The sequence below is a fragment of the Sciscionella sediminilitoris genome, assembly GCF_000737195.2.
Lineage (GTDB): Bacteria > Actinomycetota > Actinomycetes > Mycobacteriales > Pseudonocardiaceae > Sciscionella > Sciscionella sediminilitoris.
This window is the reverse complement of sequence record NZ_JALM01000002.1, coordinates 1-57671: the sequence shown is the minus strand read 5'-3', so window position 1 is coordinate 57671 and position 57671 is coordinate 1. Positions and strand designations below refer to the sequence as shown.

The following is a 57671-nucleotide window of genomic DNA, read 5'->3' as shown; positions in this document are numbered from 1 at the left end:
GATAGTCGAGCAGTGCCTCGGGATCGCGGCGCATCCGCTCCTGGATCAGGTGCAGCTCGTGGCCTTCGAGCAGCCACAGCACCGGATCCCAGGCCGCGTCGAAGGCGACCCCGGAAAGGTGCGCCACCCGCGCGCGCCGCGCGGGGAACAGCCGCTGCCGGTGATTCTGCAGCAGGTTCTCCAGCGAACCGTGCTCGACGAGGATGCCCTTCGGTTTCCCGGTCGAGCCCGAGGTGTAGAGCAGATAGGCCGGGTCCTGCGCGCTCGGACCGGCGGGCAGCTCGACCTCCGGGGCCCGCTGATCGGTGTGCAGTACCGAAACCTCCGCGCCGAACCGGGCGGCGGTCTCCCGGGTGCACAACACGACGGCGGGCCGGGCATCCGCGAGCAGATAGGCGATCCGCTCGTCCGGGTACTCGATGTCCACCGACAGGTACACCGCGCCGATCCGGGTGACCGCAAGCAGCGCGGCGACCGTGTCCGCGGAGCGGGGCAGCGCGACCGCGACCGTCCGGCCGGGCAGCACCCCGTTCCCGGCGAGCAACCGGGCCAGTTCTCCGGCGCGGGCATCCAGTTCGGCGAAGGTGAGCTCATCCGCCCCGCAGACCAGGGCGCGTTCCCCGGGGCGGGCATGCAACTGCGCGGCGAACAGATCTCCGACCGTGGCACCGGTCAGCGCGGAATCCGGGCCGTGCAGCCGGGATCCGGTCCGGGAACCGAGCAGGTCCGCGGACCGGACCGGGCGGTGCGGCGCCCTGGTGAGTTCCCCGGTGAGCGCGGTGAACGTGGCTGCGAACCCGTCCGCGCTGGCCGGGTCGAACAGATCCCTCGCGTACTCCAGGGTTCCGGTGATCCCGGCCGGTTCCCCGGCCTCGGTGAACGTCTCGCGCAGGCTGAACGACAGGTCGAACTTCGCCGCGCCCGGCTCGCCCTGGGCCGGGGTCACGGTGAGCCCGGGGAGTTCGAGCTGGGCGGCCGCGTTGTTCTGCAGCGTGAACATCACGTCGAACAGCGGGTTGCGGCCCGGGATCCGCTGCGGTGCGAGCGCCTCGACGACCTGATCGAAGGGGAGATCCTGGTTTTCGAAGGCCGCCAGATCGGTCTCGGTGATCCGGCGCAGCAGCTCGGTGAAGCTCGGCGCCCCGGACAGGTCGGCGCGCAGCACGAGCGTGTTCACGAACAACCCGACCAGTTCGGCGAGCGCGGGCTCGGTGCGCCCGGCGATCGCGGTGCCGATCGGGAAGTCGGTGCCCGCCCCGATCCGGTGGCACCACGCGGCGAGCGCGGCGTGCAGCACCATGAAGGTGCTCGCCCCGTGCGCGGCGGCGAGCTCGGCGATGCGCACGTGGGTTTGCGGGGAGAGCTCGAGCGGCACCGAGCCGGCCGCGGGCCGCCGGGTGCCCTGGCGCGGGTGATCCAGCGGAAGCTCCGGTTCGGCAAGCCCGGCGAGTGCGGAAGTCCAGAAGGCGAGCTGGCGGGCGGCCGGGCTCTCCGGGTCCGCACGATCCCCGAGCAGTTCGGCCTGCCAGAGCGCGTAATCCGCGTACTGCACCTCGAGCGGTTCGAATTCCGGCTGCTCACCGTTGGTCCGCGCGGCGTAGGCGGTGCCGAGGTCCCTGGCGAGCGGGGTGAACGACCAGCCATCGCCCGCGATGTGGTGGATCACCAGCACCAGCAGGTGTTCGTGCTCCCCGGTGCCGAGCAGCAGCGCGCGCAGCGGAAGTTCGGTGCTCAGGTCGAACGGGCGGTCCAGTTCGGCGCGCACCCGGGCGGCGCAGTCCCGCGGATGCTCGTAGGGCAGGGCGATTTCCGGTGCTTCGAGCACTCGCTGGTATGGCTCGCCGTCCTGTTCGGCGAACACCGTGCGCAGCGCCTCGTGCCGGGCGAGCAGGTCGCCGAGTGCGGCCCGCAGCGCACCGAGGTCCAGCGTTCCGGTGCACCGCAGCAGCGCGGGCATGTGGTACTCGGTGCCCGCCGCGTCCATCCGGTGCAGGAACCACAGGCGCCGCTGGGCGCCGGAAAGCGGCAGGCGCGGTCCCCGCGGCCTGCGGTACAGCGCGGGGCGCCGGCGGTCCTGCTCGGTGACCGTACGGCCGAGCTCGATGCGGGCGGCCAGCTCCGCGGGGGTCGGCGATTCGAACAGCGCCCGGATCGGCAGCCGGACACCCAGTGCCTCGCGCAGGCTGCCCAGCAGCCGGGTGGCGAGCAGGGAATGCCCGCCGAGTGCGAAGAAATCCTCCTGCGGGCCCACCGCGCCGAGCCCGAGGATCTCGGCGAACAGCTCCCGGCAGACCTGTTCGGCGTGGCTGGCCGATGCGGTTGCCGGTGCGGATTCCGGTTCGGGGAGCCGGTCGCGGTCCAGCTTCCCGTTCGCGGTGAGCGGGAGCTCGGCGATGGCCAGGATCCGCGCCGGGAGCAGATGCGCGGGCAGCTGCCCGGCCAGCCGCTCCGCGAGCGCCGATGTGTCCACAGTGGACGGCGTAACATAGGCGAGCAGCCTGCGTGACTCCTCGGTTCCGCGCACCGCGACGGCCGCGCGGTCCACCGGTTCGAGCGCGGCGAGCTGCGCCTCGACCTCACCGGGTTCCACGCGGTGGCCCCGGATCTTGACCTGCCGGTCCGCCCGCCCGGCGAACTCGATGCTGCCGTCCGCGCAGCGCACCGCGAGATCCCCGGTGCGGTACATGCGTGATCCGTTGCCCGCGAACGGATCCGCCAGGAACGCCGAGGCGGTCATGCCGGGGCGGCGGTGGTAACCGCGGGCGAGACCGGGCCCGCTCAGGTAGAGCTCGCCGAGCACCCCGTCCGGTGCCGGGCGCAGGCTGGAATCGAGGACATAGGCGCGCATCCCGCGCACCGGCTGCCCGATCGCCGGGGTTTCGCGTTCCGCGAGCCGCGCGGTGACCGCGTCCACGCAGGTCTCGGTCGGGCCGTAGAGGTTGACCGCGAGCAGCCCGGGAACCGAACCGAGCCGGTTCCACAGCTCCGGATCGATCTCCTCCCCGCCGATGAACAGCACCGAAGGGTGCCCCGCACCGTCGAGCAGGCCGTTCGCGAGCAGCTGGCGCAGATAGGAGGGAGTGGTGCCGAGTGCGTCGATCCCGGCTTGTCTGAGCCGGTCGAGGCAGGCCTGCGGATCGGTGCGCACCTCGTCCTCGAGCAGCACCAGCTCGTGCCCGTCGGCGAGCCACAGCACGGCATCCCAGTAGGCATCGAACGCGGTTCCGGCCAGGTGCGCCACCCGCGCCCGGGAACCCGTCGCCGTGCGCGCCGGATCGAACATCGCCGAGCGCTGGTGCGCGAACAGGTTCGCGAGGCTGCCGTGCTCGACGACGACACCCTTCGGCCTTCCGGTCGAACCGGATGTGTACACCAGATAGGCGGCGTCCTCCGGGGCGGGCGCCGGGCAGCTCAGTGGCGTGGCCGGGAAAGCGGCGCACTGCGCGAAGCTCAGCCCGCCGGGGCCGGGCTCGCTCGCGCCGAGCACCAGCGCCGGTTCCGCGTCCTCGAGCAGGAAAGCGATGCGCTCGGCCGGATAGGCGGGATCGACGGGCAGGTACCGCGCACCCGATTTGAACACCCCGAGCAGCGCGGCGATCGTCGCGCAGGAGCGGTCGGCGAGCACCGCGACCGTGTCGCCTTTCCCGATCCCGCGGGCCAGCAGGGCATTGCCGAACCGGTTGGACCATTCGTCGAGCTCGCGGAAGCTGATCGCGGCGGTCTTTTCCCGCAGTGCCGTCGCTTCCGGGGTCTCGGCGACCCGGGTGGCGAACAGGTCCGGGATCGTCGGCTCCGCGGTGGCGTATTCGGCGGCCAGCGGAAATTCCTCGTGCAGCACCACGTCCGCGGCCCGTGCCCCGGTATCGGCAGCGGCGGCGCGCAGCACGGCGGCGAACCGCTCGGCGTGCCCGGCCAGTTCCTCCGCGGTGTACCGGCCGGGATTGGCGTCCAGGTTCAGCAGCAGCCCGTCCGCGCGTTGCTCCACGACGACGGCGAGGTCCTCGACCGGGCCGACGGCGAGGTTGTGCGTGCTGGCCTCGTGCGGACCGAAGGGCAGTTTCGCTTGCTGGGGAAGGATGTTGATGGTCGGGCCGTCGAGCACCGCGGAGCCGAGCTCGGCGCGCAGCCGTTCGCTGCGGTAGCGCTGATGCCGGAGCGCGGCGCGGATCTCGGCCGATGCGGAGCGCACCAGTTCGGCGATGCTCGTTTCCGGGTGCACGCGCAGCCGCAGCGCCAGGATGTTCGACAGCATGCCCGGGGTGACCCGTGCGGTCTTGGTGCGCCGCGCGGGAACGGGGAGGCCGAAGACCACATCGCGGTCCCCGGTCACCCGGTGCAGATAGAGCGCGAAGCAGGCCACGATCAGCGGGGCGATCCCGGTACCGAGCGCCCGCGCGGTCCCGGCGAGCTCGATCCGCGCGGCTTCGCTGATCTCGGTGCTGTGCCGCAGGAAGGAGTGCCCCATCGGCTCGTCGCGGCGCGCCGGGCTGCTCGCGGCCGGCCGGTCGGCGAACCGGTCCAGCCAGTACCGCCGGTCGGCGGCGTACTCCGCGCCCGCCAGGTAGGCGTCCTCCTCGGCGAGCAGATCGGCGAGGGTGCCGAAGGAGCACTCCGGTGGCCGGGAACCCGTGCTGAGCGCCTGGTAGATCTCCGCGGTGCGGGCGAGCACCAGGGCGGCGCCGTAGCCGTCCATGATCAGGTGGTGCACCCGCTGGTACACCAGCACCCGGTCCTCGGCAACGTGCAAGGCCACGGCCCGATACAGCCCGCCGCGCACCGGATTCAGCGGCTGGGCGTGCTCCGCGCGCATCCAGTCGAGCGCGGCGGCGACCGGATCCGGCTCGCTGCGCAGATCCAGCACGTCGAGGACACCGGTTCCCGGGGCGTCGAGCACCTGCACCGGCTGCTCGTCGTGCGCGAGCACCCGCGCGCGCAGCGCCTCGGTCTCGCCGAGCACCGCATCGAAGGCATCGCCGAGCCGGGCGAGCTCCACCGCGCCGCGTACATCCAGGTAGAGCGCGATGTTGAACATCGGGTTCCGCCTGTCGATCCGCTGTCCGTACCACACCGCGGACTGCGCGGCGGAGAGTCGGAGTTCGCGTGGCGATTCGTGTTCGGCACTGATCTGGATGGGACGAGGTTCGGTCACGAGCGCACCGCTTTCCGGAGTTTCCTCGAGCAACTTCTTGAGAGGTTCGAGCGATATTCGACGCGCTCACCATGGTGGGGGAGCAATACGCCGACTGTTTGGCAAACGTATTTCTGATCGTTATCCGCGCCCTTTTCCAATTATGTCGGTAGGCGCGTTTTTTGTGAGGTGGCGGCCCTCCGGACGGAGAGCGGGAATGTGGAGGGCCGCCACCCGCTACTGGATTACTTGCACTGCATCCAGATGATGTTCTTCTGGCACCCGGGCGGAACCGGGGTCCACGGCCACACGATGCCCTGCCATTTCTCCTGGAAGTGGACCCCGCCGTGGGTTTCGGCGGCCATGCTCGGCGCGGTGACGCCGAGGGCGAGCGCGAGCCCGATGCCCGCGGTGGCGCCCACCTTCTTCAGCGTGTTCATTGGTGACCTCGATTCGTATTCGATGGACAACATAAATCAGCGGCTCTCATTAGGAACAGAAAATAAAATGAGGCAGCGGATCCGCGAAAATCGCACCGTTGCCTCGCGGAGAAACCTGCTGACGGGGCAACGCTAGCAATGGAAAGCCACGCCCGGCCAAGACTCCGATGCGGTGACGCTCGTCATACACGGTAAAAAAGGGACGAATGGTCCACCACGAATATGTCGGGTGGTTCATTTCTCCGTGAATACCGCGAGCTCACCGTGGTTTGTACGAATGTCTCAGATGTTGCGCGCACGTTTCCGGTGGCATGGGTGATCTCCGGTGCTCATCACCCATGGTGGGGACCCGGGTGCTGAGGGTCGTCACGCCATCGCTGAAGTGCGGTTTTCGTTACATGCCAGGGGTGCGCCGAGTGCGTCAGTCGCTGCCGCCGAACGGAGGAACGGCCATGCACGCGGGCGGATCACCGCGTGCATGGCCGTGCTGCTGCGCTGGTCGAGGGGGTGGCTCGCCGGGTCGGTTCGGTCCGTTGTGGACAGTGTGATGTCCGTGGCCGCGCGGGCTACGCGGCCGTGGTTCCCGCCCATTCCGGCGACCTGCCGAGGTGGGCCATGATGGCCTCGAGTGCGGATTCCCCGCTATAGCTGATTTCCGGGCCGAACGAGGAGCCGGCCGCCGCGCGCTGCTCTCCGGTCGGCACGATCCGGGCGATGTCGAGCGCGACCGTCAGCAGTCCGGGGTCGAATTCGAGTCCGAGATCCAGGGTTTTCGCCACATCCCAGGCGTGCACGACATAGTCGAGGAAGTGGAAACTGACCGCGAGCCACGCCGGAAACGGTTCCGGGCTGGCGAACTCGGGCAGTTCGAAGGTCCGCTCGAAAAGGTCCCCGGCGGCGAACGAGTTCAGCAAGTGTTCCGCCGATTCACGATAGGTGTTCACCGGATCGGTGCCGAGTGCGCGCGGTCGCCAGTCCTCGGGATCCGTGCTGCCCCGGGCCGCGGCGGCGAAGCCGTGGTGCTGCCGGGTCATGTGCACGAGCAGATCGGCGAAGGCCCAGCCGGCGCAGGGGGTCGGCCGGGTCAGGTCCGCGGCCCGGGCGTGCGAAACCAGTTCGATGTTCGTGCGTACCGCGGTCGCGTTGAGTTCGCGCAGCCGCGAGGTCTGTTCGGCAAGATAATTGATATGCATGTGCTTATCGTAAGCACGTGCATATCATTGGTCAACGTGTATCTTCCCGGCATGACCGGAACGGAGGGAGAACGCCCGGACCTCGCCGCCATGCTCGGGCAACTGGTGCGTGGCCTGATCGCGGCCGAACGCCCGGTGCTCGCCGCGCACGGGGTGAGCATGTGGGGCTATGTGGTGCTGAACGCGCTGGATCGGTGCCCGGCGAGCACCCAGGCCGCGCTGGCCAAGGAGATCGGTGCGGACAAGACGCGGATCATCGGAACCCTGGACGAGCTGCAGGAGGCCGGTCTGATCGCGCGCGAGCCCGATCCCGCCGACCGGCGGGCGCGGCTGCTGCACATCACCGAGTCCGGAAGCGCGCTGCGGGCCGCCGTGCGGGATCGGATACAGGCCAACGAGGACCGGCTGCTCGCCCTGCTCCCCGCTGGGCAGCGACAGGCCTTCCTGCGCGCGCTCGGCACCCTGTCCGAGCTGTCCGAGGACGAGATCACCGGCGGCTGAGGGCGAGCCGTCACACCGGCAGTTCCGCCCGCAGTTCCTCGATACCGATCGCGCCCGGCCGGAGGCCCTGCCGCGCGGCCCGCCTGGCGAGCGCGGTCAGCCGGGCGTTGATCGGCGCCGAGCGGCCGATCCGGCGGGCGATCAGCGCGATCTCCCCGTTGAGGAAGTCGGTCTCGATCGAGCCGGTGCCCCGGACCAGCGACTGCCAGCTGGAACCGCCGATCTGGGCCGGTTCCCCTGGCACCGGGCGCACGGAAAGCTCCTCGGTCTGCCACGCGGCCCGGGCCTCTTCCGCGCCGGTGACCGGAATCCCCGCGGCCTCCAGGATCGCCGCCGCCTCCGCCTCGATCGCCTGGCGCAGGTTCTCGGCGCCCGAGGCGTCCCCGAGCAGGGCCTGCAGCACATTGCCGAGATTGGTCAGCAGTTTGCGGTATTTCCAGGCCAGTGCCGAGTCCGGCTGCCGCACAAGACAGCCCGCCGCTGCCCAGTCCCTGCCCAGTTCCTCGAGCAGCGGGCTATCGGCGGGATCGGAGCAGGCACCGTAACGACTCACATGAAACAACCCACGCGACGGTGCGGTCCGGACCAGCACCTCGCCCGGCTCGATCATGATCGTCGGGAACCAGACGCAGACCGCGAACACCCGGGAGAAATAGCGCAGCGCGATCTCCTCGCCGGAGACACCGTTCAGTGCGATGCAGATCGGCAACAGATCCGCGGCCCGGCCCAGCACGGTGCCCGCACGGTCGTGCACCGGGACATCGGCCCACTCGTCGACCGCCGCGGCCGCCTGCTGGGTCTTCGTCGTCAGCACCAGCACGTCCTCGCTGGTCAGGCGCGCCTGATCCGGCGCGGTCGATACCGGCACGGGAACGGTGAATTCGGTGTCCGGGCAGCGCAGGCTCAGGCCGTGCCCGGACATCCGCCGCGCGTGTTCGCCGCGGGCGACCAGCAGGACCTCGCTGCCCTGCCGGGTGAGGAGACCGCCGAGCGCGCTGCCGACCGCTCCGGCGCCGAGGAACACGTACCGAGTCATGGCGGGATCCTAACGGTGATGCGCGCCGCGACCGGGACAGATAGGGATTTCACGGTGCGGCTGAGAGGGTCCGGGGATGAGTGGATTGTCCCGGCGCCGCCTGCTCCAGGTGCCCATGCTCGCGGGGCTCGGCGCATTCGGCGTCACGGCCTGTAACTCGCTGCCCGGCAAGCCGGGCAGCGCTGACCCCGTCCGGCGGGTGCACGCGCCCGCGCCGGACGGGGTACTCGGCGCGAACTTCAACGGCGCCCCGAGCGAGAACCTTTTCGGTGAGCTCGGGGCCGCGGAGGCGACGTGGGTGCGCGGGTTCTTCGCGATGCCCGATGCGGACAAGGCGAATCCCGCGCGGTCGCGTGCGATCGGTACCCTGCTGCGCGCCGGTGCGCACGGCTACGGAACCGTGCTCTCGCTGAAGTTCCCGTATTTCCCGAACCGTGGGAAGCCGTTGCCACGTAAGGGTTCCGAGGCGATGAAGGCGGAGTTCGCCCGCCTGGACAAGGTGCTGGATGCGGTGCTCGGCAAGGTGAACATTCTGGTGCTCGGCAATGAGCCGTTCATCGAATGTCCGCGCCCGGACCGGAACAACGGTGCGCTCAACGAGTTCTACGAGGCCGTCGCCGGTCATGTCATCGCAACCCGGGCCGCGCATCAAGGCGGGGACAAGACGGCGCTGTATCTGGGCGCGCTCACCAAACTCGACGAGCCGGGGGAGATCGGCAAGGGCACCGAACGCTGGATGTCCTACGTCCGGGACACCCCGGAGATCGCGGGCACCGACATCCACCCGCACGTCGGGGACCCGGCCGGTGTCGATACCTACCTCGACTACGTCCGCGCGCGGCTCGGCCCGGACAAGAAATTCCTCGCCACCGAGTTCTCCCTGGTGCACCTCTGGCAGAAACATCTCACCGACCGGGTGAGCGCCGAGTACGCCGCCAAGTACCACGTCCGGCCGGACACCAAGGTGTGGCAGGTCATCAAGAACGCGCTCGACAAGCCGTTCGCCCAGCAGCGGTGGTACGACCTGCTGCGCACCAGCCCGTGGTTCGAGAACAACAGGAACTTCCTGCGCGATCAGACGGAGAAGTTCCGCGCCACCGGCAGGCTCGCCGTGGCCACCTACGGGGTGAGCCCGGACGCCGCCATGTCGGAGAACTTCGGCCCGGACAAGCAACCCTGGCTGCTGAACAGCCTGTTCGCCTCGCGCACGGTGCGCCCGCTCGCGGACGGTTCCCCCGCGCCCAACTACGCGTGGCTCGACGAATTCAAGGCACTGCAACGGCGTTGACGCGCCGTGTCGGCGGCGCCGCACAGCGTTCTCGGTGATCAGCAGCACCTTGTTCTTTAGGTAAGCCTTTCCTTAGTCTGCTGGAGTGTCCGCTTCCCCGCATCCCGGCATCGACGGCCTGAGCACCCGCGCGGTCGATATCGCCTATGGCCGCGACGTCGTGGTGCGCGCGGCCTCGATCTCGCTCACCGCGGGCACGGTCACGGCGCTGATCGGCCCCAACGGCAGCGGCAAGTCGACGCTGCTGCGTGCGCTCGCCCGGTTGCACCGGCCGGTTTCCGGGGAGATCGGGTTCGCCGACGGTACGGATCTGCGTGCGCTGTCCACAACGGACCTGGCACGCCGGATCACCCTGCTTTCCCAGCACCGCACCACTCCCGATGGGCTCTCGGTCCAGGAACTGGTGGAGTTCGGCAGGCATCCGCACCGTTCGCGGCTGCGCGGGCAGGATCCGGGCGGAGCGGCCGCGGTGCGGCGCGCGATGGCGGCGACCGGGCTCACCGCGCTCGCCGAGTGGCCGGTGCGCGCGCTTTCCGGTGGCCAGGCTCAGCGCGCCTGGCTGGCGAGCTGTCTCGCCCAGGACACCGCGCTGTTGCTGCTGGACGAACCGACGACCTTCCTGGATCTGCGCTATCAGGTCGAGATCCTGGACCTGGTCCGCGATCTCGCCGATGAACACGGCGTCGGGGTGGGCGTTGTCCTGCACGATCTCGACCAGGCCGGGGCGGTGGCCGACCGGGTGCTGCTGCTGGAGCAGGGCCGGGTCACCGCGGAGGGAACACCGGACGAGGTACTGACCGCGGACAATCTCAGCCGCGCCTACGACATTCACGTGGATGTGCGGACCGATCCGGTGGACGGGCGTATCCGCACCCGCGCGCTCGGCCGGTTCAACGCGCGCACCCCAGCCTGATCGCCCCCGGAAACAGGAGAAAAATGCGTAGTACCAAGGCAATTCTCGGCGCGCTGCTGCTCGCCGCCGTCACACTCGCCGGTTGCGGCACCACCGAGAAGCCCAGCGGGGGCTCGCCGGAGAACACCGGTGCGCCGGTCACGGTCACCGATTCCCGCGGCAAGACGGTGCGGCTGCCGCACACCGCGAAACGGGTCGTGGCAACGGAATGGAACGCGGTCGAGGATCTGGTCTCGCTCGGGGTGATGCCGGTCGGGGTCGCCGATCCGAAGGGGTACGGGCAGTGGGTCAGCGCGGCACCGCTGAAGGGCGCGGTCACCGATATCGGAACCCGCGGTGAACCGAGTCTGGACACGCTGATGTCCCTGGCGCCGGATCTGGTCGTGGTCACCGAAGGTCTCCCGGAAAGCGCGCTGGCACAGATCGAGGCGAAGCTCCCGGTGGTCGTCATCAAGGGCGGGGACCTCAAGGATTCGATCGGCACGATGTTCCATGGGCTGAACACGATCGCCACGGCAACCGGAACCGGAAAGCGTGCCACGCAACTGAAATCCGAGTTCGACGCGAAACTGGCCGAGGATCGCAAAGCCGTGGAGGGGCTCGGCGCGAACGGGGAGAAGGTGGCGTTCGCGGATGCCTATGTCGCCTCCGGAACGGTCACGATCCGCCCGTACACCAAGGGTTCGCAGGTTTCCGAGGTGTTCGCGCGGCTCGGCCTGGACAACCCGTGGCCGATGACCGGTGATCCCGCCTACGGCCTCGGCAAGGCCGATGTCGAGGGACTGACCCGGCTGCCCGATGCGCGGTTCTGGTACTCGGCCAATGATTCCGAGGGCGACCCGTTCACCGAGGAACTGGCGAACAACGCGATCTGGAAGGGTCTGCCGTTCGTCAAGAACGGGAAGGTGCAACGACTTCCGGACTCGCTGTGGATGTTCGGCGGGCCGAAGTCCATGCAGCAGTACGCCGACGCCGCGGTCGCCGCGCTCAAGAAGTAGCCGCGCGGTGGATCTCGACGGTGCCGCGCCCGCCAAGTGGTCGCGGCTGCTGTTCCTGGGCGTCGGGCTGGGTGTGCTGCTGGTACTCGGCGCGATCGTGCACCTCACCCAGGGAACGGCCGCGGTGCACGCCTTCGATGTGCTGCGGCTGGTGTTCGGCGGTGGTTCGGGCACCGATACCGCGGTCGTGCTGGAATCGCGGCTGCCCCGGCTGCTCGTCGCGTTGCTCGTCGGTGCCGCGCTCGGCACCGCGGGCGCGGCGCTGCAATCGGTGACCCGCAACATCATGGCAGCCCCGGACACGCTCGCGGTCAACGCGGGCGCCTATCTCGCGGTCACCGCGGTCGCGGTGACCGGCGTTTCCTTCCCGCTGTTCGGCACGGTGGGGGTGGCCTTCGCCGGTGGGCTGGCCACCGCCGTGCTGGTGCTCGCGCTCGCCGGGACCGGTGGCACCGCGATGGTGCGGCTCGTGCTCGCGGGCACGGCGATCGCACTCGCGATGAGCTCGGTGACCTCGATGCTGCTGGTGCTGTTCTCCCAGCGGACCCAGGGCCTGTTCGCCTGGGGAGCGGGATCGCTTTCGCAGAACGGGCTCGGCGGGATCCGGATGCTCGCCCCGGTCGTCGTGCTGGCCTTCGCCGCGCTGCTGTTGTTGTCCCGCAGGCTCGATCTGGTGCGGCTCGGGGACGACCAGGCACGCAGCCTCGGTGTCCGGGTGGGGCTGGTGCGCGGGACGGCGATCCTGCTCGCGGTGCTGCTCGCCGCGTGTGCGGTGACGCTGACCGGGCCGATCGGGTTCGTCGGTCTCGCCGCGCCCGCACTGGTGCGGCTGCTCTCCCGTTCGGTGCGCGGCCTGCACCGGCACATCGCCGCGATCCCGTTCTCCGCCGCGGTCGGTGCCGCGCTGCTGCTCGGCTCGGATGTGCTGCTGCGGGCGATCATCGGCGCGCAGGGTGCGCTCGAGGTCCCCGCCGGGGTGGTCACGACCCTGCTCGGGGTGTTCTTCCTGGTGACCCTGGCGCGTTCGGCGCGTGGTTCGGGTGCGGTGGAACCACCGGCGGCCGGGGTCGCGGGCAGGGTGTCCCGGTTCCGGTTCACCTGCACGCTCGTCGTGCTGCTCGCCGCGGTCGTCGGGGTGGTGCTGGCCGCCGCGCTGCTCGGGGACGCGAAACTGCTGCTCGGCGATATCGGCAACTGGCTCGGCGGTCAGGCGGGGCCGATCGTGCGCAGCGTGCTGGACAACCGCCTTCCCCGGGTGTTCGCGGCGCTGCTCGCGGGTGCCTGCCTGGCCATCGGTGGCACGCTCATCCAGACGCTCACCCGCAATCCCCTTGCCGAGCCCGGAATCCTGGGTGTCGCGGGCGGGGCCAGCCTCGGCGCGGTCGCCGCGATCACGATCGTGCCCAGCATCGGTTTCTGGGCGCAGACCGGGTTCGCCGGGATCGGTGCCGCACTGGTGACCGCACTGGTCGTGGCGCTGTCCACCAAGCGCGGTTTCGCCGGGGAACAGCTCGTGCTGATCGGGTTCGGCGCGCAGGCCGCGAGCCAGGCACTGGTCACCGTGCTGATCACGCTGACCGATCCGTGGAACCAGACCAAGGCGCTCACCTGGCTCGGCGGATCCACCTATGGCCGGACCTTCGAGCAGCTGATGCCGATGGCGGCCGCGGTGCTGCTCGTGGCACCGGTCCTGGTGCGGCTGCGCAGCGAGCTCGACCTGCTTTCGCTGGACGAGGAAACGCCCCGGGTGCTCGGTGTTCCGGTGCCGCGGACCCGGCTCATCGCCCTGGTGTGCGCGGTGCTGCTGACCGGAACCGCGGTCGCCGGTGCCGGGGTGATCTCGTTCGTCGGCCTGATGGCCCCGCACGCCGCACGGGCACTGATCGGGCGCAGGCATGCGCGCAGTCTCCCGGTCGCGGCCCTGCTCGGCGGCATCCTGGTGTGCCTCGCGGACCTGCTCGGCCGGACCGTGATCGCCCCGGCCCAGCTCCCGGCAGGTCTGGTCACCGCCTGTATCGGCGCCCCCTATTTCGTCTGGCTGCTGCACCGCACCCGCGGTTTCCGGGTGCCGCGCCCGCGCGCTTCCCGGGAGCGGTCCCGGACCGGGGCCCTAGCCTCGCGGTGACCGAACGGCAGACAGGGGAAGCACATGATCAGGAGAACACTGGGCGTTCTGGTGCTCACCGGGGCCGCGCTCATCGGGCCCGCGGTCGCGATCGCCGCGCCGCACGGGGACCGGTTGCGGATCACCGAGGGCGGTTCGCCGGACGAGCCGAAGGTCTACGACGGTCACGGGCACCGGGCCGGCGGCATCGATGTGGCCGCGGACAACGTGATCGTGCGGAACTACGTACTCGACCGGCCGTCCGCCCCGGGGATCGAGGTGCACGGCAACGGGGTGACGGTGCAGGGCAACACGATCACCGCGCCGCACGGCGGGGACGGCGACGGGCTGCGGTTCTTCGGCGACGGCATCCGGATCCTGCACAACACGATCAGCAGGACCGACAACAGCACCGGGGCGCACGCCGACTGCATGCAGACCTTCGCGACCGATGACCAGGACGTGGCCAGCCGGAACGTCACCATCGACGGCAACCGTTGCGAACGGATCGACAACATGTGCCTGATGGCCGAGGGCCCGAACTCCGCGGCCGGTGACGGCAGCGAGGAGGGGACCTCGCAGGATTGGCGGTTCACCGGCAATTTCTGCGAGACAAGGAAAGCCTCGCAGACCGTGATGATCGACGATGTGCAACGGCTGACGATCACCGGGAACACCTGGGCCGCAGGGCCGGATCACGCGATCGGCCTGCAGAACGGGTCCACCGGGGCGCACGTGCGGGACAACAGACTCGACCCGTCCATCGGCTGCGAGGTCGGTATCGACGACTCCTCGCGGGAGAGCTATCAGGGCCCCGAACCGGGTTGCGATCCGTAACCGCGCGCGACTGCCCACGGCCCGTGCTCATGCAGTAACGTGATCCGCTGAACCTAGCCCGTACGGCGTAACACGCGCCGTAGGAGGGAGGCGCGGCGGTGCGGAGCCAGCTGATCGCCGGCCGCTACCGGCTCGAGGACGAGGTCGGGGCGGGCGGTATGGGGATGGTGTGGCGGGCCACCGATCTGGAACTGGACCGCACGGTCGCGCTCAAGCGCGCACACACCGGCGGCACCGGGGCGCTGCGCGAGGCGAAGGCGGCCGCCACGCTGCAGCATCCGCACCTGGTCACCCTCTTCGACGTGCTCCGCGAGGACGGCGATCTGTGGCTGGTCATGGAGTACCTTCCGGCGAAGAGCCTGCGCGACCGGGTACTGGAGACCGGGCCGCTCTCCGGAACCGAGGTCCGCACCATCGGCGCCCAGCTGGCGGACGCGCTCGCCGCACTGCACCGTGCGGGCACCGTGCACGCCGATGTGAAACCGGGCAATGTGCTGCTCACCGAGGACGGGACGGCGAAGCTCATCGATTTCGGCATCGCGCGCGCCGACTGGGCGGATGCCACGCTGACCGGTGCGGAGATCATCGGAACCCCCGCCTATCTCGCTCCCGAACTCGTCAAGGGCGGCGGGCCGAGCCCGGCATCCGATCTGTTCTCGCTCGGTGCCACGCTGTTCTACGCGGCCGAGGGAACCTCCCCGTACGGCGAGGCCGAGGCCGCGGCGCAGCTGCTCGGCCGTGCGGCGCGCGCCAGGATGCTCGCCCCGCGCCGGGCGGACGGCGAACTCGGCAGGCTGCTCACCGAGTTGCTGCGCAAGGATCCCGGGCGGCGACCGGAGGCCACCGCCGTCGCCGAGCGCCTCGGACAGCCCACGGGCACCGCGCCGCACCGGCGTTTCGTGCCGCGCCGCCGTGGGTTCGCCGCCGGTGCCGCGGTCGCGCTGGTGGTGATCGTGGCCTTCGGCGTCGTGGAACTGGTGCGCGGCAGCGGCGGAACCGAACACCCGGCGGCCGCGAACCCGCCGGGACTCGGGGACCGGCACAGCGCGGATCCCTGCTCGCTCACCGATGTGCGCGCCCTCGGCCGGTTCGGGACGGCCGAACAGGACCCGCTGTACGGCAACTTCGATCGCTGCGATGTGCTGGTCACCAAGGGATCCGCGCGCGTGGACGTGGAGGTGCAGCTCACCGAGGGGGACAAGGCTCGTCAGCGTTCCGGTGCCGTGCGCGAGGTCGGCGCGCTGCGGGTGGTGGACCAGCCGGGGCAGAGCGAGCAGTGTGAGCGCACGATCCTGCTTCCCGGCCGGACCGGGGTGGATGTCACGGCGAAACTCGACGAGGCCACCGACGACCGGCTCTGCGCCATGGCGGACACCGCGACCGGAACCGCGCTGCGGGTGCTGAACGAGAACCGGCTGGGGCAGCGGCGATTCCCCGCCGAGTCACTGGCCACAGTGGACGCGTGCACCCTGCTGGACGCGAAGGCGCTCGGTACCGTTCCCGGGATCGACGCGAACGATCCGGACCGCGGCTACGTCGGCTGGGACTGTTCCTGGGACAGCACCACCGAACACCTGAGCCTGCGGCTGTCCTACGACCACGATCAACCGTTCAGCGCGGCGGACGGCACCCCGATGCGGCTCGCCGGGCACCCGGCCGTGTTGCGGACCGAATTCGACGGGGAGGGGACCTGCGCCGTGCAACTGGTCAACCGCACCGTGCACGACGCGAACGCCGATCCGGTGAACGAACTGCTCGACGTCGAACTGCGCGGCGAACTCCCGCAACGGAGACTGTGCGGGTATGCCGGAACACTCGCCGGTGCCGCCGCGCCGAACCTCCCGGGAAAGCAGTCATGACACGGGAATTTCCACTGTCCGGAGTGGACAGGACGCTCGCGGCCGGGGTACCGGAATCCGCGCCGGGTACCCTGTTCGCGCTCAGCCTGTGCGGCGGGCTGACCATGGCACCGAAGGACGGACGACGGCTCTACTTCGGCCGCAACCGCCCGGATGTGCACATCTGCGTCGGCGAGGACGACCGCAGGGTGAGCAGGCGGCACGGGCAGCTCGACTACGCGGGTACGCGGTGGTGGCTGCACAACACCGGACGACTGCCGATCCGGTTGCCCGGTTCGGTCTGGCTGCATCCCGGCGGGGAGCCGGTACCGCTCGGGGACGGCTACGCCCCGCTGTTCCTGCGCGGTTCCTCGGGGCGCGAACATCTGCTCGAGTTGTTCGTGGTCGGCAACCTCGACCAGCGGCCCCGCTCCAAACACGCCGACCTCACCCAGCCGCCGAGCATCTGGCGCCTTTCGGAGAAGGAAAAGCTCGCCGTCGTCGTGCTCGGTCAGCGTTACCTCTACCACGAGGCCAATCCGCAGCCGCTCGCCTGGCGGCAGGCCGCGGCCGCGCTCGCCGATCTGCAACCCGGACAGGGCTGGACGGCGAAACGGGTCGAGCATCTCGTCGCCGGTATCCGCGGCAGGCTCGCCCGCACCGGTGTCACCGGGCTGACCCGGGAGGAAGTGGGGGAGCCGGTCGGGAATTCGCTCAACCACAACCTGTTGACCGAGTTGGTGCTGTCCACCACGATCGTGCCCGGTGACCTGGAAGCGCTCGGCGCGCTCATCGATTAGCGGGTTGCCCCCTGACTCGCGGCAGGATCAGCGTTCGCGTTCGCGGCGCCAGGGCCAGCGGCGGCGCCGAGGCCGAAGTGTCGCCGCGCGGCGGGAACACCGGCGCGCCTGCTCCAGATCGAGCGCCGAGGAACTGTGGTGGTGGCGCTCCTCGTAGGCGCGGGCCAGTTCCTCCAGCCGCCACGGCAGTACGGCGTCCTCGTCCGGGGTCGCCGCGACGGCCCGCTCACCGGCCTCGATGGCGGCGTCCAGATCGGCCATCCGGTGCCCGGCAAGGAACCGGAGGTAGCAGGCGCGCGCCAGGTCCTGCAGGTGCCCGGGGTCTGTCGCGGTTTCCTCGGCGAGCCCTGCACTGAGCAGCTCGATCGCCTGCGTGAGGCCGCCGTCCGACGGGGTGCGCAGATAGCGTTCGAGGTACGCGCTGCCCGTCTTGGCGGACAGGATCGCGTGCAGTGCGTGTCCAGCGGGCAGCGCCGACCGGGACCGTTCCAGCAGCTCGATCGCCCGGTGCAGATCCGCGGCGGCCCCGCCGTTGCGGTACCGCTCCCGGTGGAAATCGCCGAGCATGAGGCGGAATTCGGCCAGGTTCGGGTGCCCCCGGCCCGCGTGGTCGGTGGCCTGGGTGACGGATCCGATGGCGCGGTCGAGATCGGCGGGATCGGCGCAGCGGCGGTATCGCTGAAAGTAGGCGTTGCCCAGATTCGACAATCTCGCCGGGCGCCGGGCATGGCGCTCCGGGGTCGCCAGGACGGCGCCCTCGAGCAGGATGATGGCGGCGTCGACGAGCCGTGGATCCGCGGTGTCCGTATTGTGCCGCAACAGGTCCGCGCCGAGGTCGCCCTGATGGTCGGCATCGGCGGCCGGGCCGAGCAGCGGGCCGAGCCCGGTGGGGACCGCCTCGATCTCCCTGGCCACCGGGGCCAGACAGACGATCGCGTGCGCGAGCTCGGGATACCAGTCCTCCTGCGGCAGCGCCGTCGCCCGGTACATGTGCAGCTGCGCGAGGGCACGCCGGGCCGAACGGGTCTGCTCGGTGTCCTCGGACCGCATGGCCCGCCACAGCTCGTCCGCCTCCGCGAGCGCCCTTCTGTCCAGCACCGATCGCGTTCCGGGTGCCCGTCGATAGCCGTCCAGCCGCCGCTGGACCCGGTCGAGCAGTTCCGCGAATTCCGCAGTCATGGTCTCCTCACACCAACGGAGGGGCGAACGGTGGCACGGAACAGGAGTACCGGAACCGTTCGGGACCGGTCCCGGCGAACGACCCGCCAGGTGGTGCGGTGTTGCTACAGTGTCGCCGTGTTCACCGAGTCGGATAGGCGTCAGGCCGATGCCGTGTACGCCGCGCTCCCGGAGTACATGCGCCGGGCCCGCCGGATCGGCACGCATCCCGGCAGCGTGGACGGGGAAACCGCGCTCACCGGTTACGAATACCGGCTCTTCTCGCAGAACGGCGAGGACGGCGTGCTCGCCGAAATCCTGCGCCGGATCGGTGTCACCGGCCGCTGGTTCGTCGAGTTCGGTGTCGAATCCGGCCGGGAGGGGAACTGCGTCGCGCTCGCCGATGTCCTCGGCTGGCACGGATTGTTCATGGAGGCCGACCCGGCGCACCATCACCTGCTCCATCAGAAATACCGTTGGAACCAGGCGGTGAGCACTTTGCACGCCACCGTCACTCCCGATCGGGTCGAGGAGCTTTTCGGTATCGGAAAGGTGCCCGCGGAACCGGATGTCGTCTCGATCGATATCGACGGCGGTGACTACTGGATTTGGGAAGCGTTGCACGATTATCGTCCCCGCGCACTCGTCATCGAATACAATTCCGCCCTTTCGCCCGAGGAAAAACTGGTCCAGCCGCCCGGTACCGAACCCTGGTCGGGCACCGCGTTCTTCGGCGCCTCGCTCGGTGCCCTGACCGGGCTTGCCGCCGACAAGGGCTATCGGCTGGTGCACTGCGAAATGGCCGGGGCCAACGCGTTCTTCGTCCGTGCCGATCTGACCGGTGTTTTCCCGCCACCGGAGAGCGTTCAGCGCCGTGGCCCCAACTACTTCCTCACCTCGCACGGTCACCCCGAGGACGACACCGGCCGCACCTACCACCGGCTCTGAGCGCGCGGTGCGCGAGCCGATTCCCGAGCCGATTCCTCGGTCACAGTACGAATTACCCGGGTGACCCGGTGTACCGGACCGGCAAGAGGGCACTTTGCGTGATCACATCATCACAACCGGAAGATCTTCGCGGGAAACAGGAAAAATCCGCGTTGGTCATTTGTCAATAATGTGGTGAACGGCAATCTTTCCGGTGTGCCGTTGACATTCGCCGGGGGCATGCACAAACATGGTGGGCTGGTGCCGCCACGTTCCGTTCCTGCCATCGACCTCCCCGACGTCGCCGGAGTCGACGCGCGCTCGGAAGGTGCCGCGCCATGGTCCGGTGACGCGTCTGGGAAGGCCGGTTTGTCGACACACGTCAAGCACCAGGGTCAGGACATTCGTTCGGAACACGCAGAAGTGGCGCCGTTATCGCCTGTGCAGCAGCGGCTGTGGTTGCTCGCCCAGCTGGACAACGCGAAAAGCGCGTACAATGAGCTGCTCGCGTTCGAACTGCGCGGGCCACTGGATCGCACGGCGCTCCTCGAGGCGCTGGACATGCTGGCCGCCAGGCACGCCCCGCTGCGTACCCGGATCGCGGAGACCGAGGACGGCCCCCGTCAGCTGATCGGGCCGCCGGACTCCGGATTTCCCTGCACCGTCGAGGAATCGGTCTCCTCCGTGGCCGAACTGCTCACGGAGGAGACCGAAACCCCGTTCGATTTCTCCGGTGCCTCGCTGGCCCGGGCCCGGATCGCGACCCTCGAACCACAGCGGTCCGTGCTGATCATCACCCTGCATCACATCGTCTTCGACGGCTGGTCGCGCGATATTCTGCTGCGCGAGCTCGGGAAGTGCTACGCGGCGGCACAGCGCGGGGAGGCGCCCGCGCTGGCTCCGCTGCACCACAGCTATGCCGAGCACGCGCGCCGACAGCAGGACTGGCTGGCCGGTCCGGAACCGGAAACACAGCTCGCCTACTGGACGAAGCAGCTCGATGGGGCACCGGCGCTGCTGGAACTGCCGAGCGATCGGCCGCGCCCCGCGGAGCAGGACTACCGGGGCGGGCGCGTGCTCATCCACATCGACGAGGAGCTGACCTCCGAGCTGCGCGCGCTCGCCGAACGCACGGGCGTGAGCCTCTACTCGACCATCCTCACCGCATGGGGACTCCTGCTCTCCCGGCTCGCCGACCAGCCCGAAGCGGTCATCGGGGCTCCGATCGCGAACCGGCGCGACGCGGATATCGCCGATCTGATGGGGTTTTTCGTCAACACGGTCGCGCTACGGGTGGACCGCGCCGGAGCACCGAGCGGGAGCGAACTGCTGCGCCGCACCCACCGGGTGCTCAAGGAGGCGCTCAGCCATGGCGCGCTGCCGTTCGACCGGGTCGTCGAGGCGGTGAACCCACCGCGCAGCGCGGCACACGCCCCGCTGTTCCAGGCCATGTTCGCCTGGGTGCCGAGCATGCACGGGCTGCTCGAGATGCCGGGGATCAGCGCGGAACCGCTCGATATCCCGGTCGCCCCGGCAAAGTTCGATCTCGCGCTGAGCATCGCCGACGAGGGGCCCGTGCTCTCCGGGAGCCTCGACTACGCCAGTGCGCTGTTCGACCATGAGACCGCGGCCGGTCACGAGCGGCTGCTGCGGCGGCTGCTCACCGAACTGGTGCGGGATCCGGAACGCCGTGCGGACGAACTGCCGCTGCTGGACGCGGCGGAAACCCGCGCGCTGCTCGACGGGCAGTGCCGCACCGCGCCCGCTCCCGCGCTGCCCGGCGGGATCCTCGAACGGTTCGCCGAACAGGTGCGCGCGCACGGGGACCGCATCGCCGTGGAAGCCGATGGGGAACGGATCGACTATGCGAGCCTCGACCGGCGGTCCGGCAGGCTGGCGGGCGCGCTCGGCGAACTCGGCATCGGCCGGGGCGATGTGGTCGGCCTGCACACCGGCCGCTGCCCGGAACTCGTGGTCGGCATCCTCGGCGTGCTCAAGGCAGGTGCCGCGTTCCTGCCGCTCGATCCGGGGCAGCCACCGAAACGGCTGGCCACCATGGTCGAGGACGCCGGGGCGGCCGCCGTGCTGCAGCACGGCACCGAGCCGCGGCCCGGCTGGCTCGCCCTGACCGAACTCGAAGACCGCGGCGCGGCGACCAGCCCGCCCGCGCCCGCCACCGGAGACCTGGATCTGGCGTACGTCATCTACACCTCGGGCTCGACCGGGAAACCCAAGGGTGTCGCGGTCACCCAGGCCAGCGTGCGCAACCTGTTCGACCAGTGGGTGGACCGGTTCGGCGCCCCGGAGGGCAGGAACTGCTCGGCGTGGTCCGGGATCGGTTTCGACGCGAGCGTGCACGAGATCCTGCTGCCCCTGACCACCGGCGCGAGCCTGCACCTCGTTCCCGAGCGGCTGCGCGGTGATCCGGCCGAGCTGCTCGACTGGATGCGGGCCCGGCAGATCAGCGACACCTTTCTGCCTCCGGCCTATGTCACCTGGCTCGGCGAGGATCCGCGGCGGCTGCACGGGCTCGCCATGCGCACCCTGCTGACCGGGGTGGAATCCATCCAGGAGACCGCGCTCGCCGCCATCGCGGAAGCGCAGCCGGGGATCCGGATCTGCTTCGGATACGGCCCGACCGAGGCCACGCTGTACAGCACCGCCCACACCGAACCACGCCCGCTGCACCGGGCCACCCCGATCGGGCGCCCGGTGCCCGGCACCCGCCTGTACCTGCTCGACGAGCGGCTGCGTCCGGTGCCGCCCGGGATGGCCGGTGAGGTCTATCTCGCCGGGGCCTGCCTCGCCCGCGGCTATCACGGCGACCCGGGGGCGACCGCGAGCCGTTTCCTCGCCGATCCGTTCGTCCCCGGGGAACGCATGTACCGCACCGGGGACCTCGCCCGCTGGCTGCCCGATGGCGCGGCCACCTACCTCGGCAGGGCGGACGCGCAGGTCAAACTGCGCGGGTTCCGCATCGAACCCGGCGAGATCGAGGCTGCGCTGCGCGAACTGCCCGGGGTCACCGATGCCGTGGTGCTCGCCGACCGGTCCGCATCCGGGGAGGGAAGGCTCATCGCCGCGCTCGCGGGTACCGGGGAACAGCCGGAGCAGCAGTGGCGCGCGGCACTGGCCGAGCGGCTGCCGGAATACATGATCCCCGCGGTTTTCCTGACCATGGAACGGATTCCGCTCAACCGCAGCGGCAAGGCCGACCGGGTCGCGTTGCTGGAGCGCGCCGGGTCCGCCCCGGAACAGGTCAACACCGAAAGCCCGCGTGACCACGTGGAGCTCGCGCTCTACCGGATCTGGCGGGATCTCCTGTTGCACCAGAACATCGGCATCACGGACGACTTCTTCGCCCTCGGCGGCAGCTCGGTCTCCGCGATCAAGGTGGCCGGCGCGGTGCGCGAACAGTTCGGCCGCGAGCTGCCCGTCCGGGAGATCCTGCTGCACCCCACTATCGAGGGCCTCGCCGCGCTGCTGCGCCGGGACGCGCAACCGGGCGAGGACGCCAACCTGATCGAGTTCCGCTCCGGAACCGGAAGGGAACGCGTGGTCTGCGTGCATCCTGCGGGCGGTACCGCGTTCTGCTATCTGCCGCTGAGCAGCGCCCTCCCGGAACACGTTGCGGTGCACGGTATCCAGTCGCCGGGGCTCAACGCGGGCGAGCAGCCCCTTGCCAGTGTCGAGGAGATGGCCGAGGAATACCTGCGCCTGATCGCACCGGGTCGCGATGAGCTGATCGTCCTGTGCGGGCTGTCCTATGGCGGTCTCGTGGCCCACGAGATGGGCGCGCGGCTGGCCCGTCGCGGGCATTCGGTCAGCGTGGTGCTGCTGGACACGAATCTGGCCGGGGATCCGGCGGCGCGCGCGGCCGTGCAACCGGTCGAGCTCGCCGAGTTCCGGGAGAAACTGGTGCGGTTCAACGGGATGTATCCGGGCATCGAGGACAGCCAGATCGCGCGGTATCACCAGGTGTACAACCACAACCGGATGACGGCCAAGGCCTACGACCCCGGATCGAGCGCGGCCCGGCTGGTGTTCCTGCAAGCCGTGGACGAGGCCGAGACCGATCTCGAAGCGATGCGGGAGAGCTGGCGCCGCCGCGCCGAGGGGGAGTTCCTGACCGAGGCGCTGCACTGCGGACACTGGGATGTACTGGAGAGCGCCGAGCTGCCGAACGTGGCCAAGCGGATCGCCGCGGAACTCGAACTGCTCGGGCAGCGCTGATGGCGGTCACCAGTGTGGCGGGCGGGGTGCACGCACAGGCCGCCCGCACCCCGGAAGCGCTCGCCGTCGCCGATCCCGAGCGGAACCTGAACTATGCCGAGCTGGACGCCACCGCGGCACTGCTCGCCGAACGCCTTGCCGGGCAGGGAATCCGGGCCGGTGATCCGGTCGCGGTGGCGCTGCCGCGCGGCTGGCGGCTGGTGTGCGCGATGCTCGGTGTGCTCCGGCTCGGCGCCGAGCTCGTCCCGCTGGACACGGCGAGCCCGGCGGCCCGGCGGCGGCACATGCTCACCGATTCCGGCTCGGTCGCGGTCATCCACGGCGACCAGCCGCCGGAGGAGCTGCCGCAGCCGGTGCGCGGAATCCCGGTTGCCGAACTGCTCGGCGGTCCGGTTCCGGAGCCCGGGCCGGTGCCGGCGCCCGCGGATTCCTCGTTCCTGTTCTACACATCCGGGACGACGGGCAATCCGAAAGGGGTCCGGGTACCCGATGCGGGCGTGCTGCGGCTCGCCGAGCCCGGCTACATCCGGCTCGCGGCGGGGATGCGGTTCGCGTGGTGCGCCAATCCGGCCTTCGACGCGCTCAGTTTCGAGGTGTGGGTACCGCTGCTGACCGGGGGCACCTGCGTGGTCTTCCCCGACGAGCTCGTGCAGACCCCGCGCGATCTCGCCGAGGCGCTGGTGCGCGAGCGCATCGACACGCTGTGGATGACCTCGGCGCTGTTCAACGCGGTCGTGGATGCCGAACCGGCGTGTTTCGCGCACACCGGGCAACTGCTGATCGGCGGCGAACAGCTCAGCGCCGAGACGATCCGGCGGTGGTATGCGAACAATCCGGAAAGCCGCACCCAGCTCTACAACGGGTACGGGCCTACGGAGACCAGCACCTTCGCGCTGAGCTACCCGATCCCGAGGGACTTCGCGGATGCCGTGGTGCCGATCGGGCGCCCGCTTCCGGGCACTGGGACGCTGCTCGTGCACCCGGACGGTGAACGGCTCGCAGCGCCCGGCGAGGAGGCCGAGCTCTATCTGTCCGGTGCCGCGCTCGCGCACGGATACCGCAATCTGGAGGCGGAGACCGCGCGGAAGTTCGTGCGGCTGCCCTGGCATGACGGCGGGCGCACCCGCTACTACCGGACCGGGGACCTCGTCACCAGGGACACCGAGGGCCTGCTGACCTACCGCGGCCGCACCGATCGTCAGGTCAAGGTGCGCGGGTTCCGCATCGAACCCGGCGAGGTGGAGCGCCAGCTGCTCACCGAACCACGGATCCGCCAGGCTCATGTCCTCGCGCACCGCCCGGCTCCGGATCGCCCGCTCGAACTGCGCGCGTATCTGGTCGCCGATCCGGAACTGTCCTCTGTGGACTACCAACGGCACCTTTCCGAACAGCTGCCCGCCTTCCTGCGCCCGCACCGCAGCTATCTGCTCGATTCGGTGCCACGCAACGCGAACGGCAAGGTGGACGAGGCCGCGCTGGAGCAGGCCGCGGTGACCGAATTACGCGCGCCCGTGCGCGCGGGCGGTACCGGGGACGGTCCGGTCGCCGAGGTGCTGGCACTGGCCGCGGATCTGCTCGGCCGCGCGGAACTGCGCGCCGAGGACGGCTGGATCGCCAGCGGCGGGGATTCGCTGAGCGCGCTGCGCCTGCGGTTCGCCCTGCGCGAGCGGTTCGGCCGCGAGCCGAGCCAGGCTGCCGTGCTGCGGGGAAGTTTCCGGGATATCGCCGAGGCGCTCGCCGAGAACCCGGCGAGCGGGTACCCGCGGGCGACCGTTTCCGGTGCGGAATCCGGGCCCGCCACGAGCGAGCAGCACCGGCTCTGGCTGTTCCAGCAACGGAATCCGGGCTCGGCCGCGTACAACATCGGCTTCCGGTTCCGGATTCGCGGCACCGTGGACCCTTCCGCGCTGCGGCACGCCCTCGGCGGGCTCGTGCGCCGGTTTCCGGCACTGCGCACCGGGTTCCGGGCCGGACCGGGCGGTCTGCGCCAAGTGCACGGCGAACCCTACGATCCGCTGATCGCGGAACCGGAAGCGGATTTCCTCGAGCGGCCGTTCGATCTGGGCACACCGAGGATGTTCGAAGCGGCCCTGATCCCGGAAAAAGACGGCGCCATCCTGCTGCTGCGGATGCACCACATCGCGGTGGACGGCTGGTCGCTCAACGTCCTGTTCACCGAACTGTCCCGGGCCTATGCGGGCGCCGAACCGGATGACACGAGGGCACCCACACCCGTGGACCACGCGCACTGGCAGTCCGCCTGGTTCGGCTCCGCGGCCTATCGCGGCGAGCGCACCGCACTGCTGGAGCACTATGCGAACCGGGAACCGGCCGGGGAACCGTTGGCTGGCGGTACCTCCCGGGCGCGGCTGCGCTGCACGGAACTCGACGGGGCGGCCGTGGAACTGATCGACGCGCGCTGCGCCGAGTCCGGCCTGACCCGGTTCGAACTGCTGCTCGCCGCCTTCGCGGTGAGCCTGTACGCGGTGACCGGAATGAGCCGTCCGCGGATCGCGGCCCCGGCGGCGAACCGGCCGATCGCCGAATTCGAGCACAGCGTCGGCATGTTCGCCAACACCGTGCTGCTGCCCGCGCACGTGGATCCGGATCTGCCGCTGCGCGAACTGCTCGCCCGCATCGGGGCGGACACCCGCGCGGTGCTCGATCGCCAGGATGTCGCGTTCGCCGATGTACTCGAAGCGGGCATCGCGGGTGAGTCCCCGTTCGATTTCCTGTTCGTCCTGGAGAACACCGACTTCGGCGCACTGCGGTTTTCCGGCTGCGTAACCGAACCGGAATGGCCCGCACCGGCCGAGGCCAAATGCCCCATGACGGTCTCGGTGATCGAACGCGAACACGGCCTGGACTGCCTGTGGGAGTACGCCGAGGGAGCCTTCGCCGAGGCCGAGGTTTCCGCGCTCGGCGCGCAGTTCGAGGCCGTGCTCGAGGCCATGGGCGGGCGCACGAGCGCGGCCGAGTTCGCCGCGCCGTACCGCGCGAGGCTGCCCGAACCGGGGCGTTCTCCCCATCCGGGCAGGCACGGGGAGACCATCGCGGACCGGTTCGCCGCGCAGCTGGCCCGCACCCCGGACGCGGTGGCGCTGAACGCGGGCGGGCGCGAGGTCAGCTATGCCGAACTCGACGCCTACGCTTGCGGGCTCGCCGGGGAAATCCTGGCACGGCACTCCATCCCGGACGGGCCGTGCCATGTCGCGCTGCACTGCGCCCCTTCGGTCGAGCACGTGGTCGCCCTGCTCGCACTCGCCCGGCTCAACCTCACCGCGGTGCCACTCGACCCGGCCTATCCGCCCGCGCTGCTGCGCGACATCCTCGACCAGACCCGGCCGCTGTGCGTGCTGCTCGGTCCAGGGACCGAGCGCGGAATCGAACTCGGCGCGGTGCCCGGTCACCCGGTGCGGCTGGTGGACACCGGGACCAAGGTCGGCCCGCGGTACGCGGACCGGCCGCTGTACACGCTGTTCACCTCGGGCTCGACCGGAAAGCCCAAAGGTGTGCGGGTTCCCGATCGCACCCTGGTGAATCTGCTGCGCTGGCAGGAGGAACACGGCGGCCTCGGCGCACCGGCGCACACCCAGCAGTTCTCCATGCTCTCCTTCGACGTCTCGTTTCAGGAGATCTACGCCACCCTGTGCACCGGGGGAACCCTGCATCTGGTGCGCGAGGAACTGCGCACCGATCTGCCCGCGCTGCTCGAACATCTGGACACGGCGGGAATCGAGCGCATCCATCTGCCCGCGGTGGCGCTGCGGCTGCTGGCCGAACACGGGGCGTACCTCGGTCGCTATCCCGCCCGGCTCCGGGATGTGATCACCGCGGGGGAGCAGTTGGTGTGCACCGAGGCGGTGCGCGACTGGTTCGCCGGAATGCCCGGGGCGCGCCTGCACAATCACTACGGCCCGACCGAAACCCACGTGGTGAGCGCGCTGCGCCTGGATGGGGATCCCGCGGACTGGCCGGAACGCCCCGCCATCGGTTCCCCGGTCGCGGGCACGGTGCTGCACGTGGTGGACGAGGGCGGTCAGCCGCTTCCCGCTGGGCGGGCCGGGGAACTGCTGATCGGCGGGCTGCCCGCATGGCACTGCTATCTCGGGCAGGAGCACCGGGAACGGTTCACCGAGCTGCCCGGAACCGGCCTGTGCTACCGCAGCGGGGATCTCGCGCGGTTCGATGAACACGGCCTGCTGCATTACCTGGGCAGGATGGACAAACAGGTCAAGCTCAGCGGTTACCGCGTGGAACTGGAGCAGATCGACGCGGCGCTGCTGCGACACCCGGACATCACCGGGGCGGTGGCCGTCGCCGACGGGGACCGGCTGGTGGCCTGCCTGCGGTGCGCCGAACGCGTGCCGGACGTCGCCTCGATCACCGAACACCTTTCCGGGCTGTTGCCGGATTATCTGCGGGTGGACCGGTTCCGGGTGCTCGAGGAGCTGCCGCGCACCCCGAGCGGGAAACTGGACCGGGAGGCGGCACTGCGGGCACCGGGCGTGGAACTGCGCCGCGCGGCGGTCGCCGAACCCGTCTCCGCACGCGAGGCCGAGCTCGCGGCGGTTTTCGAAGCGGTGACCGGACGCCCGATCGGACCGGAGCAGACCTTCTTCGAGGCGGGCGCGTCCAGCCTCGCCCTGATGCGGTTCCAGCTGCTCTGTGCCACCGAGCTCGGCACCCGGTTCACCATCGCCGAACTGTTCGAACACGTCACGATCCGGGCACTGGCCCGGTCCATGGACACCGAACCCACCGAAACCCCGGCCATGGAACCGGAATCGTTCAGTGCGGGGGAACCGATCGCGGTGATCGGCATGGCCGTCCGGCTGCCCGGTGCGCGCGATCTCGGCGAGTTCTGGGAGCTCACCACGAGCGGGCGCGAGGGCATCGAACACTTCCCGGCCGCCGATGGGCTCGTGGGCGCGCGCAGTCAGCTGGACGGCCCGCTGGAGTTCGACCCGGCCCGGTTCGGCATCAGCCCGCGGGACGCCGAGCTGATGGACCCGCAGCAGCGGCAGCTGTTGCTGCGCTGTGTGGAAGCGCTCGCGCACGCCGGAATCGCCGATCCGGGGCAGCGGAGTATCGGCCTGATCGCCGGATGCGGGGAGAACACCTACTTCCAGCGGCTGCTGCGGGAGGTGGACGATCTGCCGGACGAGTTCGCCATGGCCCAGCACCACGACAAGGATTTCCTCGCCACCAAGGCCGCCTATCACCTCGGCCTGACCGGGCCCGCGTTCACCGCGCAGTCCGCCTGCTCGAGTTCGCTGCTCGCGGTGCACCTGGCCGCCGGGCTGCTGCGCGGTGGGGAGGCCGAGGTCATGCTGGCCGGGGGAGTGCTGGTCGATCCCGGGCTGCGCGAGGGGTATCGCTACCGGGCCCAGCACATCTTCTCCCCGGACGGGCACTGCCGCCCGTTCAGCGCGGACGCCGACGGAACCGTCGGGGGCAGTGGGGTCGGGGTCGTGGTGCTGAAGCCGCTGCGGCTCGCCCGCCGGGACGGGGACACGGTGTATTCGGTGCTCACCGGTTCCGCGGTGAACAACGACGGCGCGGCCAAACAGAGCTACAGCGCGCCATCCGCGGCGGGGCAGCGCGAGGTCATCAAGACCGCGCTGCGCAGGAGCGGGCGCAGCGGCGCGGAGATCGGCTATGTGGAGGCGCACGGAACCGGCACCCGGCTCGGTGATCCGGTCGAGGTCGGTGCGCTGCGCTCGGCGCTCGGCATCACCGAAGGGCACGGCTGCGCGCTGTCCTCGGTGAAAAGTCAGCTCGGTCATCTCGGCGCCGCCGCCGGTGTCGTGGGCCTGATCCGCGCCACGCTCGCCGTGCACCACGGTTGTCTTCCGCCGACGCCGAACTTCACCGGTCCCGGTCCGGAACTCGCCGCGGATCTCGCCGCGTTCACCGTGCCCGTGGAATGCCTGCCCTGGCCGGAGAACCGACCGCGAATCGCCGCGGTGAGCAGCTTCGGCATCGGTGGCACCAACACCCACGTGGTGCTCGAATCCGGTGATCCGGTGACACCGGCACAGGCCACCCCGATGCTGCCGGTCTCGGCGAACAGTGCGGCGGCCGCGCGCGCCGAAGCGGCCGCGATCGCCGACTACCTGGATGTCGAACCGGACTCGTTTCCCGCGGTGGCCCGGCATCTGCAGGCGGGACGTCCCGCGCTGCGCTGGCGGATCGCCGGGCACAGCGCCGAATCACTGCGCACGGCCGAACCCGTCGAGGTACACCCGGTCGCGGAAACCGTGCCCGGCGCGGCATCCGCGGCCGGGCTCGCCGAGGCATGGCTTGCCGGGAAGGGGATCGCGGCGAACGGTCCGGCACCCGCGCCCTGGAATTTCCCGCCGCCGCGGTTCGACCTCGCCGAATACGACGGTGTGCGGCCGAAGTCCACTGTGGACGATTGGCCGGAGCGGTTGCCGGAATCCGCATGGCTGCACCAGCCGGTGTGGACGCGGTTCCGGCGCACCGGAACACCGCGGCCGCGGGACCGCACACTGGTGCTGTTGAGCGGGCAATCCATCGCGGAGGAGGTCCGCGGCGCGTTCGCGGAAGGCTATCGCAGGGTGGTGTTCGCCAGAGTGGCCGAGTCCTTCGCCCGGCTCGGGGCGGATGACTATCGGGTCGCCGCCGATCCGGAATCGCTGCGCGCGCTGTGCACCGCGCTCGGCGATCCCGAGGGTGAGGGCATCGACCTGATCAACGCCCTGCCCCTGGAACTGCGCGGGCCGGTGGACGCGGCCGGCCTCGCGCAGGCGCGGATCGCCTGCCTGGACAGCACCGCTGCGCTGTACCAGGCGGCACCGCGGCTGCGGATGGTGTGGCTTTCCGCGCGGGCTCAGGCGGTGGACGGGCCGGTGCGGCGCCCCGAAGCGGGACTGCTGGCCGGGGCCGGTGTGGTCCCCGCCCAGGAAGGCCACGGTGCGGGGCTCTGGCTCGACCTGCCGGGTGCCGAACTCACTCCGGCCGCGGCCACCGCGATCGCCGCGCTGCCGGGCGAATCCGGGCGGCTGGCGCTGCGCGGCAGGCACTGGTGGAAACCGGAAACCGCGCCCGTGCGGGTGGGCACGGAACGGCCGGGACTGTCCATTCCGGACGGTGACCATCTGGTGCTCGGCGGAACCGGCGGCATCGGCAGCGCCATCGCCGCCTGGCTGCTCGAGCAGGGCGAAGGACGGGTGCTGCTGCTGTCCAGAAATCCGCGGCTGCCCGAATCCCTGCGCCCCTTCACCGGGCGCGTCACGCTGATCCATGGCGACCTCGCCGGAGCGGATACCGGGGAACTCGCCGCGCGGATCGGCGGGCACACCGACCGGCTGGCCACCGTGGTGCACGCGGCCGGGGTCGCGGCGGGCGGCCTGATCCGGGAACGCGACCCGGATACCGCGCGTGCGGCCACGGCGGCGAACCACGGCGCTGCGCTGCTCACCGAGGAACTGATCGCGGAACACCGGCCCGCGCTCGCGCTCTATTGCTCCTCGATGTCCGCCGAATTCGGTGGCGCGGGCCAGTTCGACTACGCGGCCGCCGCCGGACTGCTGGACGGGCTCGCCCAGCAGCAGAGCGGGGACACCGAACGCATCGGCATCGACTGGGATGTATGGGCGGAGAGCGGAATGGCGGTGCGGGCCAGGCAGGGCGACGCGCGGCACCGGGCGCATCTTGCCGTCGGGCTCACCGATGCCGAAGGGAAACGGGCCCTGGCAAACGCTTGCGCGCTCGGTTTCCCCCGGTTGCTGGTGTGCACGACCGACCTGGACGAGGCGCCGGTCTTCTACGCCGCGCAGGAGCGCAGCGAACCGGCGGCGGCCGAATCCGCGGCCGAACCGGTGGAGCTGCTGCGTGACCAGCTGTGTGCCGCCCTCGGTATCGAGGAACTCGACCCGGAAGCGCAGCTTTACGAGCTCGGTGCCGATTCGCTCACCATGCTCGAACTGATCGACGAGGTGAAACGGCATCTCGGGGTGGACATCGAACTGTCCAAGCTCAGCCACCAGGTCACGCTCACCGAACTGCTCGCGACCGTCACCGAAGCACTCGGCGGCGGTCAGGGCACCGAGGACATCGCGATCGAGGTGTGGCAGCAGGGCAGCGGGGACGCGGCGTTGTGCCTGGTGCACCCGGTCGGCGGGGACATTCAGGCCTACCGGGAACTGGTACGCGCCCTGGATCCGGCGCTGACCGTGTGCCTCATCGCGGATCCCGCACTGCGCGGGGTGGACGGTCCGGAGTGGACGATCGGGGAGCGTGCCGGGCGCTACCATGCCGCGCTGCGCGCCCGATTCCCCGGCACGGAATGGAATTGGCGGTTCGGCGGCTGGTCCTTCGGCGCGCTCGTGGCCACCGAGATGGCAGCGAAGGCCGAGGCCGATGGGAACCCGGCCCGCTCGCTGCACCTGTTCGATCCGCCGTCACCGGAAGGCGGGCCGGAGTACGCCGCCTACGACGAGCCTCAGCTGCGGACCCTGTTCGCCAGGGAACTCGGCGAGGAGACCACGAGCGGCTACGCCGACCGGCTCGCCGCCTGCTGCATGGCGAACCTGCGGGCGATGAGCACGTACCGGATGCCCGTGCTCGGCGCGACACCGGTCCGGATGTGGTTCGCCGAACGCCCCGTCGACGGGTTGCCCGCCAAACCGGAACCGTGGCGGCAGTGGCAGCGCTGGCGGGTGCACCTGCCCGAGGACAGCGAATGGGGCGGACTGGACACCGACCACTACGGCATCATGCGCGCCCCGCATGTGGAAACGCTCGCCGGACACATCGAAAGCCGACCGTAGAAGGGAAACCCATGCAGCAGTATGAACTGGACGCCATCAAGGCGATCACCACCCGGGAACGCCCCGAGTACACGAGCATCGGGGTCGATTCGATCACCCCGATCCTCGGCGCCGAGGTCACCGGCGTCGACCTGGCCACGGAACTGTCCGCGACCCAGATCGCCGAGCTGCGCGCGGCCTTCCTGGACAACCACGTGCTCGTGTTCCGCGATCAGCACATCACCGAGGAACAGCAGAAGCGGTTCGCCGAACACTTCGGTCAGCCCCGGCCGGTCAACCCGCCGCCCGAGCACGGCGACCCGCACGTCCTCGAGCTCAACACCGACCCGAAATCGGAGAACGTCGCGGGCAACGGCTGGCACGCGGACGGCACCTGCGACGAGGAACCCTCGCTCGGTTCGATGCTCTACATCACCGAGGTACCGGAAGGGGGCAGCGGCGGGGACACCCTGTTCGCCAATATGCACCTCGCCTACGAGATGCTGTCCCCGGCGCTGCGGGCCATGCTCGACGAGCTGACCGCGCTGCACGACGGCGGGCTGCCGTACCGCGAGCTCGGCCTGACCCCGCCGGAGGGGCACATCGTGCACGTCAACGATCATCCCGTCGTGGTGCGGCATCCGGACACCGATCGGCGGCTGCTCTACGTCAACCCGGCCTACACCGTGCGCCTCAACGAGCTCGCCGCCGACGAGAGCAGGGCGGTGCTCGACCTGCTCTACGCCGTGGTCGCCCGCAGGCCGGTCCTGCAGTGCCGGGTCCGCTGGGCCCCGAACACCCTGGTGTTCTGGGACAACCGCAGCGTCCAGCACCACGCCACCTACGATTACTACCCGTTCGCCCGCTACGGCAAGCGGGTGGCCATCAACGGAGGTCCGCTCAAGGGGTGATCACCTTGTCCGGCCGCCATGGTGCGCCGCGTCCCGCGCGGATGCGGTAGTTGGGTGGGGTGAATTCGGCTCTGCCGTGGCGGATGCGGACTTCCCATTCGGTGTGGTGGATGAGGGCATGGTGCTGGCGGCAGAGCAGCACCATGTTTTCTTCGGTGGTGAGTCCGCCGTTGGCGTGGTGGTGAATGTGGTGTGCCTGCGTTAAGGCGGGTGGTTTGTCGCAGTCGGAGTGGGCGCAGCCGTTGTCTCTGGCGGTGAGTCTGCGTCGGAGTTTGGGTGGTGCGGTGCGGTCGCGGCATCCCATTTCGAGCACTTCGCCGTCTGATCCGAGTACTGTTGTGATGCTGTGTTGGTAGATACCAATCCGGCCTCCGGTAAGCCGGGTGTCGTCGGTCGGATGGGTCGTGTTCTTTGAGTCGGCTTACCTCCGGCCTCCTTGGTATGTCCGGCGTCGCAGGCGATGCGTCTGAGTTGCTGGGCGGGGATGGGGGTGCCGTCCATGGTGGTGGCGGTCCCGATCCCTTCGCGTAGGCTCTGTTCGGTCATGGTGACCATGATGGTGAAGGGTTCACCCCATTTTCGGGAAGGTTCTCCGGATTCGCCGCCACCTGAACGATATCGGCGAAGGCATCGGCGTCGCGTTCTGTTGGGGTGCGGGTGTCGGGGGTTCCGCCGTTGGCTTCGCTGCTGCGGGGTTTGCCGAGTGCGTCGAGGAGGCTGCGGAGTTTGAGTCCGGTTTCGTAGTCCAGGTGTCCGTGGATGTCCCATTGGTTGGCGTGTTGCCGGAGCCAGATTTCCCGATCCGGGCGCACAGGATCACGATCAGTCGGTGGGCGGCCGTCTGGGTCGAGGCGGGCCTGTAGTTCCCTGATTGGCCGGACGAGCCCACGCGGACCCACCTCACCAGCGATCTGGGCGAGGGCGTTTTCCGCGATCGGCCACGGGTCTTTGGCCAACACAGTTCCGATCAGCACCTCGGCGGGGAGTTCGGCAGCGAACTGACGAATCCGATCCACGTGTTCACTACCGACCGCACCCCGCGAATACGCTTCCGCGGTACTCGGCAGATCCGGGGACAATGGTTCCCCGCTGATTCCGAGCGCACCGAACAGGACTCGCGCCCGTTCGGCCATCCGGCGTGCTTCGGCACGACTGATCCGCAGTACATCCTGGGCCAGAGTCGCCGCCGAACCGCAGTATCCGAACTCGACCGGAGCACCCTCCTTGTCCAACTCGGCAAGCTGATGCAGCATTTCCGCTTCGGCACGCCGCACCACGGCAGCCTGTTCGATGAACCGGTCCAACCGCTCCCGGCTCGACAGCAGTGTTTCTATTTCCCCAGTGCTCATAATATCTATACTACCGAATGGCCACGCGGTTTTCCACGCCTTTTCGAGAATCGCCGAGGGCGTTTTCGGTCAGTGGTTGTCCTGCGGTGGGCTGAGCACCACGATCCATCTCGCCGTCGACGGGCGTGGCCTACCGATATGGTTCCTGCTCGCTCCGGTCTGAGCGGGAGACAAACCCACGACTGGTTCCGCCGTTGGACAGCATCAACGTGGTACGGCTCGGCCCGGGCGTCCCAAGCCATGACCGGAGACCGTGATCGTGGACAAGGCATGTTCGCATCCCTGGACACGACAGGCGGTACGGGACCGGCAGATCACGTTCGTCAGCTCGGAACGCGAGGGTCAGATCGTCCACCGCGCGGCCGAGGCGGGGCGGCCGGGCATCAAGTGGACCTGTCGAGAATCCACCGCTTCACTCGCGACAGATGTCAAACTGCGCCAGATCGCTCCGCCGGGGTGCCAGTGGACCGCTGGGGTCAGACTGCTGCGCCGCTACGGGGCTCCAGCCTGGCCGGTGAGGGCCTGCGGACTGGTGAGGGCGCGCAGCTGTTGCGAGCTGAGCAAACCCCGCTCCCGCACCAGTTCCAGCGCAGGCCGACCGGTGTGCTGGGCCTCCAGTGCGACCGAGGAGGCGATCTCGTAGCCGAGCGCGGGGCTCAGCGCGGTCACCAGTCCGGTCGAGGCGGAAACGGTGCCCGCGAGGTGATCCCGGTTGGCGGTGATGCCGTCGACGCAGTGCCGGGTGAGGATCGTGATCCCATTGGTGAGGTGATCGATCCCCGCGGTGAGCGCGCGGGCGATGATCGGCTCGAAGGCGTTGAGCTGGAGTTGCCCGCCCTCGGCGGCGAGGGTGACGGTGACGTCGTTGCCGATGACCTCGAAGGCGATCTGGTTGACGGCCTCGGGAATCACCGGATTGACCTTGCCGGGCATGATCGAGGATCCGGCCTGCATGGCGGGCAGCGCGATCTCGCCGAGTCCGGCCTGCGGGCCGGAGGACAGCAGCCGCAGATCGTTGCAGATCTTCGAGAGCTTGACCGCGACCCGTTTGAGCACCCCGGAAAGCTGCACGAACACGCCCACATCCTGGGTGGCCTCGATGAGATCGGGCGCACTGCTCAGGGTGTCGATCCCGGTGAGCGCGCGTAGCTGCGCGATGGCCCGCTCCCGATAACCGGGGCGGGCGTTGAGACCGGTGCCGATCGCGGTGCCGCCGAGGTTCAGCTCGTGCAACAGCGGACGGGCCTCGGCGAGGCGCTGTTCGTCCTCGGCGAGAGTGGCCGCGTAGGCGCCGAATTCCTGGCCGAGTGTCATCGGCACCGCGTCCTGCAGCTGGGTGCGGCCGATCTTGACCACCTCGGCGAATTCGGCCGCTTTCGCGGTGAACGCCGCGCGGAGACCGGCCAGTGCGCCGAGGAGTTCGCCGAGGTATCCGTCGAGCGCGAGTTTCACCGCGGTCGGGTAGACGTCGTTGGTGCTCTGGCCGAGGTTGACGTGATCGAGCGGATGCAGGTGTCCGTAGTCCCCGCGGGCGTGCCCGAGCAGTTCGAGTGCCCGGTTGGCGATGACCTCGTTGGCGTTCATGTTCGTGGATGTGCCCGCGCCGCCCTGGATCAGGTCCACGACGAACTCCTCGCGCAGCGCGCCCGCGCGGATCTCGGTGCAGGCGCGGGTGATCGCCTCGGCACTGGCCGCGTCGAGCGCGCCGATCTCGGAATTGGCCGCGGCGGCCGCCTGTTTGACCGCGGCCAGCGCGGTGACCAGATGCGGACGGTCGGCGAGTTTTTCGCCGGTGATGGGGAAATTGGCGAGGGCGCGGGCGCTGTGGGCGCCGTAATAGGCCTCGAACGGAACCTCGATCTCGCCGAGCATGTCGTGCTCGATCCGGGTGCTCATGCCGCGCGCTCCCGCATTGCCCGGTCCACACCCGTCCAGGCCAGCGCGATGGCGCCGTCGAGCATCGCGCGCTCGGCGGTCGCACCGACACAGAACGCGGCGAACTCGCGCTGATGATTGGTCGCCGGCAGGGAATCGATGCCGATATAGGGGTGAATGGCGGGCACGACCTGCGACACATTTCCCATATCGGTGGAAGCGCGGTTCATCCGCCCCGCGATACCGGGCGGCGCGAACTCACGGCCGAGTTCCACGGCGTTCGCCCGATACTCCGCCAGGGTGGCCTCATCGGTACGGAATTCCGCGTACGGCTTGCTTTCCGGTTCCACGGTCAGCTCGCAGCCGGTGGCGAGCGCACCCGCCTCGAAGGTCCGCATCACCCGCGGCTCGAGCTCGGCCAGTTCCTCGAGGGTTTCCGCGCGCACGTACCAGCGCCCGCTGGTGTGTTCGGGAATCGCGTTCGGGGCATCACCGGCATGCGTGACGCAGCCGTGCACGCGGGTGGTGGACGGCAACTGCTGGCGCAGCAGCCCGATCGCCACCTGGGCGACGGTGAACGCGTCCGCCGCGTTGACGCCCGCCTCCGGATAGGCCGCGGCATGCGCGGATTTCCCGGTATAGCTGATCTTCGAGTGGCTGACCGCGAACGGCCGTGCCTCGGCGACATCCACAGGGGCGGGGTGGATCATCATGGCGAGGTCCGCCCCGGCGAAGGCGCCGCGGTCGAGTAGTTCGATCTTGCCTCCGCCGCCCTCCTCGGCCGGGGTGCCGTACACCTCGACGGTGATCCCGGCATCCTCGGCCACGGCGGCGAGACCGAGCGCCGCACCGACGGAACTCGCCGCGATGAGGTTGTGCCCGCAGGCATGTCCCAGGCCCGGCAGTGCGTCGTATTCGGCGCACAGCGCGATCCTGGTCGGCCCGTTGCCGAACCGCGCGAGGAACGCGGTCTCCAGGCCGAGGTAGGCCGGGGTCACCTCGAATCCGGCGCGGTCGAGCAGTTCCGGGACCATGGCCGCGGAGCGGTGCTCTTCCCAGGCGGTTTCCGGATCGGCGTGCAACCGTTCGGAAAGCCGGACCAGTTCCGCGGAATGCCGGTCCACCTGTTCGCGGGCCGCGTCCTTCAGCGAGGGCATCACAGGTCTCCCGGCACGCCGTAGGAGGGAGCCGCCGCCGGATCGAGGCCGCGGCGCACGTAGTCGTCCCGTTGCGGCAGCCAGATCTCGAGCAGTTCGGCGAGCCCCTCGATGGGATCCTCGGCCCAGTCCACCCGCAGATCCGTGTCCCGCCAGTCCACATCGGACACCACGGCCATCCCGGCCGAGTGCACCGGTCCTTCCTCACCGCCCGCCGCGATCGCGGCCCGCGCGGCGGCCAGCAGCCGCTGCTCCAGTTCGCCCGTCGCCGAGGAATAGGCCTCGATCATCGCCTGTGGGATGTGTTCGCCGGCGAGCATGTTCCCCGCGGCGACCGCGCCATCGGCTACCGCGGTGGCATGGGTGCCGAGGGTTTTCTCGCCGCTGTAGGCGAACCCGGGTCCGGTGCGGCCGAGCACGGTCAGCTGCCGGTAGCCGATGTGTTCGGCCGAGCCCGTCACTTCGGACATCGCCCGCTCCGCGTCGCCGTGTGCGGCGAGGCGGTCCAGCAGCGCCGGGCCCAGCCGCGGATCGGTGATGTTCTGCGAGGATGCGGCGCCGACCCCGGGGCGCAGGTGCGCGACCCTGGCCACCACCGCGGGACTGGACGAGCTGGCCACGATGCCGAACCGGGGACCCGCCCCGGAATCCTCGCGTGCCGCGAGCGAGAAGGTCACTGTTCCTCCTTCGGGATCACCGCGATCGCGTCGATCTCGCAGAGCCATTCCGGGCGGGCGAGCGCGGAGACCACGAGCCCGGTGGAAATCGGGTGCACACCACGGGTCCAACGGCCCACGGCGCGGTACACCGCCTCGCGATATCGCGGATCGATCAGGTAGATGGTGAGCTTGACCAGATGCTCCATCCGGCTGCCCGCCTCTTCGAGGAGCATCTTGATGTTGGCCATCGCCTGCTCGGCCTGCGCGCCCGCGTCCCCGATGCCCACGGATTCGCTCGTGTCGAGGTCCTGGCCGATCTGCCCGCGGACATAGACGGTGTCGTTGGCGACGACGGCCTGGCACAGGTCGTTGTCGAGGTTCTGCTCCGGATAGGTGTCCCGGGTGTTGAACGGACGGATCCGCTTGTGGACGGTCATCGCTTGTCTCCTGATTCTGCACCGATCCCGGACAGCGTCCCGCGCCCAGGCGCCTTCTGTCCAATAGATCTTTCAGCATCAGAAGATCAGCTCAGCAGATGAAGCCCGGTCCGGGCTGCATCAGGAAATCAGAACTTTAAGGCCAACAAGATCTGTTGGACAGGGGCTTGGTTCACCGCGAGGATTCGATGAGGCGCTCGGCGGCGCCGAAGCGGCCCCGAAGCGGTTGGCCCGTTGTTCCGAAGTGGAGGTCTGGGATGCCGAACCAAGAGGTTGAGGTCCTCGTCGTAGGTGGGGGACAGTCCGGTCTGGCGATGAGTGAGCACCTGAGCGACTGTGGTTTGCCGCATCTCGTTCTGGAACGGGACCGGATCGCGGAGCGCTGGCGTTCGGAGCGCTGGGACTCCCTCGTGGCCAACGGACCCGCCTGGCACGACCGCTTTCCCGGACTGGAGTTCGGCGACATCGGCCCGGACGACTTCGCCTCGAAGGACCAGATCGCGGAGTATTTCGAGGCATACGCGGAAAAGATCGCCGCCCCGATCCGCACCGGGGTGGAAGTGACCTCCGTGCGGCGCAAATCCGGACAGCACGGATTCCGCGTGGAAACCAGCGAGGGCACCATCGACGCCCGGTTCGTCGTCGCCGCGACCGGACCCTTCCAGCGGCCGGTGATCCCCCCGATCATTCCCGCGGACGCCGGACCCGAACAGCTCCACTCCAGCAGCTACCGGAATCCGGAACAGCTGCCCGAGGGGGCCGTGCTCGTCGTCGGGGCCGGATCCTCCGGGGTGCAGATCGCCGAGGAACTGCGCCGTTCGGGGCGTTCGGTCTATCTCTCCGTCGGCCCGCACGACCGGCCGCCGCGCCGGTACCGCGGCCGGGACTTCGTGTGGTGGCTCGGGGTGCTCGGCAAGTGGGACGCCGAAACCCCGCCGCGCGGCGCGGAACACGTCACCATCGCGGTCAGCGGCGCACGCGGCGGGCACACCGTGGATTTCCGCGCGCTCGCCGATCTCGGTATCAACCTCGTCGGGCTCACCAGTTCCTTCGACAACGGCACCATCCGGTTCGCGCCGGACCTCGGCACCAATATCGCCAACGGCGACGCCAATTACCTCTCGCTGCTGCAGGAGGCCGACGCCTACGTCGAGCGCTACGGACTCGACCTGCCCGAGGAACCGGAAGCCCACGAACTGGGGCCCGATCCGGAGTGCGTCACCGATCCGATGCTCGAGCTCGATCTCGCCGCGGCCGGGGTCACCTCGATCGTCTGGGCGACCGGGTACGCGGTCGACTACGGCTGGCTGCAGGTGGACGCGCTCGACGAACAGGGCAGGCCCGCGCACCGGCGCGGTATCTCCACCGAGCCCGGCGTCTACTTCCTCGGGCTGCCCTGGCTGGCGCGGCGCGGATCGAGCTTCATCTGGGGCGTGTGGCACGACGCCAAGTTCGTGGCCGACCACATCGCCATCCAGAGCACCTACCAGCGGCACTGAGTTTTCGGCCGTCAGCCCTCGGCCGGCCGGTCCTCGCCGCGCAGCAGTTCGCGGCAGAATTCGGCGAAGGCCTGCGCCCTGCGGGTCAGCCGGGTGTTGCGCAGATAGGCGAGGACCACGGGCAGCGGCGGCACCGGGTCGAGCAAGGGGAGGGTGACGACCTGGCCACCGTCGTAGGTCGTGTCCCGGACCGGTCGCTGGTTGAGGATGGAATAGCCCTGGCCGTTGGCCACGAGTGAGCGCACGGTCTCGTAGTTCGAGCTGCGGTACCGCGGCTGCACGGACACTCCGGTGCTCTCGGTCAGGGACAGGAAGTACTCCCGGCTGTGCGGCAGGTCGTAGAGCACGAACGGATCCTCGGCGAGTTCGGCGATCCGCACCCCTTTCCGCTTGGCGAACCGGTGCCGTGGCGGCACGATCACATACGGTGGCGCCACGGTGACCTGTTCGGTGGTCAGTGGTTCGGCGAGGTCCATCTCGTACATCAGCGCCAGCTCACACCGGCCGTTCAGCAGGGCCTCCTGCAGTTCCTCGGTTTCCCCCTCGATTGCCTGCACCCGCAGATCGGGGTGCTGTTCGGCCAGTCCCGCGAACAGTCGCGGCAGCAGAAACGGGGACAGCGAAAGGAAACAGCCGATCATCAGCTCCCCGCTGAGCCGGGTGCCCAGTCCGCGCGCGGTCTCGGCCAGGTCATCGGCGTGCGCGAGGAAGTTCTTCAGCTCCTGCAGGAACCGGCTGCCCGCCGCGGTCAGCGAAAGCCCCTTGGCGTGGTGCCGGATCAGCAGCTGCACCTGAAGTGAGTGCTCCAGCTGGGAAACCGCGGTGGAAACGGCCGACTGGGAAACCCTGAGCTGCTGGGCGGCCGCGGTCATGCTGCACGCTTCGGCGGCGGTCGCGAAGTACCGTAACTGGACGAGAGTGAAGTTGACGTCGCCTGCCATGAAGACCTCATCATCGGGGTTGCCGGACGGCTCACATCATCAAATATTTTGATGCCTAGGTCCAATATTATGCGATTGACTGTTGATTCCCATTGAATCAGGATGATTTCTAATCCCTCTGTGGTCCAGGACACGGCAACCGATGATCCGGTGTGACCACGGAAATGACTACCCGTTCAGCGCTGTGTGGCGTGGCAGCAGGAAGGCTGACTCAATGGAGAGCGCTTCAGCGACACCGACCGTGGAAGTGCGGACGATCGATCAGGTCCCGGAGAACGAGCGGCACGGCCGGGCACGCGATCTGTTCACGATCTGGTTCGGCTCCAACATCATGGTGCTCACCATAGCGACCGGTGTTCTCTCGACTACGGTCTATCACCTTTCCCTCGGCTGGGCACTGGCCGGCATCCTGATCGGCAATCTCGTCGGCGGCATTTTCATGGCGCTGCATTCCGCGCAGGGACCGCAACTGGGTGTGCCGCAGATGGTGCAGACCCGCGGCCAGTTCGGGGTGTACGGCGCCCTGATGGTCGTGGTGCTGGTGATCATCATGTACGCCGGTTACTTCGCGTCGAACCTCGTGCTCGGCGGGCAATCCCTGCATGTGGTGGCACCGGTTCTCTCGGTGCCAGCGGGAATCGTGATCGTCGGCGTGGTCAGCGTCGCGGCCACGATATTAGGCTACAAACTGATCCACACCTACAGCAAGATCATGACGATCGCGGCGGGATTGGCGCTACTGCTGGCGTTCTGCTGGGTACTGTTCGTCCACGGGGTGCCCGCCGATCTGTTCGGCCGCGGCAGCGTCAGCCCCACCGGGCTGCTCGGCACGATCTCGGCGGCGGCACTGTGGCAGATCGCCTACGCGCCCTATGTCTCGGACTACTCGCGCTACATGCCGAAGGGAACCGGTGCCAAGCCCGCGTTCTGGGCCACCTACGGCGGATGCGTGCTCGGTTCGGTGCTGCCGATGGTGCTCGGCGCGCTGGTCGGGGTGATCGTCGGCGGGGACGATCCGGTCGCCGGGCTCGCCCAGCTGACCCCGGGTATCAGCACGGTGGTGCTGATCGTGTTCTCCATCGGGGTGGCCAACACCAACGCGATGAACCTGTACTGCGGGGTGCTCTGCGTGATCACCGTCGGGCAGACCCTGCGCCGCAACTGGGTTCCACGGGCCGGTGGCCGTGCGGTGGTCGCGGTGATCGTGTTCGCCGCCGCGCTGCTGCTCGCGCTGGCCGGTAAGGACAACTTCCTCGTCGTGTACGAGAACTTCATCGCGCTGCTGCTGTACGTGCTGACCCCGTGGACCGCGATCAACCTCGTCGACTACTACCTGGTGCGGCACGGTGAGTACGACGTGCAGTCGTTCTTCCGCGCGGACGGCGGTATCTACGGGCGGTTCAACGGCGCCGCGATCGCCGCGTACCTGCTCGGCATCGTCATCCAGGTGCCGTTCTTCTCCAGCAGCCTCTACACCGGCCCCATAGCCGGGCTGCTCAACGGGGTGGACATCTCCTGGATCGTCGGGCTCGTGATCACCTGCCCGTTCTACTACCTGGTCGCGCGGTACACGCGGCGGCGGGCGAATCCGCTCGGTGAAGCCGTGCTCGCCGGTGACTCCAGTTCGGCTTCGTGAAGGAGGCAATGGCATGACCGAGGAGAACACCCACGAGCAGTGGGCGAAACTGGCCGCGGAGTTCCGTCCCGAGGGCGAGGCGTTCATCGACGGTGCCCGTACCGGTGCGGAATCGGGGCGGACTTTCGCCTCGATCAACCCGGCGACCGAGGCGACCATCGCCGAGGTGGCCCGGTGCACGGACGCGGACGTCGACCGTGCGGTGCGCGCGGCACGGGCCGCGTTCGAGCGCGGTGACTGGTCCCGCGCCGATCCGGCGACCCGCAAGGCCGCGCTGCTGCGGCTGGCCGAACTCATCCGGGCCGATACGGAAGAGCTGGCGCTGACCGAATCGCTGGACATGGGCAAGCTCGTCGCCGAGGCCGCGGCCTTCGACATTCCCGGGACCGCGGACGTATTCGCCTGGTACGCCGAGGCGATCGACAAGCTCTACGACGAGATCGCCCCCGCCGCACAGGGAAACCTCGCCATGATCCGCCGGGAACCCATCGGCGTGGTCGGCGCGATCGTACCGTGGAACTTCCCGCTGGAAATGGCCTCATGGAAGGTGGCGCCCGCGCTGGCCGCGGGCAACAGCGTGGTGCTCAAACCCGCCGAACAGTCGCCGCTTTCCGCGCTGCGGCTGGGTGAACTCGCCCTCGAAGCGGGAATTCCGGCCGGGGTGCTCAACGTCGTCCCCGGCTACGGCGAGGAAGCGGGCCAGGCCATCGGGCGGCACCCGGACATCGACTGCGTGGCGTTCACCGGTTCCGGGGAGGTGGGCAAGCTGCTGCTGGAATACGCCGGACAGTCCAATATGAAACAGGTCTGGCTGGAATGCGGCGGCAAGAGCCCGAACATCGTGTTCTCCGACGCCGGGGATCTCGACGAGGTCGCCGAACTGGCCTGCTTCGGGATCTTCGCCAATCAGGGCGAGGTCTGCTCGGCCAATTCCCGGCTCCTGGTGCACGAATCGATCGCCGATGACCTGTTGCGGCGCATCACCGAACGGGCCGCGAAGATCCGGCCCGGTGATCCGCTCGACCCGGAGTCGAGCATGGGCGCGCTCGTGGACGCCGGGCACGCCGACCGCGTGCAGGGCTATATCGACCAGGCGCGCTCCTCTGCCGAACTGCTGCTCGGCGGCAACCGGGTCGGCATCGACGGCCGGGGCGCCTTCATCGAACCGACGATCTTCGACCGGGTGCCGGCCGGTTCCCCGCTCGCGGCCGAGGAGATCTTCGGGCCGGTGCTCGCGGTGCAGCGGTTCACCGATGAGGACGAGGCGGTGCGGCTGGCCAACGACAGCGTCTACGGCCTCGCCGCCTCGGTGTGGACCCAGGACATCTCGCGGGCGCACCGGATCGCCGACCGGTTGCGCGTCGGCACCGTTTCGCTGAACACCGTGGACGCGCTGAATCCCATCACCCCGTTCGGCGGTGTCAAGCAGTCCGGTTTCGGCCGGGATCTCTCGCTGCACTCGCTGGACAAGTACACCGCGTTGAAGACGACCTGGCTGAAGTACTGAGCCGGACCGAGATACCAAGGAGACGATAGTGCGAGGACTCGACGGAAAAGCAGCGTTCGTGACCGGTGCGGGATCGGGCATCGGGCGTGCCTGCGCGCTGCGCCTTGCCGAGGAAGGCGCCACCATCGCCGCGGTGGACATCCGTAAGGACGCGGCCGAGGAGACCGCGAAGACCATCGAGGCCGCGGGCGGAACCGCGGTGGGCGTGGAATGCGATGTGGCCTCCGGTACGGCCGTCGCCGCGGCCGTGGAGCGGACCGTGCAGGCACTCGGCGGGCTGAACGTGATCGTCAACGCCGCCGGGATCCTGGCCGCCGAAGGCGATGTCGTCGCATGCTCGGAGGACGACTGGGACCGGGTCATGGCGATCAACGTCAAGAGCATGTACCTGACCGGAAAGCACGGGGTTCCCGCGATCCTTGCCGCCGGTGGGGGAGCGATCGTGAACATCGCCTCGGTCTTCGGGTTCACCGCGCTGCCGGACGAATGCGCCTACGACGCCTCGAAGGGCGCGGTGCTCAACCTGACCAGGCACATGGCCGTGCAGTACGCGACCTCCGGGATCCGGGTCAACGCGATCTGCCCGTCCGACTGCGACACCCCGCTGCTGAACGCGCTGCTCAGCGAGGGCGATGTGGAGGCGGAGAAGGCCAAGCTCGCCGAGCCGATCCCGATGGGCAGGCTGGCCAAGCCGGAGGAGATCGCCTCCGGGGTGGCCTTCCTCTCCTCGGCCGACGCAGGATTCGTCACCGGTGTCGCGCTTCCCGTGGACGGCGGATTCCTGGCCCGATGAACACGGCGCAACCGGTCACCGTCGGCATCGCCCAGCTGGTTCCGGTCCCCGGCGAACCGGAACACAACGAAACCGTTGCCACCGAAGCGATCGATGCCCTCGCGGGGCAGGGATGCTCGGTTGTCGTGCTGCCCGAACTGTGGGCCTGCGGCTACCGGAGCGAATCGCTGCCCCGCGATGCCGCGGCCGTCGCCGAACCCGTCGACGGGCCACGGGCGCGCCGGTTCGCCGCGCTCGCCGCGAGGCACGGGATACTGCTGTGCGCCGGGACGTTCGTGGAATCCGCGGGCGGGTTGCTGTACAACACCGCGCTTGTCTTCGATTCGACCGGCGAACTCGTGCTGGCACAACGGAAAGTGCACCTGTATCCCCCTGGCGGGGAGCCGGAGGTGTTCGCCGCGGGCAGCCGGTTCGAGACCGTGGACACCGCCGAACTCGGCCGCATCGGCTGCGCCATCTGCTTCGACGGCGACTTCCCCGAGACCGCGCGGGAACTGGCCGCCGCCGGTGCCGGGGTGGTGCTCGCCCCCGCCGCCTACGAGACGGACGCGGAATCCTGGTGGGACACCCTGTATCCGGCGCACGCGATCACCAACGGCCAGTGGTGGATCATGGCCAACCAGCAGTGCGGGCCAGGGGTACCGATGCTGGGCGGCAGCCGCGTGCTCGCCCCGGACGGGCGCACCGTCGCGGCCGCCGCGCGCGGCACCGGCGAAGCGGAACTGTTGCTGTCCCGGATCGACGTGGCCGCGGAACGCGAGCGGGTCGCCCCCGCGGTGCGGTTGCTGGCGCACTGGCACACCGCCGGCTGATCGGCAGGCATGACATGACGATCGGTGTCGCGGTGACCCAGATGGCCTGTACCGATAGGGAAAGCGAGAACCTCGACCGCGCAGAACGGCTCATCCGGTACGCTGCCGCGCACGGTGCGCAACTCGTGCTCCTCCAAGAACTGTTCGCCGGGCCGTACTTCTGCCAGCAACAGGACCCGGTCCATCTCGCGCGCGCCCGCGAGGCAGACCGTTCGCCGGTTCTCGCCCGGATGCGATCGCTGGCGGCCGAACTCGGTGTGGTCCTTCCGGTCAGTTTCTACGAGCGAACACCGGATGCGTTGTTCAATTCCCTCGCGATGATCGACGCCGACGGCAGCCCGCTCGGTACCTACCGGAAATCCCATGTACCGAACGATCCCGGCTACTTCGAGAAGTTCTACTTCGCCGAGGGCGACACCGGCCTGCTCGTCTGGGACACCGCGGTCGGCCGGATCGGCGCGGGGATCTGCTGGGATCAGTGGTTTCCCGAAGCGGCCCGGGTGCTGACACTGCGGGGCGCGGACCTGTTGCTCTACCCGACCGCGATCGGCAGCGATCCGCTGTATCCGGGTGGATCACCGATGTCCCAGTGGCGGCGCTGCATGCAAGGGCACGCGGCCGCCAACTTCATCCCGGTGCTGGCGAGCAATCGGACCGGCACAGATTCCACTGTGGACGGTGACGGTCTCGAATTCCTCGGCAGCTCCTTCATCACCGATCATCACGGGGAAGTCCTCGCCGAGGCCGGGAAACACGGCGAGGAGGTGCTGGTGGCTCAGCTGAACCTCGAGCAGGCGCGCGCGGAACGCTCCATGTGGGGACTGTTCGCGGACCGCCGCCCCGAGCTGTACACGGCACTCACCGCGCGCTGATCCACGTCAGTTCTCCGCACGGTAGATGCGGGTTCCCCCGATCCAGGTCGAGTGGATCGGCAGGTGCACGAGTTCGTCCGCGGACACCGCGAGCGGGTCCTGTGCCCACACGGTGAGGTCGGCTCGGTTGCCGGGACGGATGCTGCCGAGGTCGGTGTCGCCCTGTGCCCGGGTGGCCCCCGTGGTGAAGCCGCACAGTGCTTCGTACGCGGAGAGCCGCTGCGCGGGTTCGAAGACGTGCGCGTCCGGGTGCCCGGGTTCGCGGCGCAGCCGGGCCCAGGCCAGCCCGATTCGGGCGTCGTACTGCGCGACCGGCCAGTCCGAACCGAGTGCGAGCGGTGCGCCGGAGCGCAGGACGTCGCCTGTCCGCCAGGCCAGCGCCGCCCGTCGCGGGTCCAGGCGGCTGGTCCACGAGTCGGATCCGTCCGGTGCGCGCCATTGCATGTGCAGCGGCTGCATCGAGGCCGTGATCCCCGCGGCGGCGAGCCGGTGCAGGTCATGTTCGGCAAGGCATTCCAGGTGTTCGATGCGGTGTGGTGCCCCGGAAGCCGCGCGTACACCGGCGCCGAGGTAGGCATCGATGGCCGCGCCGATGGCCCGGTCGCCGATCGCGTGTGTGGCGACCTGGAACCCCGCTTCGGCGTAGGTGCGCACGGTTTCGGCGTAGCGTCCGGGATCCGGCCAGAACGAGGACCCTCCCATGCCTTGGGTGTCCGGCTCGTACAGCCAGGCGGTTCCGGTGTCGATCACGCCATCGAGGAACAGCTTGATCAGCCCGCCACGCCAGCGTTCGCCGTGCCGGTCGCGTGCGGCGATGTTGGCGCGCACCGTATCCGCGTCCGACCCGGGCTGGTGGCCGAGCCCGCACATCAGCCGGACCGGCAGCCCGGAGCCACTGTGTTCGAGCTCGTCGAGCAGGTCGAAGGTGGCCGGATCGCCGTTCATCACGGTCGCACCGGTGAGCCCGGTGCCCGCGATCCGGTACAGGATCTCGCGCACCCGTTTCCGGAGTCGTTTCGCCGACAGCGCGGGCGCGGTGTCGGCGACCAGCGCATAGGCGGTGTGCTCGCGCAGTTCCCCGGTGGGGTGCCCGATGGAATCCAGCACGATCTCCGAGGAATCGGTGAATTCCCGGCCGCCGTGGATCCCGGCGAGCCGCAGTGCGGCGTGACTGGCCAGCGCGGTGTGCCCGTCGAAGAACAACAGGAAACACGGAAGGCCGTGCACCGCGTCCTCGATGGAGTCGGCACTGATCCGGCGACCGGCGAACAGCGCGTAGTCGAGATTCCAGCCGCGAACCCATTCGCCGGGACCGAGGCATTCGGCTTCGGCGCGTAACCGCTCGGTGAAGGTGGCGAAATCAGTGATCCCACCGAAATCGATTCCCATGGTCGTCTCGGCACCCTGGATCGGGTGCATGTGCCCGTCGACGAGGCCGGGCGTGACCGTGGCTCCGCCGAGATCCACGATCTCGGTGCTCCCGTCGCGGTGCGCGGCGAGCAGCCCGGTGTCGCCGATGTCCAGGATCCGCCCGCCTCCGATCGCAATCGTGTCGCAGTGCGGGTGCTCCGGGGCGAGGGTGTGTACGCGGGCGTTGACCAGGATCGTGTCGGCGCTCATGGAACTCATTTCTGTTGGGGGACCGTGGTTTCCAGGGTCTCGGTTTCGGAGAGGTCCAGCATCGGCGGGCGCCTGGTGAACAGGCGGGTGCGCGCCGCGAGCACCGCGGCACCGACCGTCAGCCAGCACAACCCGACGAGGAAGGTCAGCCAGCTCAGCGAGGTCCACAACCACACGGTGAGTACGAAACCGACGCCCGGCGCCACGGCGTGGGTGATCCACCGGCGTGGGCTGCGGGCCGCGCGGTCGCCGAGGAAGCTGCGCAGCAGTGCGAGGTTCACCATGGAGAATGCCGCCAGTGCCCCGAAGTTCACGATCTCCATGGCCGTGTTCAGGTCCAGTAGCAGCCCGACGAGTGACACCACCGCCACCGTGCAGGCGGCCACAACCGGAGTGCGGAACCGTGGGTGCAGATAGGCAAGCGGACGGGGCAGAATACCGTCCCGGCCCATCGCGTAGAGCACGCGTGCGGTGCTCACCTGCGCCGCGGTTCCGCACAGCACCGAACCGACCACATTGATGACCAGGAACGCGGAGACCAGTGCCGCCCCACCGACCCGCCCCATCAGGGAGAAACCGGCCGCCTCCAGATTCGTGATCGCGTGCCAGTCGGGGAACACGATGCTGCCCGCCCAGGCGACCGCGATGAAGAACAGTCCGCCGACCAGTACGGTCAGCACGATGGCGCGCGGGACATCGCGCTTGGGCCTGCGGGCCTCCTCGGCGAGCGTGGACACCGCGTCGAAACCGAGAAAGGACAGCGCCAGCACGCTCGCCCCGGCGAAGATCGGCCCGGCCCCGCCGTTCGGGACGAACCCGCCGAAAACGTTCACCGGCCCCGAATTCGTTGTGGTGTAACGGATCGACAGGACCACGAACAGGACGGTGAGCAGTGCTCCGGCGCCGACGAGGATCAGGTTCAGCCGGATGGCCACGGTGAGCCCGAGTACGTTCAGGCCGAGCACCACCAGCAGCGCCGACAGCATCATCACATCGCGCGGCAGTGCGGGGAACTGCTCGTGCAGATAGATCCCGACGAGCAGGAAATTGATCAGCGGGAGCAGCAGATAGTCGAGCAACAGCGCCCAGCCAGTCAGGAAACCGGCGTACCCGCCGAAGGACTGCTGCGCGTAGGTGTACGCGGATCCGGCTGCCGGATATCGCACCGCCATGCGTCCATAGGAGTGTGCGGTGAACAGCATGGCGACCGTGGCGACGAGATAGGCGGCGGGCAGATGGCCGTCGGTGGCCGCGACACCCGAACCGTACACGGTGAACACCGCGCCGATACCGAGATAGGTCAACCCGAACACGAGCAGCCGGAAGGTGCCGAGCGTACGCCGCAAGCTGGTGGTCGGAGTCGTCATACCGGACCTCTTCGTCCTAAAATTAATATAATTAATTTTAGGAAAGTAACAGCGTGCTGTGCCGAGGGTCAACCCGTCGGGCAGGATGGGCGGTGATGGACAGTGCACGCAGAGCCGGTCGGCCGAGTACCGCGATCCTGAGCAAGGAGCGCATCGTGGACGCGGCCTTCGCCGTTCTGCGCGAGTCCGGCACGGACAAGTTCAGCATGACCCGGGTCGCAGAGGCTCTTTCGGTGCGGGTTCCCGCGCTGTACAACCACTTCCGGAACAAGACGGCCCTTGTCGACGCTATGCGGGAACAGGTCGCCAAGGACATCGACGCCACCCCCTTCGACCGGCTGCCCTGGGACGAGGCCGTGGTGCCCTGGGCGTGGTCCTACCGGGACGCTTTCGCTGCCCGCCCCGCCGGTATCGACCTGCTGGCCGCCACGCCCGTCGACACCCCGCAGGTCGCCGAGGACTACGAACGGATCAGCCGCGGCCTGCGTCGTGGAGGCTGGCCGCTCGAGGAGATCGTGGACGTCATCGTGACCCTCGAGTCCTTCGTCATCGGCTCGGCCCTGGATGCCCTCGCACCTGCCGACAACCTACGGCTGACCGCCGCTGCCGAACACGCGCCGGAGTTCGTGGCGGCCGAACGAACGCGTGCGGCCAAGCCCGGTATCGCCGCCGATCGGACCTTCGAGATCGGTCTGCGGGTACTGGTTTCCGGCCTGCGTCTCCGGCTGGCCGAACTGACCGGTTGATCGCGGCACGCACCGCGCGCAGACCTCGTTCGGCGGACTGGCGAAGTTCATGGCGAAGGTGCTCGGGTGGGCGGCAGGCGGTTCCACTTCCGCGAACCGGGGCGGCAACGAACCGGCGGTGTGGGTTCCCGTCCGGTGACCGGGCCGTTCACCGCACCGCCGCGCGCACGGGTTCCCGCGTCCTGTTCCGGCCGAGCCGTGCGGCGCAGCAGACGCTGACGGTGCTGATGATCGCGGTGGCGATGAGCCAGAAGCTGGGCGCCAGTGCGGTTCCGGTGAGCTGGATGAGCCCGGTCGAGATGAGCTGGGTACAACCGCCGAACAGGGCGAGCCCGATGTTGTAGCCGATGGAAAGACCGGTGCTGCGGATGTGGGTGGGGAATATCTCCGCCTTGAACGCGGTGTTCGGCGCGGTGTAACAGGATTTGATGAGGGCGATCAGCGCCATCACGGTGATCATGACCGGCAGCAGCGGGTTCGTGGTCAGCAGCAGGAACAGCGGGAGGATGGTGACGGCGAGGCCGATGCTGCCGATGACCATCACCCGCACCCGGCCGAACCGGTCGGAGCAGTGCCCGGCGACCGGATCGGCGACCACGGAGACCGCGTAACCGACCACGGCGGCCAGGAAGGTCGCCGAGGAGGGCATGCCGAGCTCGCGGACGCTCATCGTCGGCATGTAGGTGACCAGATAGCTGCTCGAGGATGAGAACGCGACGAGCCCGATGACCAGGAGCATGCGGGTTTTCTGGGTGCTGAACACCTCGCGCAGCGGATGCCGCCGGACCTCGGTGCGGGCGGCGTGGTACTCGGCGGAATCGCGCAGTTTCCGGCGCAGGTAGTAGCCGACCGGGCCGACGAGCACGCCGAAGGCGAGCGGGATCCGCCAGGCCCAGGCGTCGAAGACGGTGTCCGGTAGCGCCGCGGTGAGCACGGTGAGCAGCACCGCGGCGAGCAGGCTGGCGATCGACTGGCTGGCGATGACCCAGCTGCCGAAGAACCCGCGCCGTGCCGGATTCCGTTCGATCAGGAACGAGGCCGCGCTGGAGAACTCGCCGCCGTAGGAGAATCCCTTGATCAGCAGCGCGAGGAACATGCCGATCGGCGCGAGCACCCCGATGCTGGCGTAGGTGGGCATGAACGCCATGAGCACGGTGCCGATGAACATCAGCTTGATGCACAACGAAAGCGCCGGGATGCGGCCCTTGCGGTCGGCGTACACGCCGAGGACGATCGCCCCGAACGGGCGGATCAGGAAGGAGACGCCGAAGGTGGCGACCGAGGCGAGCAGGGAAAGCGCGGGATTGCTCGCCGGGAAGTACTTTCCCGCGATCACCCCGGACATGAGCGCGTACACGGAGAACGCGTAGTTCTCCATGCCGTGTCCGATGGTGGCCGCGGCGACGTCGCGCACGGTGGTTCGGGCGGAAGCGGACATGGGGCTGACCTCAGTTCGGGACGGGAACGGGCGCGCGGCGGATCTCTTCCGCGTCGATGGGCAGATAGGTGCCTTCGTGGATGTATTCCTCGAGGCGGGCCGCGACGGCGCGCCGGTAGCGTTCGCCGTCCCCGTAGAGGCGGCGGAGTTTGTCCGCCGGGAACGGGGTTTCGTTGCCGTGGTACCAGCTCGGGCGCCCGACCGGGGTGGCCGCGACGAGCGTGGAAACCGGGACGTCGGTGTAGGTGGTGCGCAACCCGCCGAGGGCATTGCCGTGTTCGTCGCGGGCGATTTCCTCGGTGCCCGCAAGGGTTTCCAGGACCTTTCCCGGAGGCGGCGGGGTGCCGTGCTCGCTCCAGCCGAGCAGTGCCTGCCACAGCGCGTGATAGACGTGCCCGTTCGGGAAGGTACTCCACCGTGCGTCCTCCGGCAGCGGGCAGCCGGCCAGCCGGGTGCGGTCGGCCGCCGACATGTACCGGGTCTCCCGGTGCGCCATCCCGGCCACCTCGTAGAGCCGGAACAGCGCTCCGTCCGCGCGCCGGTGGCTCAGCCCGCGCACCTGGCCGGAAACTCCGCAGGGTTCCCGGACGGACTGGAATTCGGCTTCACCGAGAACCTCGATCACCGGGGCATCGATGTCCGGAAGCGCGGGACCGCCGGAGGCGCCGGGCAGGTAGCCGTCGAAGACCGGGTACCTCGCATGGTGGTTGCGGATGAACTCGCGTACCACGCCGCCGGTCTGGGAGATCCCGCCGAAGAAGATTCTCCGGGCGGCGAAGCCACATCCCGGGAGTCCGGCGCGCAGGGCACGGGCGATGGCGGCGATGATCTCCGGTGACTGCGGGGTCGCCGTCCGCCAGCGGGCCATGAACGCGTCGTAGCGCGCGGCGAGCTCTTCGCGGCCCAGCCCGGGCTCGAACGGGATGCTCGCGGCGAAATCCTTGGCACGTTCGCCTTCGGTGAACCGGAACGAGCGGTATCGCTGCGGATCCGAGGCCGCGACGAGCCCCATCGCGGACGGTGCCTGCGAATCGATCTCCACCCAGACGTGGTTGCCGCGCATGACGAACCGGTTGATCGCCCGCCATACCGAGGTACCGCCCCAGATATGGCTCACCTCGGTGATCGCGGTTCCGCTGCACCGGCGCACATCCGCGGGCCTGCGCACCAGGATCCGGGTACCGAACCCGGCACCCGCGGCCGTGCCCTCGACGAGGTATTCCTCCTGCACGTAGTCGTACTCCGCGAGCCGGTCCAGCCCGTACGGTTCGAGCACATGCGCCCGGGAGGTCTCCGTTTCCGGGATCGGTCCGGAAAGCACGGCTTCGGGCATCGGGTCACCTCACGTCGGTTGGGCGGTACAGCGAGGGAGTATGGCAACCGAGTGCCCGGAACCGGATGGATGTTTACCGCACCTGAGACAAACATCGGTGCCGTGGTGATGGTTGGATGCGTTCGTGGCTGTCGTACTCGATCTGCACGGGATCCGCCCGGAATCGGTCCGGACCCGATGCGATGCGGCCGCGGAACTGATGGCCTGCCTGCACGTGCTCGCCGAACCGGGCCACCATCCAGACCGGGCGCGCTGGGTGCGTGAGGTGCGCGCGGGCTTCCCCGAGTGGTTCGCGGTGGAGCTCGGCCGCCTGGAACCGCTGTGGGCACGGTTCCGGACCCGGCTGCTGCTGCCCCTGACCGCGGACGGCAGCGGCGAGCTGGACGAGGCGGTCGCCGCGCTGCAGCGCCTGGATGTCGGCGCGTTCACCAGGTTGTGTGCCGACGCGGTGCACGGATTCGCGCCGAGCTGCCCGTGGCAACTCGACGATGCCGGGGGAGCGCGCGAATTCGTGCGCGCCTGCAACAATCGCTCGCCCGCGCGGGGAGCATTGGCCGCCGCACTTGTCGCCGATCCGGAACGGGTGCGCGAACGGTTGCTGTCCGTGCTGCTCGGTGCCGGGGAACTGTTCTTCGGTGCGCTGTGGCCGCGATTGCGCTCAGCCATGCGGGGTTCGGTGGAGCTGCTCGGCGAACGGGTGCGCACCGGCCCGCTTCCGCTCGTGGTCAGCTCCCTGTCCCCGACCGCGGAGGTCGACAACGCCGCACAGACCGTGCGGTTCGAAAAGCTGCAGTCCGCGCGGTTTTCCCTGACCGAACGGGAACTGGTCCTGGTCCCCACCCGGTTCGGCCACCCGCATCTCCTGGTCAAGGGGGAGTCCGAACCGGGAATGAACCTGCCGGTACTGGTTCAGTTCCCCGCCGAGCACACCGAGGAGGACAGTCTCGAACAGGTGCGGATCCGGCTGCTGGCGCTCACCGATCCGGTGCGGCTCGGGTTGTGCCGTCACCTGATCAACGAGGCCTGCACCACGACGGAATTGGCCACCCGCACCGGAATGAGCCCGCAGCAGGTGTCCCGGCATCTGCGCAAACTGCGGGACGCGGGACTGGTCATCGGCGAGCGGCAGGGAAGATCCGTCCGCTACCGGATCGTGCTCAGCAAGCTGTACGGGCTCGGCCACGACCTGGTCACCCGGATCGTGCGCTGATCCCGGTTCAGCGGGCCAGCCGCCCGGCAGCGAGTCCGGCGAGCAACGCGGCACCCTGGCTGGTCACCGATCCGTCGAACCGGGCCCTGGGGGAGTGGTTGGCCGGGACGAGGGCGGGATCCGCACCGGGGATGTGGGCGCCGAGGAACAGCAGCGCGCCGGGCACCTCCTGCAGCACCCTGGAGAAGTCCTCGGACCCCTGGGTGGGGTGCTCGGGGCTGTCGAATCGCCGCTCGCCGAACAGTTCCCTGGCCACGGTCGCGCTGAACTCGGCTTCGGCGGCATCATTGACGGTGGCCGGGTAACCGGGGACCAGCCGCATGTCCACCGAAACCCCGTGTGCCGCGGCGATTCCCTCCAGATACCGGCCGAACACCTCGCGCAGCCGCGGTTCCAGTCCGGCATTGGTGGTGCGCACCGTCGCCTCGAAGGAGGCCGTGTCGGCGATGATGTTCGCCGAGGTGCCACCGGAGAGCCTGCCCACCGTGACGATCACCGAGGAGAACACGTCGAACGAACGGGTCACCGCGGTCTGCAGGGTGCTGACCATTTCGGCGGCGGCGACGACCGGATCCCTGCCCTCGTGCGGGGTCGCGCCGTGCCCGCCGGTGCCGTGCACGGTGACCTCGAGGGTGTAGGAAGCGAACAGGGTCGTCCCGGCCCGTCCGGAAACCAGCCCCGCGGGCAGCCGGTGCGGCACCACGTGCAGCGCGTAGGCGTGGTCCGGACGCCGTCCCGATGTCTCGAGCAGTCCCTCCCCGAGCATCACGCGTGCCCCGTCGTACCCCTCCTCGCCGGGCTGGAACATGAACACGACATCCCCGGCGAGGCGATCCCGGTGGGCGCTGAGCAGGCGCGCCGCTCCGACCAGCCCGGCGGTGTGCAGATCGTGGCCACAGGCGTGCATCGCGCCGTTGGTGGCGGCGAAGTCCTCCCCGGAACCTTCCGGAATCGGCAGCGCGTCCATATCGCCGCGCAGCAGCACGGTGCTCGGTTCCTGTCCTTCGGCGGGCTCGCCGGTGCCGCGCAGCACGGCGGTGACCGATGTGGTCTCGGTCCCGGTGCTGACCTCGAGCGGCAGCCCTTGGAGTTCTTCGAGGACCTGCTCCTGGGTGCGCGGCAGGTCCAGGCCGACCTCGGGGATCCGGTGCAGGTCCTCCCGCAGCCGGACCAGATCGGGCCGCATCGCCTCCGCGTCGTCGAGCAGGTCCACGAGCCCTCCTTGGTCGGTTCACGTTGTCCGGCCGTATTCTGGAACGATACTCGGGAAAACCTGCTCGATCGACGGATATGACCACTGACTCCGCTGTACCGCCAGAAAACGATCACCTTGATGTGGACGAGGAGGATCTGGCGCTCATTCACGCCCTGCAGCTGCGGCCGCGCGCCGCCTGGACCGCGCTCGCCCCGGTGCTCGGCAGCTCACCCACCGCGCTCGCCCAGCGCTGGCAGCGGCTGCGCGCGGCAGGGCTGGCCTGGGTGACCGCCTATCCGGTGCACGGGGCGCTTTCCGGGGACGCGGTCGTCGCCCTGGTCGAGGTGGACTGTCTCCCCGGATCGGTGGACGAGGTCGCGGCGCGGGTGGAACGCATGCCCCGGGTACACAATCTCGAACACGCCGCGCAGGGCAGGGATCTGCTGCTGACCGTGTCCGCCGGTACCTTCGGCGAGCTGTCCGCGCTGCTGCTCGACGAGCTGCGCCATATTCCGGGGGTGGCCACGGTCCGCTCCCATCTCGGCGCCCGGATGCACATCGAGGGCAGCCAGTGGCAGCTCGACGCGCTCGACCGGGGACAGCGCGAGGCGATCCTGCGCTCCGGGAAACGCGAACGGGTCCGGCCGGACGAGCCGGTCTATCTGCGTTCCCGGGTGTTCGAACCACTGGTGACCGCGCTGGCCTACGACGGAAGGGCCACCGCGGCCGAGCTCGCCGAGCGGCTGCACCGCCCGGCATCGACCGTGCGCCGCCAGCTCGCCGCGCTGCTCGGTTCCGGTGTGCTGCGGCTGCGCTGTGAGATCGCCCAGTTGCACACCCGCTGGCCGATGCACGCGGTGTGGTGGTGCCGGTTGCCGATCAGCGCGCTGCCGGAAACCGTGGCCCGGCTGCGCGAGGATCCCCGGATCCGGCTGTGCATGTCGGTGACCGGTTCGGCGAGCCTCGTGGTCAACGCGTGGACCGCCGATCTGGCCGATCTCCTTTCCCTGCAGGACGTTCTCGAACGGCTGCTGCCCGCGGGCGGGATCGTGGACGGTTCGGTCATCCTGCGCACCAGCAAACGGGTCGGCTGGCTGATGCATCCGGACGGGCGGTGCACCGGCGAGGTGATTCCGTTGCCGGGCCCGCCGTCCTGAGGGCTATCGGCCCGCACAGGTCAGTACCGCGGCGAGGCCCTCTCGCAGGTCCTCGACGAAATACCCGGGAACCTCCAGCGAGGGGAAGTGTCCTCCGGTCTCGGGTTCTCGCCACCGGACGATCTGCCGGTACCGCTGTTGTGCCCACGGGCGCGGGTATTTCTCGATATTGCGGGGATACGTGGTGATCGCCGAGGGAACGTCGACCCGGAGTTCGGGGTCGAGCGAGTTGTGGCTCTCGTAGTAGATGCGGGCCGCGGACGCGCCGCTGCGGGTCAGCCAATACAGGGTGACATCGTCGAGAATCCGGTCCCGGGAAATCGTCTCGAACGGGCTGTCCTCGGTGTCCGACCATTCGGCGAATTTGTCGAGAATCCAGGCGAGCAACCCGACCGGTGAATCGACGAGTGAATAGCCGATGGTCTGTGGCCGGGTCGCCTGCTGCTTGGCATACGCCGCGCGGTGCCGCCAGAAATGGCGGGTTTCCGCGGCCCACTCGCGTTCGGCCGCCGTGAGTCCTTCCGTCGGCAGGCCGGGCGGGCCCGCAGCGAACAGGGTGTGAATGCCGAGCACCTGCTCCGGGAACCTGCCGGCGAGAACCGTGGTGATATTGCCTCCCCAGTCGCCGCCGTGGGCCACGAATTTCTCGTAACCGAGCCTGCTCATCAATTCCACGAAGGCGGCCGCGATCTTTTCGGTTCCCCATCCGGTCGTGGCCGGTTTGTCGCTGTAACCGAAACCGGGTAGCGAGGGGATCACGACGTGGAATGCCGGGGCGCTCGCATTCTTCGGCTCCGCGAGTTCGTCTGCCACATCGATGAATTCGGCGATACTTCCCGGCCACCCGTGCGTCAGGAGTAGCGGAGTGGCGTCCGTACGGGCGGATCGGCGGTGCAGGAAGTGGATTCCCAGACCGTCGATGGTCGTGCGGAACTGGCCGATCCGATGGAGGCGGTCCTCGAACGAGCGCCAGTCGTACTCGGTGC

39 protein-coding genes (1 of these 39 running past the window's edge) are annotated in these 57671 nt (G+C 69.3%); 22 read left to right on the top strand and 17 right to left on the bottom strand.

Going from position 1 to position 57671, the window contains the following annotated elements; all coding sequences use genetic code 11:
• From AD72_RS00410 to AD72_RS00400, 3 genes are all read right to left on the bottom strand, one after another.
• On the bottom strand, positions 1-5149 hold the 5' portion of the coding sequence (locus tag AD72_RS00410; RefSeq protein WP_156364996.1) for a non-ribosomal peptide synthetase. Its footprint begins 4949 nt before the window's first position; 5149 of the gene's 10098 nt are visible here — the first part of the coding sequence; the start codon lies at positions 5147-5149; its stop codon lies beyond the left edge, outside the window.
• A gap of 224 nt (positions 5150-5373) precedes the next feature.
• Entirely contained in the window at positions 5374-5568 is a 195-nt protein-coding gene (locus AD72_RS00405; protein WP_031464299.1) for a hypothetical protein, read from the bottom strand.
• A gap of 566 nt (positions 5569-6134) precedes the next feature.
• Complete coding sequence (locus tag AD72_RS00400) at positions 6135-6761, bottom strand: TIGR03086 family metal-binding protein (protein ID WP_031464298.1); 627 nt, start codon at positions 6759-6761, stop codon at positions 6135-6137.
• A gap of 51 nt (positions 6762-6812) precedes the next feature.
• Between AD72_RS00400 and AD72_RS00395 the strand changes: the two genes are divergently transcribed.
• The gene (locus tag AD72_RS00395; protein WP_031464297.1) at positions 6813-7262 is read left to right on the top strand and encodes a MarR family winged helix-turn-helix transcriptional regulator; all 450 of its coding nucleotides are present in this window, start codon (positions 6813-6815) and stop codon (positions 7260-7262) included.
• 10 nt (positions 7263-7272) lie between these two features.
• Here AD72_RS00395 and AD72_RS00390 read toward each other — a convergent pair whose 3' ends face one another.
• Positions 7273-8298, bottom strand: coding sequence for a ketopantoate reductase family protein (locus AD72_RS00390; protein WP_031464296.1), 1026 nt, complete (start codon positions 8296-8298; stop codon positions 7273-7275).
• Positions 8299-8374: 76 nt separating this feature from the next.
• Here AD72_RS00390 and AD72_RS00385 point away from each other — a divergent pair, with 76 nt between their 5' ends.
• The 7 genes from AD72_RS00385 to AD72_RS00355 all read left to right on the top strand — a co-directional run bounded on the left by AD72_RS00385 (position 8375) and on the right by AD72_RS00355 (position 17076).
• Complete coding sequence (locus tag AD72_RS00385; protein ID WP_231644691.1) at positions 8375-9586, top strand: hypothetical protein; 1212 nt, start codon at positions 8375-8377, stop codon at positions 9584-9586.
• A gap of 85 nt (positions 9587-9671) precedes the next feature.
• Positions 9672-10499 (top strand): ABC transporter ATP-binding protein, encoded by an 828-nt coding sequence (locus tag AD72_RS00380; protein WP_031464294.1) that lies wholly within the window; start codon positions 9672-9674, stop codon positions 10497-10499.
• Between the two features lie 23 nt (positions 10500-10522).
• A complete protein-coding gene (locus AD72_RS00375) occupies positions 10523-11497 on the top strand; it encodes an ABC transporter substrate-binding protein (RefSeq protein WP_031464293.1) in 975 nt (324 codons plus the stop codon).
• Between the two features lie 7 nt (positions 11498-11504).
• Positions 11505-13622, top strand: coding sequence for an iron ABC transporter permease (locus AD72_RS00370; RefSeq protein WP_037344415.1), 2118 nt, complete (start codon positions 11505-11507; stop codon positions 13620-13622).
• 24 nt (positions 13623-13646) lie between these two features.
• The gene (locus AD72_RS00365; protein WP_037344413.1) at positions 13647-14438 is read left to right on the top strand and encodes a right-handed parallel beta-helix repeat-containing protein; all 792 of its coding nucleotides are present in this window, start codon (positions 13647-13649) and stop codon (positions 14436-14438) included.
• Between the two features lie 98 nt (positions 14439-14536).
• Complete coding sequence (locus AD72_RS00360) at positions 14537-16297, top strand: serine/threonine-protein kinase (RefSeq protein WP_037344410.1); 1761 nt, start codon at positions 14537-14539, stop codon at positions 16295-16297.
• A complete protein-coding gene (locus AD72_RS00355) occupies positions 16294-17076 on the top strand; it encodes an FHA domain-containing protein (RefSeq protein WP_031464289.1) in 783 nt (260 codons plus the stop codon). The genes AD72_RS00360 and AD72_RS00355 overlap by 4 nt, the downstream gene beginning before the upstream one ends.
• A gap of 27 nt (positions 17077-17103) precedes the next feature.
• Here AD72_RS00355 and AD72_RS36305 read toward each other — a convergent pair whose 3' ends face one another.
• On the bottom strand, positions 17104-18255 hold the full coding sequence (locus AD72_RS36305; RefSeq protein ID WP_031464288.1) for a tetratricopeptide repeat protein: 1152 nt from the start codon (positions 18253-18255) through the stop codon (positions 17104-17106).
• Between the two features lie 117 nt (positions 18256-18372).
• On the opposite strand from AD72_RS36305, the gene AD72_RS00345 reads away from it, so the two are divergent.
• The 5 genes from AD72_RS00345 (at position 18373) to AD72_RS38080 (ending at position 33287) form a co-directional block, all read left to right on the top strand.
• Positions 18373-19182, top strand: a complete 810-nt coding sequence (locus AD72_RS00345) for a hypothetical protein (protein ID WP_156364995.1) — start codon at positions 18373-18375, stop codon at positions 19180-19182.
• Positions 19183-19584: 402 nt separating this feature from the next.
• On the top strand, positions 19585-23394 hold the full coding sequence (locus AD72_RS00340; RefSeq protein WP_031464286.1) for a non-ribosomal peptide synthetase: 3810 nt from the start codon (positions 19585-19587) through the stop codon (positions 23392-23394).
• On the top strand, positions 23394-32192 hold the full coding sequence (locus tag AD72_RS00335) for a non-ribosomal peptide synthetase (protein WP_031464285.1): 8799 nt from the start codon (positions 23394-23396) through the stop codon (positions 32190-32192). The genes AD72_RS00340 and AD72_RS00335 overlap by 1 nt, the downstream gene beginning before the upstream one ends.
• 11 nt (positions 32193-32203) lie before the next feature.
• Positions 32204-33082, top strand: coding sequence for a TauD/TfdA dioxygenase family protein (locus AD72_RS00330; RefSeq protein ID WP_031464284.1), 879 nt, complete (start codon positions 32204-32206; stop codon positions 33080-33082).
• A gap of 76 nt (positions 33083-33158) precedes the next feature.
• A complete protein-coding gene (locus tag AD72_RS38080; RefSeq protein WP_343123690.1) occupies positions 33159-33287 on the top strand; it encodes a hypothetical protein in 129 nt (42 codons plus the stop codon).
• Positions 33288-33624: 337 nt separating this feature from the next.
• Here AD72_RS38080 and AD72_RS38075 read toward each other — a convergent pair whose 3' ends face one another.
• The 5 genes from AD72_RS38075 to AD72_RS00305 all read right to left on the bottom strand — a co-directional run bounded on the left by AD72_RS38075 (position 33625) and on the right by AD72_RS00305 (position 38559).
• Positions 33625-34431 (bottom strand): DUF222 domain-containing protein, encoded by an 807-nt coding sequence (locus AD72_RS38075; protein WP_343123689.1) that lies wholly within the window; start codon positions 34429-34431, stop codon positions 33625-33627.
• Positions 34432-34923: 492 nt separating this feature from the next.
• On the bottom strand, positions 34924-36327 hold the full coding sequence (locus AD72_RS00320) for an aspartate ammonia-lyase (protein ID WP_031464282.1): 1404 nt from the start codon (positions 36325-36327) through the stop codon (positions 34924-34926).
• Complete coding sequence (locus AD72_RS00315; protein WP_031464281.1) at positions 36324-37463, bottom strand: M20 family metallopeptidase; 1140 nt, start codon at positions 37461-37463, stop codon at positions 36324-36326. The genes AD72_RS00320 and AD72_RS00315 overlap by 4 nt, the downstream gene beginning before the upstream one ends.
• On the bottom strand, positions 37463-38140 hold the full coding sequence (locus AD72_RS00310; RefSeq protein WP_031464280.1) for a DUF1028 domain-containing protein: 678 nt from the start codon (positions 38138-38140) through the stop codon (positions 37463-37465). Before AD72_RS00310 ends, AD72_RS00315 begins: the two co-directional genes overlap by 1 nt.
• Complete coding sequence (locus tag AD72_RS00305; protein WP_031464279.1) at positions 38137-38559, bottom strand: RidA family protein; 423 nt, start codon at positions 38557-38559, stop codon at positions 38137-38139. Before AD72_RS00305 ends, AD72_RS00310 begins: the two co-directional genes overlap by 4 nt.
• A 257-nt stretch (positions 38560-38816) precedes the next feature.
• Between AD72_RS00305 and AD72_RS00300 the strand changes: the two genes are divergently transcribed.
• Positions 38817-40058 (top strand): flavin-containing monooxygenase, encoded by a 1242-nt coding sequence (locus tag AD72_RS00300; RefSeq protein ID WP_031464278.1) that lies wholly within the window; start codon positions 38817-38819, stop codon positions 40056-40058.
• A gap of 11 nt (positions 40059-40069) precedes the next feature.
• Here the strand turns inward: AD72_RS00300 and AD72_RS00295 are convergent, their stop codons facing one another.
• On the bottom strand, positions 40070-40999 hold the full coding sequence (locus tag AD72_RS00295) for a LysR family transcriptional regulator (RefSeq protein ID WP_031464277.1): 930 nt from the start codon (positions 40997-40999) through the stop codon (positions 40070-40072).
• Between the two features lie 214 nt (positions 41000-41213).
• Here AD72_RS00295 and AD72_RS00290 point away from each other — a divergent pair, with 214 nt between their 5' ends.
• Genes AD72_RS00290 through AD72_RS00270 form a run of 5 tightly spaced genes read left to right on the top strand, consistent with a single transcriptional unit; the run spans position 41214 to position 46619 of the window.
• Positions 41214-42635 carry a purine-cytosine permease family protein gene (locus AD72_RS00290; protein ID WP_031464276.1) on the top strand — a complete coding sequence of 474 codons (1422 nt, stop codon included), beginning with the start codon at positions 41214-41216 and terminating at the stop codon, positions 42633-42635.
• 13 nt (positions 42636-42648) lie between these two features.
• On the top strand, positions 42649-44142 hold the full coding sequence (locus AD72_RS00285; protein ID WP_031464275.1) for an aldehyde dehydrogenase: 1494 nt from the start codon (positions 42649-42651) through the stop codon (positions 44140-44142).
• 28 nt (positions 44143-44170) lie between these two features.
• Positions 44171-44935 (top strand): SDR family NAD(P)-dependent oxidoreductase, encoded by a 765-nt coding sequence (locus tag AD72_RS00280; protein ID WP_031464274.1) that lies wholly within the window; start codon positions 44171-44173, stop codon positions 44933-44935.
• Positions 44932-45747, top strand: a complete 816-nt coding sequence (locus tag AD72_RS00275; protein ID WP_051897628.1) for a carbon-nitrogen hydrolase family protein — start codon at positions 44932-44934, stop codon at positions 45745-45747. The genes AD72_RS00280 and AD72_RS00275 overlap by 4 nt, the downstream gene beginning before the upstream one ends.
• A 14-nt stretch (positions 45748-45761) precedes the next feature.
• Positions 45762-46619, top strand: coding sequence for a nitrilase-related carbon-nitrogen hydrolase (locus AD72_RS00270; protein ID WP_031464272.1), 858 nt, complete (start codon positions 45762-45764; stop codon positions 46617-46619).
• A 6-nt stretch (positions 46620-46625) separates the two neighbouring features.
• Here the strand turns inward: AD72_RS00270 and AD72_RS00265 are convergent, their stop codons facing one another.
• Positions 46626-48239: an amidohydrolase gene (locus tag AD72_RS00265; RefSeq protein WP_197284839.1), complete on the bottom strand. Its 1614-nt coding sequence runs from the start codon at positions 48237-48239 to the stop codon at positions 46626-46628.
• 5 nt (positions 48240-48244) lie between these two features.
• Complete coding sequence (locus AD72_RS00260) at positions 48245-49606, bottom strand: APC family permease (protein ID WP_031464270.1); 1362 nt, start codon at positions 49604-49606, stop codon at positions 48245-48247.
• 95 nt (positions 49607-49701) lie between these two features.
• On the opposite strand from AD72_RS00260, the gene AD72_RS00255 reads away from it, so the two are divergent.
• Positions 49702-50352 carry a TetR/AcrR family transcriptional regulator gene (locus tag AD72_RS00255; protein ID WP_037344406.1) on the top strand — a complete coding sequence of 217 codons (651 nt, stop codon included), beginning with the start codon at positions 49702-49704 and terminating at the stop codon, positions 50350-50352.
• A 148-nt stretch (positions 50353-50500) separates the two neighbouring features.
• Here AD72_RS00255 and AD72_RS00250 read toward each other — a convergent pair whose 3' ends face one another.
• Positions 50501-51790 carry an MFS transporter gene (locus tag AD72_RS00250; protein WP_031464268.1) on the bottom strand — a complete coding sequence of 430 codons (1290 nt, stop codon included), beginning with the start codon at positions 51788-51790 and terminating at the stop codon, positions 50501-50503.
• Between the two features lie 10 nt (positions 51791-51800).
• Positions 51801-53123 carry an alpha/beta hydrolase domain-containing protein gene (locus AD72_RS37040; protein ID WP_031464267.1) on the bottom strand — a complete coding sequence of 441 codons (1323 nt, stop codon included), beginning with the start codon at positions 53121-53123 and terminating at the stop codon, positions 51801-51803.
• Between the two features lie 124 nt (positions 53124-53247).
• On the opposite strand from AD72_RS37040, the gene AD72_RS00240 reads away from it, so the two are divergent.
• Entirely contained in the window at positions 53248-54333 is a 1086-nt protein-coding gene (locus AD72_RS00240) for an ArsR/SmtB family transcription factor (protein WP_037344404.1), read from the top strand.
• A 7-nt stretch (positions 54334-54340) separates the two neighbouring features.
• Here AD72_RS00240 and AD72_RS00235 read toward each other — a convergent pair whose 3' ends face one another.
• Positions 54341-55546, bottom strand: coding sequence for a M20 metallopeptidase family protein (locus tag AD72_RS00235; RefSeq protein WP_031464265.1), 1206 nt, complete (start codon positions 55544-55546; stop codon positions 54341-54343).
• Between the two features lie 122 nt (positions 55547-55668).
• Here AD72_RS00235 and AD72_RS00230 point away from each other — a divergent pair, with 122 nt between their 5' ends.
• Positions 55669-56685, top strand: a complete 1017-nt coding sequence (locus AD72_RS00230; protein WP_031464264.1) for an Lrp/AsnC family transcriptional regulator — start codon at positions 55669-55671, stop codon at positions 56683-56685.
• A gap of 3 nt (positions 56686-56688) precedes the next feature.
• On the opposite strand, the gene AD72_RS00225 is transcribed toward AD72_RS00230, so the two are convergent.
• Positions 56689-57671, bottom strand: a 983-nt coding sequence (locus AD72_RS00225; RefSeq protein ID WP_031464263.1) for an epoxide hydrolase family protein, incomplete at its 5' end; no start/stop codon positions are given.

Coding starts and splice junctions, on each gene's coding strand:
- AD72_RS00405 (WP_031464299.1), bottom strand. CDS start 5,568: ATGAACACGCTGAAGAAGGTGGGCGCCACCGCGGGCATCGGGCTCGCG.
- AD72_RS00400 (WP_031464298.1), bottom strand. CDS start 6,761: ATGCATATCAATTATCTTGCCGAACAGACCTCGCGGCTGCGCGAACTC.
- AD72_RS00395 (WP_031464297.1), top strand. CDS start 6,813: ATGACCGGAACGGAGGGAGAACGCCCGGACCTCGCCGCCATGCTCGGG.
- AD72_RS00390 (WP_031464296.1), bottom strand. CDS start 8,298: ATGACTCGGTACGTGTTCCTCGGCGCCGGAGCGGTCGGCAGCGCGCTC.
- AD72_RS00385 (WP_231644691.1), top strand. CDS start 8,375: ATGAGTGGATTGTCCCGGCGCCGCCTGCTCCAGGTGCCCATGCTCGCG.
- AD72_RS00375 (WP_031464293.1), top strand. CDS start 10,523: ATGCGTAGTACCAAGGCAATTCTCGGCGCGCTGCTGCTCGCCGCCGTC.
- AD72_RS00365 (WP_037344413.1), top strand. CDS start 13,647: ATGATCAGGAGAACACTGGGCGTTCTGGTGCTCACCGGGGCCGCGCTC.
- AD72_RS00355 (WP_031464289.1), top strand. CDS start 16,294: ATGACACGGGAATTTCCACTGTCCGGAGTGGACAGGACGCTCGCGGCC.
- AD72_RS36305 (WP_031464288.1), bottom strand. CDS start 18,255: ATGACTGCGGAATTCGCGGAACTGCTCGACCGGGTCCAGCGGCGGCTG.
- AD72_RS00335 (WP_031464285.1), top strand. CDS start 23,394: ATGGCGGTCACCAGTGTGGCGGGCGGGGTGCACGCACAGGCCGCCCGC.
- AD72_RS00330 (WP_031464284.1), top strand. CDS start 32,204: ATGCAGCAGTATGAACTGGACGCCATCAAGGCGATCACCACCCGGGAA.
- AD72_RS38075 (WP_343123689.1), bottom strand. CDS start 34,431: ATGAGCACTGGGGAAATAGAAACACTGCTGTCGAGCCGGGAGCGGTTG.
- AD72_RS00320 (WP_031464282.1), bottom strand. CDS start 36,327: ATGAGCACCCGGATCGAGCACGACATGCTCGGCGAGATCGAGGTTCCG.
- AD72_RS00315 (WP_031464281.1), bottom strand. CDS start 37,463: ATGCCCTCGCTGAAGGACGCGGCCCGCGAACAGGTGGACCGGCATTCC.
- AD72_RS00305 (WP_031464279.1), bottom strand. CDS start 38,559: ATGACCGTCCACAAGCGGATCCGTCCGTTCAACACCCGGGACACCTAT.
- AD72_RS00300 (WP_031464278.1), top strand. CDS start 38,817: ATGCCGAACCAAGAGGTTGAGGTCCTCGTCGTAGGTGGGGGACAGTCC.
- AD72_RS00295 (WP_031464277.1), bottom strand. CDS start 40,999: ATGGCAGGCGACGTCAACTTCACTCTCGTCCAGTTACGGTACTTCGCG.
- AD72_RS00290 (WP_031464276.1), top strand. CDS start 41,214: ATGGAGAGCGCTTCAGCGACACCGACCGTGGAAGTGCGGACGATCGAT.
- AD72_RS00285 (WP_031464275.1), top strand. CDS start 42,649: ATGACCGAGGAGAACACCCACGAGCAGTGGGCGAAACTGGCCGCGGAG.
- AD72_RS00275 (WP_051897628.1), top strand. CDS start 44,932: ATGAACACGGCGCAACCGGTCACCGTCGGCATCGCCCAGCTGGTTCCG.
- AD72_RS00270 (WP_031464272.1), top strand. CDS start 45,762: ATGACGATCGGTGTCGCGGTGACCCAGATGGCCTGTACCGATAGGGAA.
- AD72_RS00265 (WP_197284839.1), bottom strand. CDS start 48,239: ATGAGCGCCGACACGATCCTGGTCAACGCCCGCGTACACACCCTCGCC.
- AD72_RS00260 (WP_031464270.1), bottom strand. CDS start 49,606: ATGACGACTCCGACCACCAGCTTGCGGCGTACGCTCGGCACCTTCCGG.
- AD72_RS00255 (WP_037344406.1), top strand. CDS start 49,702: ATGGACAGTGCACGCAGAGCCGGTCGGCCGAGTACCGCGATCCTGAGC.
- AD72_RS00250 (WP_031464268.1), bottom strand. CDS start 51,790: ATGTCCGCTTCCGCCCGAACCACCGTGCGCGACGTCGCCGCGGCCACC.
- AD72_RS37040 (WP_031464267.1), bottom strand. CDS start 53,123: ATGCCCGAAGCCGTGCTTTCCGGACCGATCCCGGAAACGGAGACCTCC.